The 56,750-nt window shown below is 72.5% G+C and carries 53 protein-coding genes, 1 pseudogene and 1 riboswitch (1 of these 55 running past the window's edge); of the genes and pseudogenes, 9 read left to right on the top strand and 45 right to left on the bottom strand.

What is annotated here, in order from left to right:
- Positions 1 to 42 precede the first annotated feature (42 nt).
- The 13 genes from metK to pyrR form a co-directional block, all read right to left on the bottom strand.
- Positions 43 to 1,251: a methionine adenosyltransferase gene (metK, locus tag ABT247_RS02545; protein WP_350736749.1), complete on the bottom strand. Its 1,209-nt coding sequence runs from the start codon at positions 1,249 to 1,251 to the stop codon at positions 43 to 45.
- Positions 1,252 to 1,401: 150 nt separating this feature from the next.
- Positions 1,402 to 2,631: a bifunctional phosphopantothenoylcysteine decarboxylase/phosphopantothenate--cysteine ligase CoaBC gene (gene coaBC / locus ABT247_RS02550; protein ID WP_350736752.1), complete on the bottom strand. Its 1,230-nt coding sequence runs from the start codon at positions 2,629 to 2,631 to the stop codon at positions 1,402 to 1,404.
- Between the two features lie 152 nt (positions 2,632 to 2,783).
- Positions 2,784 to 3,053, bottom strand: a complete 270-nt coding sequence (gene rpoZ, locus ABT247_RS02555) for a DNA-directed RNA polymerase subunit omega (RefSeq protein ID WP_350736755.1) — start codon at positions 3,051 to 3,053, stop codon at positions 2,784 to 2,786.
- A gap of 37 nt (positions 3,054 to 3,090) precedes the next feature.
- Positions 3,091 to 3,648, bottom strand: a complete 558-nt coding sequence (gene gmk / locus ABT247_RS02560; RefSeq protein WP_350736758.1) for a guanylate kinase — start codon at positions 3,646 to 3,648, stop codon at positions 3,091 to 3,093.
- Between the two features lie 49 nt (positions 3,649 to 3,697).
- Positions 3,698 to 4,024 (bottom strand): integration host factor, actinobacterial type, encoded by a 327-nt coding sequence (gene mihF / locus ABT247_RS02565; RefSeq protein ID WP_030290269.1) that lies wholly within the window; start codon positions 4,022 to 4,024, stop codon positions 3,698 to 3,700.
- A 348-nt stretch (positions 4,025 to 4,372) separates the two neighbouring features.
- Entirely contained in the window at positions 4,373 to 5,206 is an 834-nt protein-coding gene (gene pyrF, locus ABT247_RS02570) for an orotidine-5'-phosphate decarboxylase (RefSeq protein ID WP_350736761.1), read from the bottom strand.
- 55 nt (positions 5,207 to 5,261) lie between these two features.
- Positions 5,262 to 6,365: a quinone-dependent dihydroorotate dehydrogenase gene (locus tag ABT247_RS02575; protein ID WP_350736764.1), complete on the bottom strand. Its 1,104-nt coding sequence runs from the start codon at positions 6,363 to 6,365 to the stop codon at positions 5,262 to 5,264.
- Between the two features lie 86 nt (positions 6,366 to 6,451).
- Entirely contained in the window at positions 6,452 to 9,760 is a 3,309-nt protein-coding gene (gene carB / locus ABT247_RS02580; protein ID WP_350736767.1) for a carbamoyl-phosphate synthase large subunit, read from the bottom strand.
- Entirely contained in the window at positions 9,753 to 10,910 is a 1,158-nt protein-coding gene (carA, locus tag ABT247_RS02585) for a glutamine-hydrolyzing carbamoyl-phosphate synthase small subunit (RefSeq protein ID WP_350736770.1), read from the bottom strand. Before carA ends, carB begins: the two co-directional genes overlap by 8 nt.
- Complete coding sequence (locus ABT247_RS02590; protein WP_350736772.1) at positions 10,907 to 11,530, bottom strand: PH-like domain-containing protein; 624 nt, start codon at positions 11,528 to 11,530, stop codon at positions 10,907 to 10,909. Before ABT247_RS02590 ends, carA begins: the two co-directional genes overlap by 4 nt.
- Complete coding sequence (locus ABT247_RS02595; protein WP_350736775.1) at positions 11,527 to 12,831, bottom strand: dihydroorotase; 1,305 nt, start codon at positions 12,829 to 12,831, stop codon at positions 11,527 to 11,529. Before ABT247_RS02595 ends, ABT247_RS02590 begins: the two co-directional genes overlap by 4 nt.
- Entirely contained in the window at positions 12,828 to 13,817 is a 990-nt protein-coding gene (locus tag ABT247_RS02600; protein ID WP_350736778.1) for an aspartate carbamoyltransferase catalytic subunit, read from the bottom strand. The genes ABT247_RS02595 and ABT247_RS02600 overlap by 4 nt, the downstream gene beginning before the upstream one ends.
- A 4-nt stretch (positions 13,818 to 13,821) precedes the next feature.
- Positions 13,822 to 14,445, bottom strand: coding sequence for a bifunctional pyr operon transcriptional regulator/uracil phosphoribosyltransferase PyrR (gene pyrR, locus ABT247_RS02605; protein ID WP_350736781.1), 624 nt, complete (start codon positions 14,443 to 14,445; stop codon positions 13,822 to 13,824).
- 330 nt (positions 14,446 to 14,775) lie between these two features.
- Here pyrR and bldD point away from each other — a divergent pair, with 330 nt between their 5' ends.
- The gene (gene bldD, locus ABT247_RS02610) at positions 14,776 to 15,279 is read left to right on the top strand and encodes a transcriptional regulator BldD (RefSeq protein ID WP_030056198.1); all 504 of its coding nucleotides are present in this window, start codon (positions 14,776 to 14,778) and stop codon (positions 15,277 to 15,279) included.
- Between the two features lie 158 nt (positions 15,280 to 15,437).
- On the opposite strand, the gene ABT247_RS02615 is transcribed toward bldD, so the two are convergent.
- The 5 genes from ABT247_RS02615 to ABT247_RS02635 all read right to left on the bottom strand — a co-directional run bounded on the left by ABT247_RS02615 (position 15,438) and on the right by ABT247_RS02635 (position 19,666).
- A complete protein-coding gene (locus ABT247_RS02615; protein ID WP_350736784.1) occupies positions 15,438 to 16,358 on the bottom strand; it encodes a DUF8829 domain-containing protein in 921 nt (306 codons plus the stop codon).
- 167 nt (positions 16,359 to 16,525) lie between these two features.
- Positions 16,526 to 17,353 (bottom strand): thioesterase family protein, encoded by an 828-nt coding sequence (locus ABT247_RS02620; RefSeq protein WP_350736786.1) that lies wholly within the window; start codon positions 17,351 to 17,353, stop codon positions 16,526 to 16,528.
- A 121-nt stretch (positions 17,354 to 17,474) separates the two neighbouring features.
- The gene (nusB, locus tag ABT247_RS02625) at positions 17,475 to 17,912 is read right to left on the bottom strand and encodes a transcription antitermination factor NusB (protein WP_350736788.1); all 438 of its coding nucleotides are present in this window, start codon (positions 17,910 to 17,912) and stop codon (positions 17,475 to 17,477) included.
- A gap of 4 nt (positions 17,913 to 17,916) precedes the next feature.
- On the bottom strand, positions 17,917 to 18,480 hold the full coding sequence (gene efp / locus ABT247_RS02630) for an elongation factor P (RefSeq protein ID WP_350736790.1): 564 nt from the start codon (positions 18,478 to 18,480) through the stop codon (positions 17,917 to 17,919).
- A 79-nt stretch (positions 18,481 to 18,559) separates the two neighbouring features.
- Positions 18,560 to 19,666 (bottom strand): M24 family metallopeptidase, encoded by a 1,107-nt coding sequence (locus ABT247_RS02635; RefSeq protein WP_350736793.1) that lies wholly within the window; start codon positions 19,664 to 19,666, stop codon positions 18,560 to 18,562.
- A gap of 164 nt (positions 19,667 to 19,830) precedes the next feature.
- On the opposite strand from ABT247_RS02635, the gene rpmG reads away from it, so the two are divergent.
- Entirely contained in the window at positions 19,831 to 19,995 is a 165-nt protein-coding gene (gene rpmG / locus ABT247_RS02640) for a 50S ribosomal protein L33 (RefSeq protein WP_350736795.1), read from the top strand.
- Positions 19,996 to 20,040: 45 nt separating this feature from the next.
- The gene (locus tag ABT247_RS02645; RefSeq protein WP_350736797.1) at positions 20,041 to 20,289 is read left to right on the top strand and encodes a type B 50S ribosomal protein L31; all 249 of its coding nucleotides are present in this window, start codon (positions 20,041 to 20,043) and stop codon (positions 20,287 to 20,289) included.
- 66 nt (positions 20,290 to 20,355) lie between these two features.
- Here the strand turns inward: ABT247_RS02645 and ABT247_RS02650 are convergent, their stop codons facing one another.
- Positions 20,356 to 20,928, bottom strand: coding sequence for a helix-turn-helix domain-containing protein (locus ABT247_RS02650; protein ID WP_350736800.1), 573 nt, complete (start codon positions 20,926 to 20,928; stop codon positions 20,356 to 20,358).
- A gap of 152 nt (positions 20,929 to 21,080) precedes the next feature.
- Between ABT247_RS02650 and ABT247_RS02655 the strand changes: the two genes are divergently transcribed.
- Positions 21,081 to 21,932: an EamA family transporter gene (locus ABT247_RS02655; protein WP_350736803.1), complete on the top strand. Its 852-nt coding sequence runs from the start codon at positions 21,081 to 21,083 to the stop codon at positions 21,930 to 21,932.
- 76 nt (positions 21,933 to 22,008) lie between these two features.
- On the opposite strand, the gene nicT is transcribed toward ABT247_RS02655, so the two are convergent.
- Complete coding sequence (gene nicT, locus ABT247_RS02660) at positions 22,009 to 23,121, bottom strand: Nickel transporter NicT (RefSeq protein ID WP_350736806.1); 1,113 nt, start codon at positions 23,119 to 23,121, stop codon at positions 22,009 to 22,011.
- A gap of 32 nt (positions 23,122 to 23,153) precedes the next feature.
- Positions 23,154 to 23,346, bottom strand: a riboswitch (cobalamin riboswitch).
- 81 nt (positions 23,347 to 23,427) lie between these two features.
- Here nicT and ABT247_RS02665 point away from each other — a divergent pair.
- A complete protein-coding gene (locus tag ABT247_RS02665; RefSeq protein WP_350736809.1) occupies positions 23,428 to 23,811 on the top strand; it encodes an ArsR/SmtB family transcription factor in 384 nt (127 codons plus the stop codon).
- Positions 23,812 to 23,936: 125 nt separating this feature from the next.
- Here ABT247_RS02665 and ABT247_RS02670 read toward each other — a convergent pair whose 3' ends face one another.
- The 13 genes from ABT247_RS02670 to ABT247_RS02730 all read right to left on the bottom strand — a co-directional run bounded on the left by ABT247_RS02670 (position 23,937) and on the right by ABT247_RS02730 (position 37,655).
- A complete protein-coding gene (locus tag ABT247_RS02670; RefSeq protein ID WP_350736811.1) occupies positions 23,937 to 24,746 on the bottom strand; it encodes an Fpg/Nei family DNA glycosylase in 810 nt (269 codons plus the stop codon).
- An 84-nt stretch (positions 24,747 to 24,830) separates the two neighbouring features.
- Positions 24,831 to 25,721 (bottom strand): AAA family ATPase, encoded by an 891-nt coding sequence (locus tag ABT247_RS02675; RefSeq protein ID WP_350736940.1) that lies wholly within the window; start codon positions 25,719 to 25,721, stop codon positions 24,831 to 24,833.
- 142 nt (positions 25,722 to 25,863) lie between these two features.
- Entirely contained in the window at positions 25,864 to 26,292 is a 429-nt protein-coding gene (gene aroQ / locus ABT247_RS02680) for a type II 3-dehydroquinate dehydratase (RefSeq protein ID WP_350736942.1), read from the bottom strand.
- Positions 26,293 to 26,300: 8 nt separating this feature from the next.
- Positions 26,301 to 27,392 (bottom strand): 3-dehydroquinate synthase, encoded by a 1,092-nt coding sequence (aroB, locus tag ABT247_RS02685; RefSeq protein ID WP_350736814.1) that lies wholly within the window; start codon positions 27,390 to 27,392, stop codon positions 26,301 to 26,303.
- Positions 27,385 to 27,906, bottom strand: coding sequence for a shikimate kinase (locus tag ABT247_RS02690; RefSeq protein WP_350736817.1), 522 nt, complete (start codon positions 27,904 to 27,906; stop codon positions 27,385 to 27,387). The genes aroB and ABT247_RS02690 overlap by 8 nt, the downstream gene beginning before the upstream one ends.
- Positions 27,903 to 29,087 (bottom strand): chorismate synthase, encoded by a 1,185-nt coding sequence (gene aroC / locus ABT247_RS02695; protein WP_350736820.1) that lies wholly within the window; start codon positions 29,085 to 29,087, stop codon positions 27,903 to 27,905. Before aroC ends, ABT247_RS02690 begins: the two co-directional genes overlap by 4 nt.
- 174 nt (positions 29,088 to 29,261) lie before the next feature.
- Positions 29,262 to 30,092: a shikimate dehydrogenase gene (locus tag ABT247_RS02700; protein ID WP_350736823.1), complete on the bottom strand. Its 831-nt coding sequence runs from the start codon at positions 30,090 to 30,092 to the stop codon at positions 29,262 to 29,264.
- A gap of 34 nt (positions 30,093 to 30,126) precedes the next feature.
- Positions 30,127 to 31,968 carry an endolytic transglycosylase MltG gene (gene mltG / locus ABT247_RS02705; protein ID WP_350736825.1) on the bottom strand — a complete coding sequence of 614 codons (1,842 nt, stop codon included), beginning with the start codon at positions 31,966 to 31,968 and terminating at the stop codon, positions 30,127 to 30,129.
- Between the two features lie 188 nt (positions 31,969 to 32,156).
- On the bottom strand, positions 32,157 to 33,374 hold the full coding sequence (gene mltG, locus ABT247_RS02710; RefSeq protein WP_350736828.1) for an endolytic transglycosylase MltG: 1,218 nt from the start codon (positions 33,372 to 33,374) through the stop codon (positions 32,157 to 32,159).
- A 211-nt stretch (positions 33,375 to 33,585) separates the two neighbouring features.
- Positions 33,586 to 34,065 carry a Holliday junction resolvase RuvX gene (gene ruvX, locus ABT247_RS02715; protein ID WP_350736831.1) on the bottom strand — a complete coding sequence of 160 codons (480 nt, stop codon included), beginning with the start codon at positions 34,063 to 34,065 and terminating at the stop codon, positions 33,586 to 33,588.
- Positions 34,065 to 36,734 (bottom strand): alanine--tRNA ligase, encoded by a 2,670-nt coding sequence (gene alaS / locus ABT247_RS02720; protein WP_350736834.1) that lies wholly within the window; start codon positions 36,732 to 36,734, stop codon positions 34,065 to 34,067. Before alaS ends, ruvX begins: the two co-directional genes overlap by 1 nt.
- The gene (locus ABT247_RS02725; RefSeq protein WP_350736837.1) at positions 36,734 to 37,171 is read right to left on the bottom strand and encodes a DUF6167 family protein; all 438 of its coding nucleotides are present in this window, start codon (positions 37,169 to 37,171) and stop codon (positions 36,734 to 36,736) included. The genes alaS and ABT247_RS02725 overlap by 1 nt, the downstream gene beginning before the upstream one ends.
- A 4-nt stretch (positions 37,172 to 37,175) precedes the next feature.
- Positions 37,176 to 37,655: a DUF948 domain-containing protein gene (locus tag ABT247_RS02730; RefSeq protein ID WP_350736840.1), complete on the bottom strand. Its 480-nt coding sequence runs from the start codon at positions 37,653 to 37,655 to the stop codon at positions 37,176 to 37,178.
- Between the two features lie 224 nt (positions 37,656 to 37,879).
- Here ABT247_RS02730 and ABT247_RS02735 point away from each other — a divergent pair, with 224 nt between their 5' ends.
- A complete protein-coding gene (locus ABT247_RS02735) occupies positions 37,880 to 40,093 on the top strand; it encodes an ATP-binding protein (RefSeq protein ID WP_350736843.1) in 2,214 nt (737 codons plus the stop codon).
- Between the two features lie 48 nt (positions 40,094 to 40,141).
- A complete protein-coding gene (locus ABT247_RS02740; protein ID WP_350736846.1) occupies positions 40,142 to 40,459 on the top strand; it encodes a tetratricopeptide repeat protein in 318 nt (105 codons plus the stop codon).
- 109 nt (positions 40,460 to 40,568) lie between these two features.
- On the opposite strand, the gene rpsD is transcribed toward ABT247_RS02740, so the two are convergent.
- The 8 genes from rpsD to ABT247_RS02780 all read right to left on the bottom strand — a co-directional run bounded on the left by rpsD (position 40,569) and on the right by ABT247_RS02780 (position 48,920).
- Positions 40,569 to 41,183 carry a 30S ribosomal protein S4 gene (gene rpsD / locus ABT247_RS02745; protein ID WP_350736850.1) on the bottom strand — a complete coding sequence of 205 codons (615 nt, stop codon included), beginning with the start codon at positions 41,181 to 41,183 and terminating at the stop codon, positions 40,569 to 40,571.
- Positions 41,184 to 41,492: 309 nt separating this feature from the next.
- Complete coding sequence (locus tag ABT247_RS02750) at positions 41,493 to 42,887, bottom strand: replication-associated recombination protein A (RefSeq protein WP_350736853.1); 1,395 nt, start codon at positions 42,885 to 42,887, stop codon at positions 41,493 to 41,495.
- A 45-nt stretch (positions 42,888 to 42,932) separates the two neighbouring features.
- Entirely contained in the window at positions 42,933 to 43,547 is a 615-nt protein-coding gene (locus ABT247_RS02755) for an antibiotic biosynthesis monooxygenase (RefSeq protein WP_350736856.1), read from the bottom strand.
- 73 nt (positions 43,548 to 43,620) lie between these two features.
- Positions 43,621 to 44,439 carry a polyphosphate kinase 2 gene (gene ppk2, locus ABT247_RS02760; RefSeq protein WP_350736859.1) on the bottom strand — a complete coding sequence of 273 codons (819 nt, stop codon included), beginning with the start codon at positions 44,437 to 44,439 and terminating at the stop codon, positions 43,621 to 43,623.
- Positions 44,440 to 44,531: 92 nt separating this feature from the next.
- Positions 44,532 to 45,047: a GNAT family N-acetyltransferase gene (locus ABT247_RS02765; RefSeq protein WP_350736861.1), complete on the bottom strand. Its 516-nt coding sequence runs from the start codon at positions 45,045 to 45,047 to the stop codon at positions 44,532 to 44,534.
- A 107-nt stretch (positions 45,048 to 45,154) separates the two neighbouring features.
- On the bottom strand, positions 45,155 to 46,942 hold the full coding sequence (gene aspS, locus ABT247_RS02770; protein WP_350736864.1) for an aspartate--tRNA ligase: 1,788 nt from the start codon (positions 46,940 to 46,942) through the stop codon (positions 45,155 to 45,157).
- Positions 46,939 to 48,201: a histidine--tRNA ligase gene (gene hisS / locus ABT247_RS02775; RefSeq protein WP_350736867.1), complete on the bottom strand. Its 1,263-nt coding sequence runs from the start codon at positions 48,199 to 48,201 to the stop codon at positions 46,939 to 46,941. The genes aspS and hisS overlap by 4 nt, the downstream gene beginning before the upstream one ends.
- Before the next feature lie 11 nt (positions 48,202 to 48,212).
- Positions 48,213 to 48,920, bottom strand: coding sequence for an MBL fold metallo-hydrolase (locus ABT247_RS02780; protein ID WP_350736870.1), 708 nt, complete (start codon positions 48,918 to 48,920; stop codon positions 48,213 to 48,215).
- 246 nt (positions 48,921 to 49,166) lie between these two features.
- On the opposite strand from ABT247_RS02780, the gene ABT247_RS02785 reads away from it, so the two are divergent.
- Both ABT247_RS02785 and ABT247_RS02790 read left to right on the top strand, forming a co-directional pair.
- The gene (locus tag ABT247_RS02785) at positions 49,167 to 50,000 is read left to right on the top strand and encodes a peptidylprolyl isomerase (RefSeq protein ID WP_350736873.1); all 834 of its coding nucleotides are present in this window, start codon (positions 49,167 to 49,169) and stop codon (positions 49,998 to 50,000) included.
- A gap of 263 nt (positions 50,001 to 50,263) precedes the next feature.
- Positions 50,264 to 51,157: pseudogene (locus ABT247_RS02790) on the top strand (DUF349 domain-containing protein); the annotation flags it as partial.
- Positions 51,158 to 51,570: 413 nt separating this feature from the next.
- Here ABT247_RS02790 and ABT247_RS02795 read toward each other — a convergent pair.
- From ABT247_RS02795 to secD, 4 genes are all read right to left on the bottom strand, one after another.
- On the bottom strand, positions 51,571 to 54,084 hold the full coding sequence (locus ABT247_RS02795) for a RelA/SpoT family protein (protein ID WP_392899061.1): 2,514 nt from the start codon (positions 54,082 to 54,084) through the stop codon (positions 51,571 to 51,573).
- 107 nt (positions 54,085 to 54,191) lie between these two features.
- On the bottom strand, positions 54,192 to 54,743 hold the full coding sequence (locus tag ABT247_RS02800; RefSeq protein WP_350736882.1) for an adenine phosphoribosyltransferase: 552 nt from the start codon (positions 54,741 to 54,743) through the stop codon (positions 54,192 to 54,194).
- A gap of 25 nt (positions 54,744 to 54,768) precedes the next feature.
- Positions 54,769 to 55,866 carry a protein translocase subunit SecF gene (secF, locus tag ABT247_RS02805; protein WP_350736884.1) on the bottom strand — a complete coding sequence of 366 codons (1,098 nt, stop codon included), beginning with the start codon at positions 55,864 to 55,866 and terminating at the stop codon, positions 54,769 to 54,771.
- A gap of 4 nt (positions 55,867 to 55,870) precedes the next feature.
- Positions 55,871 to 56,750, bottom strand: the end of a protein-coding gene (gene secD, locus ABT247_RS02810) for a protein translocase subunit SecD (RefSeq protein ID WP_502892369.1). The gene runs 962 nt beyond the window's last position; 880 of the gene's 1,842 nt are visible here — the last part of the coding sequence; the start codon falls outside the window, past its right edge — the gene reads right to left on this strand; its stop codon occupies positions 55,871 to 55,873.

Genomic DNA, 56,750 nt, shown 5'->3' on the forward strand with positions numbered 1-56,750 from the left:
CCGCCCCCGGGAGGGGCGGGCGCCGCTGCGGAACCGGGGGCGTCAGTCCTGGACGGCGGCCTTCAGCTGCTCGACCCGGTCGGTGCGCTCCCAGGTGAAGTCCGGCAGCTCGCGGCCGAAGTGGCCGTACGCGGCGGTCTGGGCGTAGATCGGGCGCAGCAGGTCCAGGTCGCGGATGATCGCGGCCGGGCGCAGGTCGAAGACCTCGGAGACGGCCTTCTGGATGGCCAGCACCGGGACGGTCTCGGTGCCGAAGGTCTCCACGAACAGGCCGACCGGCTCGGCCTTGCCGATCGCGTACGCGACCTGCACCTCGGCGCGGCTGGCCAGGCCGGCGGCGACGATGTTCTTGGCGACCCAGCGCATCGCGTAGGCGGCCGAGCGGTCGACCTTGGACGGGTCCTTGCCGGAGAAGGCGCCGCCGCCGTGGCGGGCCATGCCGCCGTAGGTGTCGATGATGATCTTCCGGCCGGTGAGGCCGGCGTCGCCCATCGGGCCGCCGATCTCGAAGCGGCCGGTCGGGTTGACCAGCAGCCGGTAGCCGTCGGTGACCAGCTTGATGCCCTGGTCGGCCAGCGCCTTCAGCTCCGGCTCGACGACGAACTCGCGGATGTCCGGGGTGAGCAGCGACTCCAGGTCGATGTCACTGGCGTGCTGGGTCGAGACGACCACGGTGTCCAGGCGGACGGCCTTGTCGCCGTCGTACTCGATGGTCACCTGGGTCTTGCCGTCGGGGCGCAGGTACGGGATCGTCCCGTTCTTGCGGACCTCGGTCAGGCGGCGGGAGAGCCGGTGCGCCAGGGTGATCGGCAGCGGCATCAGCTCGGGCGTCTCGTCGGACGCGTAGCCGAACATCAGGCCCTGGTCGCCGGCCCCCTGCTTGTCCAGGTCGTCGTCGTCACCCTCGACCCGGGCCTCGTACGCGGTGTCGACGCCCTGCGCGATGTCGGGCGACTGCGCACCGATGGACACCGACACGCCGCAGGAGGCGCCGTCGAAGCCCTTCTTGGAGCTGTCGTAGCCGATCTCCAGGATCTTGTCCCGGACGAGCTGGGCGATCGGCGCGTACGCCTTGGTGGTCACCTCGCCGGCCACGTGCACCTGGCCGGTGGTGATGAGCGTCTCCACGGCGACCCGGGAGGTCGGGTCCTCCCGCAGGAGAGCGTCAAGGATGGTGTCGCTGATCTGGTCAGCGATCTTGTCGGGGTGACCCTCGGTCACGGACTCCGAGGTGAACAGGCGGCGAGACACAGCGCTCCCTGGGGTTGCAGCGGCTGCTGACTGAAGGCCCCCGGCGGACCGGGGACATCCGGAAAGACTTGATTCCTGGAGTGTAACGGGCTGATTCCGTCGAACGTCACCCAGTTCCAAAAATGGCGACCGCCCTTGACCAGGGCTCGATCACTTGTCGACCGGTTCGAGACGCTCTGCGACCAGATCCCAGACGACGTCCGCGAGGGCCTCCTTGGGGCCCACCGGGATCGGGGTCTCACTGCCGTCCGAGCCCAGTACGACGGCCTCGTTGACGTCCGTGCCGAAGGCCTTGCCGTTGCCCACCTCGTTGACGACGAGCAGGTCGCAGCCCTTGCGGGCGAGCTTGGCCCGGCCGTTGGCGAGCACGTCGTCGGTCTCCGCCGCGAAACCCACGACCAGTTGGCCCGAACGGGGGCGATGGGCCGACAGCTCGGCCAGGACGTCCGGGTTGCGGACCAGCGCGACGGGCGCCGGTTCGACCCCCTCGACCTTCTTGATCTTGCCGGGGGCGTACTCGGCCGGCCGGAAGTCCGCCACCGCCGCGGCCATCACCACCGCGTCCGCGTCCTCGGCCGCCTTCAACGCCGCCTCGCGCAGCTCCAGGGCCGTCCCGACGTGCACCACGTCCACCCCGGCCGGGTCGGGCAGCTCCGCGTTGGCCGAGACCAACGTCACCCGGGCGCCGCGCGCCGCGGCCGTCACGGCGAGCGCGTAGCCCTGCTTGCCGGAGGAGCGGTTGCCCAGGTAGCGCACCGGGTCCAGCGGCTCCCGGGTGCCGCCGGCCGAGACCACCACGTGCCGTCCGGCCAGGTCGGTCGGCACCGCCCCGCCGCGGCGCAGCACGGCCCGGCAGGCGTCGAAGATCGCGGATGGCTCGGGCAGCCGGCCCTTGCCGGTGTCCTTGCCGGTCAGCCGCCCGACGGCCGGCTCCAGCACGATCACGCCCCGGCTGCGCAGGGTGGCCACGTTGTGGCGGGTGGCCGGGTGCTCCCACATCTCGGTGTGCATGGCGGGCGCCACGACGACCGGGCAGCGGGCGGTGAGCAGGGTGTTGGTCAGCAGGTCGTCGGCGAGCCCGTGGGCGGCCTTGGCGATGAGGTCGGCGGTGGCGGGGGCGACGACCACCAGGTCGGCCTGCTGGCCGATCCGCACGTGCGGCACCTCGTGCACGCTCTCCCAGGTCTCGGTGGCCGCCGGGCGGCCGGACAGCGCGGCCCAGGTGGCCTCGCCGACGAAGTGCAGCGCCGCGGCCGTCGGCACCACGGTGACCTGGTGGCCGGACTCGGTGAACCGGCGCAGCAGCTCGCAGGCCTTGTAGGCGGCGATCCCGCCGCTGACGCCGAGGACGACGCGGGGAGCCTCCGCTTGCGCGCTCATCTGCCGGTACCGACCTTTCTCCTCCATCGGGAACCCGCCCACCCTACGACCCCTCAGCCGGCGCCCGCACGGTGCCCCACCCCCGGCGGGAACGCCGAAGGGCCCGGCGGAAACGATTCCGCCGGGCCCTTCGGGAAACGTACGGGGGTGCCTCAGACGGCGCCCTCGACCGCCTCGGCGGTCAGCATGCCCGCGTTGATCTCGCGCAGCGCGATCGACAGCGGCTTCTCGTGCACGTGGGTGTCGACCAGCGGGCCGACGTACTCCAGCAGGCCCTCACCGAGCTGGGAGTAGTACGCGTTGATCTGGCGCGCGCGCTTGGCGGCGTAGATCACGAGGCTGTACTTGGAGTCGGTGGCCTCGAGCAGCTCGTCGATCGGCGGGTTGATGATGCCCTCGGGCGCGGTCATGGAAGAGGACACGCGAAAACCTTCCGAAAGGGTGGAAAAGACAGACAGGTCAGGCTACACCGAGCAAGGCTAGCAGTTCGGCCGCTACCTGCTCGACGGAGGTGTTGACAAGGGTCGTGTCGAACTCCGGCTCGGCGGCCAGCTCGACCTTGGCGGCCTCCAGACGCTTCTCGATCACGTCCTGCGGCTCGGTGCCCCGGCCGGTGAGCCGGCGGACCAGCTCGTCCCAGCTCGGCGGGGCCAGGAAGACCAGCTGCGCCTCCGGCATCGACGCGCGCACCTGACGGGCGCCCTGCAGATCGATCTCCAGCAGCACGGGCTCGCCGCGCTCCAGCTTCTCCAGCACCGCCGCGCGCGGGGTCCCGTAGCGGTTCCCGGCGAACTCGGCCCACTCCAGCAGCTCGCCGTTGGCGATCAGCTTGTCGAACTCGTCGTTGTCGACGAAGTGGTACTGGACCCCGTTCTTCTCGCCCGGCCTCGGGTGGCGGGTCGTCGCCGACACCGAGAGCCAGACCTCGGGGTGCATCTTCCTCATATGAGCGACGACCGTGCTCTTGCCGACCCCCGAGGGGCCGGAGAGCACGGTCAGCCGCGGACGCTCACTCATGCACCGATTATCCCGGATCGCGGGCGTTCCCGGGACCACGGGGGCACGGTCAGGCGGCGCCACCGCCGAACTCCCGCTCCAGGGAGGCGATCTGGTTCGTGCCGAGGCCACGGACGCGCCGGCTCTCGCTGATGCCGAGGCGCTCCATGATCTGCTTGGCGCGGACCTTGCCCACGCCCGGAAGGGACTCGAGCAGCGCCGAGACCTTCATCTTGCCGATGACGTCGTTGTCGTTCTTGCCGGCCTTGATCACCTCGTGCAGGGAGGCGCCGGAGTGCTTGAGCCGGTTCTTCACCTCGGCGCGCTCCCGGCGAGCCTCGGCGGCCTTGGCGAGCGCGGCGGTGCGCTGTTCAGGGGTAAGGGGCGGAAGAGCCACGCCGTTCACCTCAGGGTCTGGAAGGAAGGGATTGAGCTATGACTGTTTGGTTCTCAGGCCGCCTCCGCAAGTGGAACCACAAGGCCCTGACCTGCGGGAGCTACGGGATTCGCGGCTCTTCGACGACCTATCGCCGGACACTACCCGGATTGCGGCGCCACGTCAGGAAAAGAACACGAAAAGTCCTGGTCAGCCAAGGCCGACCAGGACTTTCCAGGGCAAAATGACCGCGATTGCGAGACTTTGGCGGCCCCGGTGTGACGGCGCTCACGTCAAGCGCCGCGGAGCCGCCCGGTGCTGGGCACACTGCGCAGGGTCACCGGACGGTTACCGGCCGACGACCCTCCGCTACCCGACCGCGTCCGCGAACCCGCCGGCGAAGCGGTCCGCCGCCTCCCGCAGCGCCGCCGCCGACGGCCCGTGCCTGAGCACGTCCCGGCTGACGCTCGGCACCACGTTGATCACCGAGGCGCCGAACACCCGCGGCAGGTCCGCCATGGTCGCGCCCTGGGCGCCGATCCCGGGGGCCAGCAGCGGGCCGTTGATCGCCAGCTCCACACCCGCGTCGGCCAGCGTCGCACCGACCACCGCCCCGAAGGAGCCCAGCGGCGCCGCGCCCGCGTTCTCGGCCGCCAGGTGGCGCAGCACCGCCGCCGCGACCGGCTCGCCGTCCGCACCGACCGCGCGCTGCACCTCGGCGCCCTCCGGGTTGGAGGTGAGCGCCAGCGCGAACACCCCGCAGCCCTGCTCCCGGGCCAGGTCCAGGGCCGGGCGCAGCGAGCCGAAGCCCAGGTACGGGCTGACCGTCACGGCGTCCGAGAACAGCGGGCTCGCCGGTGACAGGAAGGCCTCCGCGTAGGCGGCCATGGTGGAGCCGATGTCGCCGCGCTTGGCGTCCATCAGGACCAGCGCACCGGCCGACCGGGCCTCCTCGACGGTCTTCTCCAGCACGGCGACGCCCCGGCTGCCGAAGCGCTCGAAGAAGGCGGCCTGCGGCTTGAGCACGGCCACCCGGTCGGCCAGCGCCTCGACCACGGTCCGGCTGAAGGTCTCCAGCCCGGCGAGGTCGTCACCGAGCCCCCAGGCGGCGAGCAGGGAGGCGTGCGGATCGATGCCGACGCAGAGCTGGCCGCGGGTGTCGAGGGCCTGGCGCAGCCGGGCTCCGAACGGGGCGAGGGTCATGTCGTCCTTTCCAGGGTTTCCGGCTTTCCAGGGTTCCCGGAGCCGATCGGGGAGGTCACGAACTGCGGACGGCGCTGCCGACGGCCGCCGCGAGGTCGCGGAAGCCCGCCGCGCGGATCCGCGCGGAGAGGCCCTTGTGGATCCGGCGGCACCAGAAGGGCCCCTCGTAGATGAAGGCGCTGTAGCCCTGGACGAGGTCGGCGCCGTGGATGATCCGCTGCCAGGCGTCCTCGGCGGTCTCCACGCCGCCGACCGAGACCAGCACCAGCCGGCCCTCGGTGCGGGCGCGCAGCCGCTGGAGCACCTCCAGGGCGCGGGCCTTCAGCGGGGCGCCGGACAGGCCCCCCATGCCGATCTCCTCGATCCGCCGCGCGTCGGCCCGCAGGCCCTCGCGGCCGATCGTGGTGTTGGTGGCGATGATCCCGTCCAGGCCCAGCTCCAGGGCGAGGTCGGCGACCGCGTCGACGTCCTCGTCGGCCAGGTCGGGGGCGATCTTGACCAGCAGCGGCACGTGGTGCGCGGTGGTGCGGTCGGCGGCCTCGCGGACGGCGGCCAGCAGCGGGCGCAGGTGGTCCACGGCCTGCAGGTTGCGCAGCCCGGGGGTGTTCGGCGAGCTGACGTTGACCACCAGGTAGTCGGCGTACCTGGCCAGCCGCTCGGTGGACTTGACGTAGTCGGCGACGGCGTCGGCCTCCTCCACCACCTTGGTCTTGCCGATGTTGACGCCGATCACCGGGGTGGAGCTGGTGTGGGGGCGGGCCGCCAGCCGGGCCGCGACCCGCGCCGAGCCCTGGTTGTTGAAGCCCATCCGGTTGATCAGCGCGCGGTCCTCGACCAGGCGGAACAGCCGGGGCGCCGGGTTGCCCGGCTGGGGTTCGCCGGTGATGGTGCCGATCTCGACGTAGTCGAAGCCGAGCATCGCCAGGCCGTCGATGCCGACGCCGTTCTTGTCGAAGCCGGCCGCCAGCCCGAACGGGCCGGGGAGGTCGAGGCCGAGGGCCCTGGTGCGCAGCGCCCGGTCGCGCGGCGCGAGGACGAGCCGCACCAGGGTGCGCAGGCCGGGCACCGAGGAGGCCAGCCGGATCCAGAAGAACGCGAGGTGGTGGGCCCTCTCCGGGTCCATCCGCTTGAAGACGAGGTCGAACAGAAGCTTGTACAAGGGGTCAACTCCAGGGTCGCGGGCCGGTTTCGAGCATGGAAGTGGGGGGCACCCAACTGGCTCCGGTGCCCCCCACTGCGGTGGCGCTACTTGCGGCCGGCGTTGATCAGCTCGGCGTGCTCCTGGAGTGACATCACCCCGACCTCGTCGCGCAGCTGCGCGTCCATGCCCTGGACGGCCGCGCCCATCGCCTGGACGGTGGTCAGGCACGGGACACCGCGCGAGACGGCCGCGGTGCGGATCTCGTAGCCGTCGAGGCGCCCTCCGGTGCCGTACGGCGTGTTGATGATGAGGTCGACCTCGCCGTCGTGGATCAGCTGGACGATGGTCTTCTCGCCGTTCGGGCCCTCGCCCTCGCTGTGCTTGCGCACCAGCGTGGACGGGATGCCGCCGCGGTGGAGCACCTCGGCGGTGCCGGCGGTGGCGAGCACCTCGAAGCCGAGGCCGACCAGCGCCCGGGCCGGGAAGACCAGGTTGCGCTTGTCGCGGTTGGCGACGGAGACGAAGACCTTGCCCTTGGTCGGCAGCGCGCCGTACGCGCCGGACTGGGCCTTGGCGTAGGCGGTGCCGAAGACCTTGTCGATGCCCATGACCTCACCGGTCGAGCGCATCTCCGGGCCGAGGACGGTGTCCACGCCGCGGCCGTGGATGTCGCGGAAGCGGCTCCACGGCATCACGGCCTCCTTGACCGCGATCGGCGCGTCGGCGGGCAGGGTGCCGCCGTCGCCCTCGGCCGGGAGCAGACCCTCGGCGCGCAGCTCGGCGATGGTGGCGCCGAGCGAGATCCGGGCGGCGGCCTTGGCCAGCGGCACCGCGGTCGCCTTGGAGGTGAAGGGGACGGTGCGGGAGGCACGCGGGTTGGCCTCCAGCACGTAGAGGATGTCCCCGGCCAGCGCGAACTGGATGTTGATCAGGCCGCGGACGCCGACACCGCGCGCGATGGCCTCCGTGGAGGTGCGCAGCCGCTTGATGTCGTAGCCGCCGAGGGTGATCGGGGGCAGCGCGCAGGCGGAGTCACCGGAGTGGATGCCGGCCTCCTCGATGTGCTCCATGACGCCGCCGAGGTAGAGCTCGGTGCCGTCGTAGAGCGCGTCGACGTCGATCTCCACCGCGTCGTCCAGGAAGCGGTCGATCAGCACCGGGTGCTCGGAGATCAGACCGGCGTGCCGCTCCAGGTAGGAGGCGAGCGACGCCTCGTCGTAGACGATCTCCATGCCGCGGCCGCCGAGCACGTACGACGGGCGGGCGAGGACGGGGTAGCCGATCTCGTCGGCGATCGCCTTGGCCTCCTCGAAGGAGAAGGCGGTGCCGTGCTTGGGGGCGGGCAGGCCGGCGTCGCGCAGCACGCGGCCGAAGGCGCCGCGCTCCTCGGCGAGGTCGATCGCCTCGGGCTGGGTGCCGACGATCGGCACGCCGTTGTCCTTGAGGGCCTGGGCCAGGCCGAGCGGGGTCTGGCCGCCGAGCTGGACGATCACACCGGCCAGCGGGCCGGCCTGCCGCTCGGCGTGGACGATCTCCAGGACGTCCTCCAGGGTGAGCGGCTCGAAGTAGAGCCGGTCGGAGGTGTCGTAGTCGGTGGAGACGGTCTCCGGGTTGCAGTTGACCATGACGGTCTCGTACCCGGCGTCGGCCAGCGCGAAGGAGGCGTGGACGCAGGAGTAGTCGAACTCGATGCCCTGGCCGATGCGGTTCGGGCCGGAGCCGAGGATGATCACGGCCGGCTTGGTGCGCGGGGCGACCTCGCTCTCCTCGTCGTAGGACGAGTAGAAGTACGGGGTCTTGGCGGCGAACTCGGCGGCGCAGGTGTCGACGGTCTTGAACACCGGGCGGATGCCGAGCGCGTGGCGCACCTCGCGCACCACGTCGGGGCGCAGGCCGCGGATCTCGCCGATCTGCTGGTCGGAGAAGCCGTGCCGCTTGGCGTGGCGCAGCAGCTCGGGGGTGAGCTCGGCGGCCTCGGCCAGCTCGCCGGCGATCTCGTCGAGCAGGAAGAGCTGGTCGACGAACCACGGGTCGATCTTGGTCGCGTCGAACACCTCCTCCGGGGTGGCCCCGGCCCGGATGGCGTCCATCACGGTGTTGATCCGGCCGTCGGTCGGCACGGCGGCCTTGACCAGCAGCTCGGACTTGTCGCCCAGCGGAGTGGTCCAGCTGAACTGGGAGCCCTTCTTCTCCAGCGAGCGCAGCGCCTTCTGGAGCGCCTCGGGGAAGTTGCGGCCCAGCGCCATGGCCTCGCCGACGGACTTCATGGTGGTGGTCAGCGTGGCGTCGGCGCTCGGGAACTTCTCGAACGCGAACCGCGGCACCTTGACGACGACGTAGTCGAGGGTCGGCTCGAAGGAGGCCGGGGTCTCGGCGGTGATGTCGTTGGGGATCTCGTCCAAGGTGTAGCCGACGGCCAGCTTGGCGGCGATCTTGGCGATCGGGAAGCCGGTGGCCTTGGAGGCGAGCGCCGAGGAGCGGGAGACGCGCGGGTTCATCTCGATGACGATGACCCGGCCGTCGACGGGGTTGACGGCGAACTGGATGTTGCAGCCGCCGGTGTCGACGCCGACCTCGCGGATGACGGCGATGCCGACGTCGCGCAGGATCTGGTACTCGCGGTCGGTGAGCGTCATCGCCGGGGCGACGGTGATCGAGTCACCGGTGTGGACGCCCATCGGGTCGAAGTTCTCGATGGAGCAGACGACCACGACGTTGTCGTTCTTGTCGCGCATCAGCTCCAGCTCGTACTCCTTCCAGCCGAGGATGGACTCCTCCAGGAGCACCTCGGTGGTCGGCGAGAGCGCCAGGCCCTGGCCGGCGATGCGGCGCAGGTCCTCCTCGTTGTGGGCGAAGCCGGAGCCGGCGCCGCCCATGGTGAAGGAGGGGCGGACCACGACCGGGTAGCCGCCGAGGGTGTCGACCCCGGCCAGCACCTCGTCCATGCTGTGGCAGATGACCGAGCGGGCGGACTCACCGTGGCCGATCTTGGCCTTGACGGCCTCGACGACGCCCTTGAACAGGTCGCGGTCCTCGCCCTTGTTGATCGCCTCGACGTCGGCGCCGATCAGCTCGACGCCGTACTTCTCCAGCGTGCCCGCCTTGTGCAGCGAGATCGCGGTGTTCAGCGCGGTCTGGCCGCCCAGGGTCGGCAGCAGCGCGTCGGGGCGCTCCTTGGCGATGATCTTCTCGACGAACTCCGGGGTGATCGGCTCGACGTAGGTGGCGTCGGCGATCTCCGGGTCGGTCATGATCGTGGCCGGGTTGGAGTTGACCAGCACGACCCGCAGGCCCTCGGCCTTGAGGACGCGGCAGGCCTGGGTGCCCGAGTAGTCGAACTCGGCGGCCTGGCCGATGACGATCGGGCCGGAGCCGATCACCAGGACGGACTTGATGTCAGTGCGCTTAGGCACGCTGGCCCTCCATGAGCTTCACGAAGCGGTCGAACAGGTAGGCGGCGTCGTGCGGGCCGGCGGCCGCTTCGGGGTGGTACTGCACGCTGAAGGCGGGCACGTCGAGCGCCTGCAGGCCCTCGACCACGTCGTCGTTGAGGCAGACGTGGGAGACCTCGACCCGCCCGTAGGGGGTGTCGCTCACCCGGTCCAGCGGCGCGTCCACGGCGAAGCCGTGGTTGTGGGCGGTCACCTCGACCTTGCCGGTGGTGCGGTCCTGCACCGGCTGGTTGATGCCGCGGTGGCCGTACTTGAGCTTGTAGGTGCCGAAGCCCAGGGCGCGGCCGAGGATCTGGTTGCCGAAGCAGATGCCGAAGAACGGGGTGCCCCGCTCCAGGACGCCCTGCGCGACGGCGACCTGGTGGTCGGCGGTGGCCGGGTCTCCCGGGCCGTTGGAGAAGAACACGCCGTCCGGGGAGACGGCGTAGACGTCCTCGAGGCTGGAGTCGGCCGGCAGCACGTGCACCTCGATGCCGCGCTCGGCCATCCGCTGCGGGGTCATCGCCTTGATGCCGAGGTCCAGCGCGGCGACGGTGAACCTCTTCTCACCGACGGCGGGCACCACGTACGGCTCGGTGGTGGCCACCTCGGCGCACAGGTCGGCGCCCTTCATCTCCGGCGACTGCTGCACCCGGGTGAGCAGGGCGGCCTCGTCGGCCACCGCCTCGCCGGAGAAGATGCCGCAGCGCATGGCGCCGCGCTCGCGCAGGTGGCGGGTCAGCGCGCGGGTGTCGATGCCGCTGATGCCGACGATGCCCTGGCGGGCCAGCTCCTCGTCCAGCGAGCGGCGGGAGCGCCAGTTGGACGCCACCCGGGCGGGGTCGCGGACGACGTAGCCGGCGACCCAGATCTGCCTGGACTCGTCGTCCTCGTCGTTCCAGCCGGTGTTGCCGATCTGCGGGGCGGTCATCACGACCACCTGGCGGTGGTACGACGGGTCGGTCAGGGTCTCCTGGTAGCCGGACATGCCGGTGTTGAAGACCGCCTCGCCGAAGGTCTCGCCGATCGCGCCGTAGGCCTGGCCGCGGAAGGTCCGGCCGTCCTCCAGGACGAGCACGGCAGGGACCCGGTCCCGCCGTTGGCGCTGCGTGGTGGGGGCAGGTGCGGTCATTGCGCGGCCTCTTCCGTCTTCGTCTTCGTACGTGTTGCGAGCTGGGCGATCGCCTCGACCCAGGCGGTGTGCTCATCGGGGTGGTCGGCCCGGAAGCCGGACTCCAGTTCGGTCTCCGTGGAGGTCCCCCCGGCCGAGGGCTGGGGGAGCGTCCAGGTGACGACGAGCAGTCCGGACGGGACGACCTTGCCCGCGATGGCGGAGTCCGTCCGGGCGCCCTTCAGGTGCTCGGCCGGGATCCAGAAGTCCACGTCGCCGGGGCGCCGCACCAGCAGGCCGTCCTCGCCGAGGGTGAGGTCGGCGCGGCTGCGGGTGCCCAGGCCGTGGGCGACGACCCGGTCGAGCCAGTCCCCGGCGGTGGTGGTGCCGTGGTACCGGCCGCTGGTCTCCAGGATGGTCCGGCCGGCGCCGGCCGGCACGGCGGGCAGCGGCGGGATGCCGGACTGCAGGGTGCGCCGCCAGTTCCAGCCCTGGCGCATCAGCCAGTAGACCAGGCCGATGACGATCACCAGTCCGACGGACCAGCCGATGTAGCCGGGCCAGTTGGTGACCTTCGCCTGCTCCTTGGCGAGCAGGGCGTGGGCCGCCGGACCGAGCGTCCCCGCGGCGGTCCCGGTCATGCCGGGCCGCCCTGCTCGGTCGGCTCACCGGCCAGCACGGTGGCGCGGCCGCGCAGGAAGGTGGCGTGCACCCGTCCGGGCAGGTCCATGCCCTTGTAGGGGGTGTTGCGGCTGCGGGTGGCGAAGCTGTCCGGATTCACGGCACCACGGTACGCGGGATCGAACAGCACCAGGTTGGCGGGCTCACCAGCCGAGATCGGCCGGCCGTGCCCGGTGAGACGGCCGATCCGGGCCGGGCGGTGCGACATCCGGTCGGCGACGCCCTCCCAGTTCAGCAGGCCGGTGTCGACCATGGTCTGCTGGACGACCGACAGCGCGGTCTCCAGGCCGACCATGCCCATCGCGGCCACGGCCCACTCGCAGTCCTTGTCCTCGGCCGGGTGCGGCGCGTGGTCGGTGGCGACGGCGTCGATGGTGCCGTCGGCGAGGGCCTTGCGCAGCGCCTGGACGTCCTCGGCGGTGCGCAGCGGCGGGTTCACCTTGTACACCGGGTCGTAGGAGCGGACGAGTTCGTCGGTGAGCAGCAGGTGGTGCGGGGTGACCTCGGCGGTGACGTCCCAGCCCTTGGCCTTGGCCCAGCGGATGATCTCGACGGAGCCGGCCGTGGAGACGTGGCAGACGTGCAGCCGGGAGCCGACGTGCGCGGCCAGCAGCACGTCGCGGGCGATGATCGACTCCTCGGCGACGGCCGGCCAGCCGCCGAGCCCGAGCTCGCCGGAGACCTGGCCCTCGTTCATCTGGGCGCCCTCGGTCAGCCGCGGTTCCTGGGCGTGCTGGGCGACGACGCCGTCGAAGGCCTTGACGTACTCCAGGGCGCGGCGCATCAGCACCGCGTCGTCCACGCACTTGCCGTCGTCCGAGAAGACCCGGACGTTCGCGGCGGACTCGTGCATCGCGCCGAGTTCGGCGAGCTTCTTGCCCTCCAGGCCGACGGTGACGGCGCCGACCGGCTGGACGTCGCAGTAGCCGGCCTCCTGGCCGAGCCGCCAGACCTGCTCGACCACGCCGGCGGTGTCGGCCACCGGGGTCGTGTTGGCCATCGCGTGCACGGCGGTGAAGCCGCCCATCGCGGCGGCCCGGGTGCCGGTGAGCACGGTCTCGGCGTCCTCGCGGCCGGGCTCCCGCAGGTGGGTGTGCAGGTCGACCAGGCCGGGCAGGACGACCATGCCGGTGGCGTCGATCTCGATGTCCGCCTCGACGGCCAGGCCGGTGCCGACCGCCTGGATGACGCCGTCGGCGAGGTGGAGGTCCTGCGGGGCGCCGCCCAGGACCTTGGCGTTGCGGATCAGGTAGCTGGTCACTGAGCGGTCTCCACGGAGTCGGTGCGGGCGGGCTCGCCGGAGCCGTCGGCGAAGACGGCGCCGCCGAGCAGCAGGTAGAGGACGGCCATCCGGACGGAGACGCCGTTGGCGACCTGCTCGACCACGGTGCAGCGCGGCGAGTCGGCGACCTCGGCGGTGATCTCCATGCCGCGGACCATCGGGCCGGGGTGCATCACGATGGCGTGCTCGGGCAGCTGGGCCATCCGGATGCCGTTCATGCCGTAGCGGCGGCTGTACTCGCGCTCGGTCGGGAAGAACGCGGCGTTCATCCGCTCGCGCTGCACCCGCAGCATCATCAGCGCGTCGGTCTTGGGCAGCACGCTGTCGAGGTCGTAGCTGATCTCGCAGGGCCAGTTCTCGATGCCGATGGGCAGCAGGGTCGGCGGCGCGACGAAGGTGACCTGGGCACCGAGGGTGGTCAGCAGGTGCACGTTGGAGCGGGCGACGCGGCTGTGCAGGACGTCGCCGACGATGGTCACCCGGCGCCCGGCGAGGTCGTTGCCGGCGCCCCGGTTGAGGTGGCGGCGCATGGTGAAGGCGTCGAGCAGCGCCTGGGTGGGGTGCTCGTGGGTGCCGTCACCGGCGTTGATGACGCTGCCGTGCAGCCAGTCGGACTGAGCCAGCCGGGCCGGCGCGCCGGAGGCGTGGTGCCGGATGACGACCGCGTCGGCGCCCATCGCCTGGAGGGTCAGGGCGGTGTCCTTGAGGCTCTCGCCCTTGGAGACCGAGGAGCCCTTGGCGGAGAAGTTGATGACGTCGGCGGAGAGCCGCTTCTCGGCGACCTCGAAGGAGGTCTTGGTGCGGGTGGAGTCCTCGAAGAAGAGGTTGACGACGGTGCGGCCGCGCAGCGTGGGCAGCTTCTTGACGGCCCGCCCGGAGAGCTGGGCCAGCTCCTCGGCGGTGTCCAGGATCAGCAGCGCGTCGTCGCGGCTGAGATCGGCGGCGGAGACGAGGTGGCGCTTCACGCGGCTACTCCGGGAGGTGCGGTTCGGTGGGCTGGAAGGCCAGGGCCTGCGAGCTGCGCGCGGCGTGGTCGCGGTCGCCGACCAGGACGGCGTCCACGCCGTCGGTGTCGGCCAGGCGCACCTGCACGGCCTCGCGCAGCGAGGTGGGGAGGTTCTTGCCCACGTAGTCGGCCCGGATCGGCAGCTCGCGGTGGCCGCGGTCGACCAGGACGGCGAGCTGGACGGCCCGCGGGCGGCCGATGTCGTTCAGCGCGTCGAGCGCGGCGCGGATGGTGCGGCCGGAGAACAGCACGTCGTCGACCAGGATCACCAGCTTGCCGTCGATGCCGCCGGGCGGGATCTCGGTGTGCTCCAGGGCGCGGGCGGGCTTCAGCCGCAGGTCGTCCCGGTACATGGTGATGTCCAGGGTGCCCAGCGGGATGTCGCTGCCGGTGATCTGGGCCAGCCGGCCGTGCAGGCGGCGGGCGAGGTGGACGCCCCTGGTGTGGATGCCGAGCAGCACGACGTCCTCCGCGCCCTTGGCGCGCTCGACGATCTCGTGCGCTATCCGGGTGACGACCCGGGCGATGTCCGAGCCGTCCAGCACCGGGTGCGGCGGCCGCGGCGTCGGTTCGTGGTGTGCGGTCATGCCGAAGCGGACCTCCTTCCCCGCCTCACGGGACGGGCCTTAAAGGATGTCTGGGATCTGCCCCCGCCGAACCGGGCGCGGGCTTCGGGTCATCCTATCAGCGCCGCGGGAGGCAAACGGACGTCCACCGTTCCGCTTCGCCGGGTTCACGCCCCGGATGCGCCCAGGATGCGGGCCATTCGCACGACTGCCCCATTCGGCTTGACGCAACACCTTACTCTACGTAACCTCACAGTGAGTTACGAGACGGGTGTCGAACCCACCGGTAACGACGCCGGCCAAGCCCGTGACCCACCACTGAACGCGAAGCAATCTCGTCCGGGGAGATCAATGTCCAGCGACTACGCGAAGCAGCTCGGAGGCAAGCTCCGAGCGATCCGCACTCAGCAGGGGCTCTCCCTGCACGGTGTCGAGGAGAAGTCCCAGGGGCGCTGGAAGGCGGTCGTCGTCGGCTCGTACGAGCGCGGCGACCGTGCGGTCACCGTGCAGCGGCTGGCCGAGCTGGCCGAGTTCTACGGCGTTCCGGTGCAGGAGCTGCTGCCCGGCGGCACCCCCGGCGGCGCGGCCGAGCCGCCGCCGCGCCTGGTCCTCGACCTGGAGAGACTGACCCAGGTCCCGTCCGAGAAGGCAGGTCCGCTGCAGCGCTACGCGGCGACCATCCAGAGCCAGCGCGGCGACTACAACGGCAAGGTCCTCTCGATCCGCCAGGACGACCTGCGCACGCTGGCCGTGATCTACGACCAGTCGCCGTCGATCCTCACCGAGCAGCTGATCTCCTGGGGCGTGCTCAACCCCGACGCGCGCCGCGCGGTGCGCGAGGAGGACGCGAGCTGACGCTCGCCGCCTCCGCAGGCGATCTGTTGCACGACCCGCTCCACCTCTGCTCCTGATCGCGGCTCCCCATGGGGCCGGGAATACCGATTACCAAGCAGAAACGTCACGGCGCGGTCCCCAGAACGGGGGCCGCGCCGCGGCTTTTCGGGCGCCGCCGGTCAGCAGACCGTACCCAGGCTGTAACCGGGCCGCGCCGCCACGCCGTCCAGCCGCACCGGGCGGGCGGCCGGCGCCCAGTCCGGGCCGCCGGTGGACCAGGCCCAGGCGGCCGGCAGGTACTCGCCGCAGCCGGCGGCCGAGCCCTGCGAGCCGTGCAGCACCGCGACGCCCGGCAGCTCCAGCGCCAGCCCGGCGCAAAGCACCGCGCAGACCAGCTCGAGGTCCTCGTCGTTGATCCGCACCACGCCGTCCTCCCACTGCAGGACCCGGGCCGCGGCGGCCAGCTTCCCGTCCGGGGCGTCGACCCGCAGTCGCAGCTCGTACACCCCGGCGCCGGCGCCGACCAGCATCCGGCGGAAGACCTCGGCCCCGCGCTGGTGGGCGGCGCGCACCCAGCGGCCGTGGTCCTCGTCGTCCTCGCCCGCGCCCCCGTACAGGCCGCCGTCGAGCAGCAGGTCGGCGTGGCGCAGCGTCAGGCCGTTCTCCCGGGCGCGGACCAGGCGGGGCACGAAGTCCCCGGCCAGCTCCTCGCCCTGATAGGCCAGCAGCTGGGTGCGCAGCGGCGGGTTGACGAGGTAGCGCTCGCGCGCGGAGGGCTCCGCCGGGTCCAGCCGGTGCAGCAGGCAGAACTCCTCGAAGTCCTGCGGGTGGAACATCCGGGCCCGCACCGTCTCGAACCGCTCCAGTGCGTCGGCCAGCAGTTCGGCGGTGTCGGCGAGGTAGTGCTCGTAGTCGGGGGCGTCGCACACGCCCCAGGCGCGGGCCCGCTGGAAGTCCGCGGCGTTGGTGAGCACTCCGATGACGAACGCCTGGTCGGCGCCCTCGACCCGCCGCGGGTGGTGCGGCGCCCGCAGCGCGGGCCGCAGGCCGCCGGCGGTGCAGTCGGGGTTACGGCGGGCGCGGCCCTTGCGGCTGGTCATCGAGGCTCCTGGCGTCGGCGGGCGACCGTCGGCGGTGACGGTCAGCGGCGGGGCTCGCCGCTGACCGTGTTACTCCCCAGTTCCGGGCGCCACACACGTACGGCGTGTCACAGGAATGTAACCACCGGTAATGCCGGCGGTCGGACCGCCGTGTCCCGCCGGACACCTCAGGCGGAGCGCGGCACCCTCGCCAGCTGCCGGGACTGGGCGACGAGCCGACCGGCCTCGTCCCAGACCTCGGCGTCCTCCTCGAAGTAGCCGCCGGCCAGGTTGCGGGTGGCGTGGGTGACGCGCAGCCAGCCGGGCGCCGGCTTGGCCCGCAGGTGGACGGTCAGTTCGACGGTCGGCGCCCAGCCGGGCAGGCCGAGGTCGAAGGTGACCGGCGGCAGCGCGTCGGCGACCAGCAGGAGCAGCAGCGGGTCGGGCTGCCGGCCGTCGCGCAGCCGGAACCAGCCCTGGATCCGGCCGTTGCCGGAGGGCTGCCCGAGCGCCCAGCCGACGGTCGCCGGGTCGAGCCGCAGGTCGAAGCGCTCCAGCAGGGCGGCCTGCTCGATCAGCTGCGGCGGCGCGTGTTCGACGCCGATGCACTGGTCCGGCGGCGGCAGCTGGGGCGGCACGGCGGTGGTGCGCACCTCGCCCTCGACGGCGGCGAGATCACCGTGGCTGGCCACCACCCGCAGCCGCTCGACGCCGTCCTGGCTGAGCGAGGCGGTGCCGGTGGACAGGCCGCGGCCGGTGCGCAGCACCTCGGTGCGGACGGTGGCCGGGCCGGGGGTGGCGGCGGACAGGTAGTAACCGCTGATCGAGACCGGGTCGGGGTGCTCGTCGTGCTCCAGCGACAGCGCGTGTCCGGCCACGGCGAGCAGCAGCCCTCCGTTGATCCCGCCGCCGATCTGCCAGCCGGCCCCGAGCTCGGCCTGGTAGCGGCCGGGCTCCTCCGGGTGTCCGGTGAGGGCGATGCCCTCGTCGAACTCGCTGCGGATCACGGTGGTCATGGATCGGCCTGCCCTTCAAGTTACTGGCGAGTAGGGCACCACATTACGCCTGCCGGGTGAAACGCGGAACGGCCGCCGCGCCCGGGGTCGGGTGCGGCGGCCGTTCGCGGGGCGCGACCGGTTACCGGCGGATGCTCGGCTTCAGCTCCAGGAAGCGGGCGAGCAGGCCGTTCACGAAGGCCGGCGAGTCGTCCGTGGAGAACTCCTTGGCGATCTCGACGGACTCGTCCAGGACGACCGCGTCCGGGACGCCGTCCTCCCAGATCAGCTCGTACGCGCCGAGGCGCAGGACGTTGCGGTCCACGATCGGCATCCGGTCGAGGGTCCAGCCGACCGCGTACTGCTCGATCAGCTCGTCGATGCGACGGGCGTGCTGGACGTATCCCTCGATCAGCTCCATGGTGTACTCGCCGACCTGCGGGGTGCCCTCGTCGGGCTTGGGCTCGCGGGCGCGGGCCACCCAGTCGGCGAGGACCTGCTGCGGGTCGACCCCGCGGTGGTCGGCCTCGAAGAGGATCTGGAAGGCCCGGGTACGGGCCTTACTGCGTGCGGCCGACACGGACTTACTTCACCCGGCCGAGGTAGCTGCCGTCGCGGGTGTCGACCTTGACCTTCTCACCGGTGGTGATGAAGAGCGGCACCTGGATCTCGGCGCCGGTCTCCAGGGTGGCCGGCTTGGTGCCGCCGGTGGAGCGGTCGCCCTGGACGCCCGGCTCGGTCTCGGCGATCTCCAGCTCGACGGCCGCCGGGAGCTCGATGTACAGCACCGCGCCCTCGTTGGTGGCGACCAGGGCCTCGAAGCCCTCGAGCAGGTACTTGGCGGCGTCGCCCACGACGGCCGGCTCGACGGTCAGCTGGTCGTAGGTGTCCATGTCCATGAACACGAAGTTCTCGCCGTCCTTGTACGAGAACTGCATGCCGCGCTTGTCGACGTTGGCGGTCTCGACCTTGGTGCCGGCGTTGAAGGTCTTGTCGACGACCTTGCCCGTCAGGACCTCCTTGAGCTTGGTCCGAACGAAGGCCGGGCCCTTACCGGGCTTGACGTGCTGGAACTCGACGACGGACCAGAGCTTGCCGCCCTCCAGCTTGAGGACCATGCCGTTCTTGAGATCGTTCGTGGAAGCCACGGGCGCACTTACTCCTGGATATAGCTGTCAAGGAACCAAGGGGTTGCGTCCTGCCGCCGACCGCCCCGGGGGGCCGCCGTCACAGGGCGAGGAGCTCCTTGGTGGTGATGGTGAGCAGCTCGGGCCCGCCCTCCTCGAAGGGACGCACGACGAGCGTGTCCTCGATCCGGACCCCGCCCTTGCCCGGGAGGTGCACCCCAGGGCCGACGGTGACCGGCACGCGACTGTCCAGTTTACCCATGTCCGAGGGACCGAGGCGCGGCGCCTCCCGGATCTCCAGCCCGATGCCGTGGCCCACCGGGTGCGGAGAGGCCTCGGTGTGGCCCGCCGCCTCCAGGAGCTGCCGGGCGGCCCGGTCGGGCACGCACTGCTCCACGCCCGGGCCGAGGGCCTCCCGGGCGGCGCGCTGGGCCCGGAAGACCAACCGGTGCAGCTCCACCTGCCAGGGAGCGGGGGCGGCGCCGATCACGAAGGTCCGGGCGGTCGAGACGCCGTAGCCGCGGTACTGGGCGCCCATCACCACGGTGAGGAAGTCCCCCTCCTCCACCCGGCGGTCGGTCGGCTGGTGGGCGGGCTGGCCGGAGTGGCTGCCGGTGCCCACCGAGACCGGGAACGCGGCCCGGTCGGCGCCGTGGTCGATCATCCGGCGCTCCAGCTCCATCGCCAGGTGCCGCTCGGTGCGACCGACCAGGATCGACTCCAGCAGTTCGCCGAGCGCCTGGTCGGCGATCTCGGCGGCGATCCGCAGGTCGGCGATCTCGCGCTCGTCCTTGACCACCCGCAGCCGCTCGACGACCCGGTCGAGGTCCGCCAGCCGGGCCCCCTCCACCAGGCTCCCCACCGCCCGGTGGCGGGTGACGGTCAGGTCGTGCTCCTCCACCGCCAGGGCCCGCACCCCCAGCCGGGCGGCGGCGGCCGCGGCGGCCAGCGCGGTGTCCGACCCGGCCGACACCGGCACCTGGACGACGTCGGCGGCGATCAGGTGCTCCCCGGAGTCGTCCGGCGGCAGGTCGTCCGGCAGGGCCAGCAGGGCCCGGTCCGGGGTGAGCAGCAGCGTGGCCCCGCAGGGCGCGCAGCCCGTCAGGTACCGGACGTTCGCCGCCCGGGTGACCAGCGCCGCGTCGGCCCCGGCCGCACTGCAGTGCTCCCGCACCCGCTCCCGCCGCCCCGCGTACGCATCCGCCATGCGTCGAGCCTACGAACCCCGGGCCCGAACCGCCCGCCGAGCGCCCCCGCGGGTGCGGGAATGGGTGGGGCGGTGGCCGTGTTGTGTCCACTGAAAACGACATCCGTTTCAGCGAAGGCCCGGCCCGGCGTCCCGGTCCGGCGCCGCAGACGAAGGAGGACCCGATGGCCCGCAGCGAACTGCGCCCCGTGATCAGGCTCCGCTCCACCGCCGGCACCGGCTACACCTACGTGACCCGCAAGAGCCGGCGGAACGACCCGGACCGGATGGTCCTGCGCAAGTACGACCCGGCCGCCGGGCGGCACGTCGACTTCCGCGAGGAGCGCTGAGCACACCCCCCTCGAACCCCCCTCCCACCAGACAGGAGCTTCCCAATGAAGTCCGGAATCCACCCGAGCTACCGTCCGGTCGTCTTCCGCGACAAGGTCGGCGGGCTCGCCTTCCTCACCCGCTCCACGGCCACCGGCGCGAGCACGGTGGAGTGGGAGGACGGCACCACCTACCCGGTGGTCGACGTGGAGACCTCCTCGGCGAGCCACCCCTTCTACACCGGCCAGTCCCGGGTGCTCGACACCGCGGGCCGGGTCGAGCAGTTCCGCCGCCGCTACGGCGACCGGCACTGACCGGGCGACCGCGACGGCGACGGCCCCTCCCCCGACCCGGGGAGGGGCCGTCGCGGCACGGCGCCCTCAGCGCGGCGGCGGGACGGACACCACCATGGTCAGCCGCAGCAGCCGCCCGCCCGCGTTGCGGTAGACGTGGGCGTAGGAGGCGTCGAAGGAGACGGTGCTGCCGGCCGGCACCGGATGCTCCGTCCCGTCGTGCACCAGGGTCAGCTCACCCTCGTCGACCCGGATGATCTCCACCGTCCCGGCCGGGTGCGGCTCCGCGGCGTACTCCTCGCCCGGCTTCATCCGCCACTCCCACAGCTCGAGCGGCCCGGGCGCCTCGATGCCGTGCAGCAGGGTGCCGGTCCCGCCGCTCGCGCCGGTCCAGAGCGGGACGGCCTGGTCACCGGGGACGATCCGCACGTCCGGGCCCTCCTCGTAGTCGAGCAGGGTGGCGATCGAGACGCCCAGGGCGTCGCCGAGCCTCACCACGGTGGCCACGCTGGGGTTGGTGCGCCCCTGTTCGATCTGGACGACCATGCCGCGGCTCACCCCCGAGCGGGCGGCGAGGGCGTCCAGCGTGTGGCCGCGTTCGGTGCGCAGCCGCTTGAGGTTGCGGGCGAGGGCCTGGGCGACGAGGTCGGGGTCCGGCACGCTTGACAGTCCTCCGGTGTCCACATCCCGAAAAGTTCAGGATATTGCTCTGCGAAGTTCAGTTCAGTGAACTACGCTGCCGGTCCGGCAACGAGTCCATCCGACTGTACTTCGGAGTGCATTGTGCTGTCCTCCTCTCCCGGGCGCCTCCGGTGACCGTCCTGCTCGCCCTGTCCGCCAGCCTGCTCTGCGGCCTGGGCGACTTCGGCGGCGGCGTCCTCACCCGGCGGCTCCCCGCACTGGCCGTCGTGGTCGCCTCCCAGACCGCGGCGACGGTCGCCCTGCTCCTCGCGCTGCCGGCCACCGGCGGCTGGGCCGACCTCTCCCCCGCCCTCTGGTACGCCGTGGCCGCCGGCGCGATCGGCCCGTTCGCGATGCTCGCCTTCTACCGGGCGCTCGCGCTCGGCCCGATGGGGGTGGTCTCCCCGCTGGCCACCGTCGGCGTCGCCGTGCCGGTCGGCGTCGGACTGGCGCTCGGCGAACGGCCGGGGCCGGTCCAGCTGGCCGGGATCGTGGTCGCACTGGCCGGCGTGGTGCTGGCCGGCGGCCCCGAGCGCGGCGGACCGTCCGCCGCCCGCACCGCCCTGGTGCTGACCCTGGCCGCCGCGTTCGGCTTCGGCGCCAACATGGCCCTGCTCTCCCAGGCCTCGGCCGGCGGCGGCCTGCTGCTCGCGCTGTGCGCCCAACGCCTCGTCAACATCGCCGTCGGCGGCGCCGCGCTGGTGGTGAGCCTGCGCGGCACCGACACCTCCGCGCTGCTGCCGGAGCTGCGCTCCCGGCTGCCCCTGCTCACCGGGGTCGGGCTGGCCGACGTCGCCGCGAACGCGGCGTACGCGGCGGCCTCGCACGGCGGTTCGGCAGCGGTGGCCGCGGTGCTCGCCTCGCTGTACCCGGTGGTCACCGCGCTGCTGGCGCGCGGGGTGCTGAAGGAGCGGCTGCGCCCGGTGCAGGTGGTGGGCGCCGGCCTCGCCGTGGCGGGCACCCTCCTGCTCGCGTCCCCCTGAGCCGGGCCGCGGCCCACGACCGCGGCCCACGACCGCGGCCCAGGACCTCGGCCCGCGACGGCTCCGCGGCGGCGGCTCAGGAACGTTCGGGCGTCCAGCGCTTCTCGACGCCCGCCAGCTTCCAGTAGGCGATCGCCGCGGCCCACACCACCACGAACAGCCCGGCGATCGCGTACCCGACGTTGTCCAGCGAGATGTCCGCGATGAAGCCGGTGACCGGGTCGGTCAGGTCGAGCTTCTCGTGCAGCACCCCGACCAGCTCGATGGTGCCGATGATGAACGCCACGGCGATCGACAGTCCGGTGATGGTCAGGTTGTAGTACACCTTGCGCACCGGGTTGGAGAACGCCCACTGGTACGCGAAGTTCATGAACGTCCCGTCCAGGGTGTCGAACAGGCTCATCCCGGCCGCGAACAGCAGCGGCAGGCAGACGATCGCGTACCAGGGCAGCCCGGCCGCCGCGCCCGAGCCGGCCATCACCATCAGGGTCACCTCGGTGGCGGTGTCGAAGCCCAGCCCCAGCACCATGCCCACCGGGAACATCTGCCCCGGCCGGGTGATGGAGCGGGTCGCGCGGTTCAGCACCCGGGCCATGAAGCCGCGCGAGTTGAGGTGCTCCTCGAGTTCCGCCTCGTCGTACCGGCCGGCCCGCATCGAGCGGAACACCTTGAGGATGCCGACCAGCGCCGCCAGGTTGAGCGCGCCGATCAGGTAGAGGAAGGCGCCGGAGGCCGTCGTGCCGACCAGCCCGAGCCACTTGTGGGTGGCCGACTCGTCGTCCATCAGCGTGTTCGCCAGCTGGGCGCCGCCGGCCACCAGGGCGGCCATGAGGACCACCATCGAGGAGTGGCCGAGCGCGAACCAGAACCCGACCGAGACCGGCCGCTTGCCGTCCGCCATCAGCTTGCGGGTGGTGTTGTCGATCACCGCGATGTGGTCGGCGTCGAAGGCGTGCCGCATGCCGAGGGTGTACGCGGTGATGCCCAGGCCCACCCCGAAGACCTGGGTGCCGACCGCGTACTCGTGGGGCGCGACCAGGAAGACCAGCGTCCCGAAGGCCACCACGTGCATGGCCAGGATCACCGCCATCAACCCGGCCGTGCGGACGGTGTCCTCGCGCTTCCATCTGAACGTGGGCAGGACGGAGGGGGCCGCCTCGGTCGGGACGGCGGTTTCGGGCAGGGTCATCGTCGGATCACGCTCCAGCACCTCGTGGAATGACTTCGTGAGATGCCGTGGCCGGTCTCCTGGCTTACGGGGCTTCCGGACCCGCCTTCCCAGGCGCACGAGGCGCCCAGTGGCACATGGGTACGGACGACTGTCCCCCGATCACAGTGGCGAGGGCCGCTCCGGACTGGGACCCCTGAGGGTCCGTCACCGGTCTTCCCGAGCACCACGGCGGGCTACACCGTAGGGCTCGTGCTTCACCCTCGCAAGGTTGCGCACCTGTGCAGGTGTGCAGGATCACAGGTCACCGCCTGCGAGAATGTGGGCATGCATCTCGTACCGGCCGACCGCGCGGGCCACCGCACCATCGACGGGCACCGGGTCTGCGAGGCCATCGCCGCGATCGGCGACACCGCGCACGTCCGGTCCTGGGCCGAGCGGTTCTCCCTGCTCGCCGACCCGGGACGGCTCGCCCTGCTGCTCGCCCTGCACCGGGCCGGCCCGCTCGCCGTCAGCGACCTCGCGGTCGCCACCGGCATGCGCGACCCCGCCGTCTCCCAGGCCCTGCGGCTGCTCCGCACGGCCGGCGTGGTCACCGGGGACAAGGACGGACGTGTGGTGCGCTACCGGCTCGTCGACGAAGGCATGCGCCCCCTCCTCGACGAGTGCGCCGCCGCCGAGCACCACGAGCCGACCGCCGCCGCGGGCTGACCGGCCGGATCGGCCCGCCCGCGCGGCGCCTGACACGGTGTTCGCCGGCGCACGCGGATCCCTTTGCCGGACTCCCCCGGCCGGTCGACCCGGCCCACGGACTGGGCGCGACGCGGACCGGCCGCTCAGGCCACCTGGCAGGTCGGGCACCAGAAGAGGTTGCGGGCGGCGTGCTCCTCGGTCCGCACCTCCGTGCCGCACACCAGGCAGGGCATCGCGGCGCGGCGGTAGACGTAGACCTCGCCGCCGTGGTCGTCCACCCGCGGCGGTCGGCCCATGGCCTCGGGGGTGTGTTCGGGCCGGACGGTGTCGATGCGCCCGGCGGCGACGCCCTCGCGCATCAGGGCGACCAGGTCGGCCCAGATCGCGTCCCACTCGCCGCGGGTGAGGTCGCGGCCCGCCCGGTGCGGGTTGACGCGGTGGCGGAACAGCACCTCGGCGCGGTAGACGTTGCCCACCCCGGCCAGCACCTTCTGGTCCATCAGCAGCGCGGCGACGGTCGTACGGCTGCCCGATATCCGGCGCCAGGCGGCCTCCGGGTCGGCGTCGGCGCGCAGCGGGTCCGGACCGAGCCGGGCGGCCACGGCGGCCTTCTCGGCGCCGGTGACCAGCTTGCAGGTGTTGGGGCCGCGCAGGTCGGCGTAGCCGTCGTCGTTGGCCAGCCGCAGCCGGACCAGGCCGACCGGATCGGGCGCCGGGCCGGTGCCGAAGGTGAAGCCGCCGTAGAGGCCGAGGTGGACGTGCACCCAGGCACCCTCCTCGAAGCCGAGGAAGAGGTGCTTGCCGGTGGCCTCCGCGCCGGTGAGCAGCTGCCCGTCGAGCACCTTGGCCTCGTCGGCGAACCGGCCCTGCGGGCTGGAGACCCGCACGGGACGGCCACCGAAGGCCGTACGGCTCTGGACGGCGAGGCGGTGGATGATGTGGCCCTCCGGCACGGGCGTCAGCTCCCCCTGGTGTAGGACGTCAGGACGGGGTCCATCATCGCAGCCGCCACCGACAGGCCGGGCGGGCGCCGCTGGTCAGCGGACCGGCATGCCCATCAGCCGGGCCAGGATGACCCGGTCCAGCTCGGCGGCCGTACCGGCGACGTCCAGGTAGGAGTTGTCGATGATCGGCAGCCCGGAGTTGTACCAGCCGGCCATCCGCCCGTGGATGCGCGCCACCTCCTCGTCACCGAGCCGCCGGTTGCCGCTGCGGCGGGCGTTGCGGCGCAGCACCGAATCCAGGCTGGGCAGCAGGACGACCGGGATCATGCCGGGGCCGATGTGCCGCTTCCAGCCGCCGAGGCCGATCGCCGGGCGGTCCGGGAAGACGGCGTCGTCGATGATGCAGGAGATCCCGTTGGCCAGGTAGTTGCGGCAGGCGAAGCCGCAGGTGCGGCGGGCCAGCCGGTACTGGGCCTCGGAGGCGTTGTTCCAGCCGGACTGCGGGTTGGCGAAGCCGGACTGCACCCACTCGCGCACGTCGTCCAGGCTGATGTGCGCGGTCGGGGTGGCGCGGTGCTCGGCCCAGTACCGGGCGACGGTGGTCTTGCCCGCCCCGGCGGGGCCGATCAGCAGGACGGCGATCGGCCCGGCGGGCGCGTGCCGCTGCGGGGAGTGGGTCGGGAGCTGGACGGGCGTGCCGGCGGGCAGCACGAAGTGCCCGGTGCCGCCGGCCGGAACCGGCGCGCTCGGCGCGGGCGCGGGGCCAGGGCCGGGAGCGGCGGCCGGGACGGGCGCAGGCGCGACCGGAGCCGGTGCAGCGGGCGTGACCGGAGCCGGCGCAGGAGCCGGTGCAGCGGGCGCGACCGGAGCCGGGGCAGGAGCCGGCCCGGGCCCGGCCGACGGCCGGACCGTCGGAGGCGGCGGAGGAGGCGGCGGGACGGGCGCCCCCGACGGGGACACCCTCGTACCGCCCCCCGGTGGCACCGGCGGAGCGGCGGGACGCGGCGGGACCTGCCCACCTCCGGCGTACTGCGTCACGGCACCTCCCGACACCCTTTCAGCGGGGACACTACACGGCGGCCCGGCGGCGGGCACAGTCCGCCACCGGGCCGCCGGCCCGTCCCGCTCACCGCGCGGCGAGCTGCTCCGCCAAGGCGCGCAGCGCCAGCTCGTACGAGCCGATCCCGAACCCGGCGATGGTGCCGGAGGCGACCGCGGCGATCACGGAGTTGTGCCGGAAGGACTCCCGGGCGTACGGGTTGGAGATGTGCACCTCGATCAGCGGCGCGGTGCGCTGCGCGGCGGCGTCCCGCATCGCGTACGAGTAGTGGGTGAACGCGCCCGGATTGATCACCACGGGCACCTTCCCGTCGGCCGCCTCGTGCAGCCACTCCACCATCTGCTGCTCGGAGTTGGTCTCGTGCACCTCGACCTCGAAGCCGAACTCCTCGCCCAGCGCGGTGCAGCGCTCGACCAGCCCGGCGTACGAGGTGGCGCCGTAGACGTCCGGCTCCCGGCTGCCCAGCCGGCCCAGGTTGGGCCCGTTGAGCACCATCACCCTGGTCACGCCGAGACCTCCGCGTACGCGGCGACCAGCAGGGACGGGTCCGGGCCCTCCAGCACGGAGGTCTTGCCGAGGCCGTCCAGGACGATGAAGCGGATCAGGTCGCCGCGCGACTTCTTGTCGATCTTCATCGCGTCCAGCAGCTTCGGCCAGGCGTCCGCCCGGTAGCTCAGCGGCAGGCCGACCGAGGCCAGGACGGTGCGGTGCCGGTCGGCCGTCTCGTCGTCCAACCGCCCGGCCAGACGGCCGAGTTCGGCGGCGAAGACCATGCCGATGGAGATCGCCGCGCCGTGCCGCCACTTGTAGCGCTCGTTGCGCTCGATGGCGTGGCCGAGGGTGTGGCCGTAGTTGAGGATCTCCCGCCGACCGGCTTCCTTGAGGTCCCCGGAGACGACGTCGGCCTTGACCTGGATCGCCCGGCGGATCAGCTCGACGGTGTGCGGGCCGGCCGGAGTCCTGGCGCCCTCCGGGTCGGCCTCGATCAGGTCGAGGATGACCGGGTCGGCGATGAAGCCGCACTTGATGACCTCGGCGAGGCCGGAGACGTAGTCGTGCCTGGGCACGGTCTCCAGGGTGCCGAGGTCGGCCAGCACGCCCACCGGCGGGTGGAAGGCGCCGACCATGTTCTTGCCCTCGGCGATGTTGATGCCGGTCTTGCCGCCGACGGCCGCGTCGACCATGCCCAGCAGCGTGGTGGGCATCGAGATCCAGCGCACCCCGCGCAGCCAGGTCGCCGCGACGAACCCGGCCAGGTCGGTGGTGGCTCCGCCGCCGAGGCCGACGACGACGTCGCTGCGGGTGAAGCCGGTCTGCCCGAGCACCGACCAGCAGTACGCGGCCACCTCGGCGCTCTTCGCCTCCTCGGCGTTCGGCACCTGGAGCGCGATCGCCTCGTACCCCTCGCCGAGCAGGTCCTCGCGGATCGCGTCGGCGGTGGCGGACAGCGCCTCCGGGTGGATGATCGCGACCCGCTTGGCACGGGTGCCGATCAGCGGCGCCAGCTCACCGAGCAGCTGGTGCCCGATCAGCACGTCGTACGGGTCGTGGCCGGCGCTCCCGCCGACGTGGATCCTGACGGTGTTGTCAGTCATGGGGGGTCTTCAGCTCCAGTGCTTCCAGTACGGCGTCCGCGACCTGCGCGGGAGTGCGGCCGGCGGTGTCGACCACGGCGGTGGCCACCTCGAGGTAGAGGGGGCGGCGGGCCTCCATCAGCTCGCGCCAGCGGGCCCGCGGGTTGACCGCCAGCAGCGGGCGCGGGGCGTCCAGGCCGACCCGCTTGACCGCGTCTGCCAGCGGCACCTCCAGGAAGACCACCGGCAGCTCGCGCAGCAGCTCCCGGGTGGTCCCGGCCATCACCGCGCCGCCGCCGAGCGCCAGCACCCCGCCGTGCCCGGTGGCGGCGGCCCGTACGGCCGCCACCTCCAGCTCGCGGAAGTGCGGCTCGCCCTCGTCGATGAAGATCTCCGGGATGGGCTTGCCGGCCAGCGCCTCGATGTCGGCGTCGGTGTCCCGGAAGCCGACGCCCAGACGCTCGGCCAGGGCCCGCCCGACCGTGGACTTGCCACTGCCGGGCGGCCCGACCAGGACCACGACGGGGGCGGTCATCGGACGATCAGGTGCTCGAGGTAGTTCTGCACGTTGCGACGGGTCTCCGACACGTGGTCGCCGCCGAACTTCTCGTTCACCGCGTCGGCCAGCACCAGCGCGACCATCGCCTCGGCGACGATGCCGGCCGCCGGCACCGCGCAGACGTCCGAGCGCTGGTGGTGCGCCTTGGCCGGCTCACCGGTGCGCACGTCCAGGGTCTGCAGCGCCCGCGGCACGGTGGCGATCGGCTTCATCGCGGCGCGCACCCGCAGCACCTCGCCGGTGGACAGGCCGCCCTCGGTGCCGCCGGAGCGGCCGGAGGTGCGCTTGACGCCCTCGGGGGTGGGGACGATCTCGTCGTGCGCCTTCGAGCCCGGCACCCGGGCCAGCTCGAAGCCGTCGCCGACCTCGACGCCCTTGATCGCCTGGATGCCCATCAGCGCGGCGGCCAGCCGCGCGTCCAGGCGGCGGTCCCAGTGCACGTGCGAGCCGAGGCCCACCGGCACGCCGTACGCGAGGACCTCGACCACGCCGCCGAGGGTGTCGCCGTCCTTGTGGGCCTGGTCGATCTCGGCGACCATCGCCTTCGAGGCGTCCGCGTCCAGGCAGCGCACCGGGTCGGCGTCCAGCCGGGCCTCGTCCGAGGGCAGCGGCAGCACGCCGGCCGGCGCCTTGGCGGCGGCCAGCTCGACCACGTGGCTGACGATCTCGATCCCGCAGGTCTCCTTCAGGTACGCGCGGGCGACGGCGCCCAGCGCGACCCGGGCGGCCGTCTCCCGGGCGCTGGCGCGCTCCAGGATCGGCCGGGCCTCGTCGATCGAGTACTTCTGCATCCCGGCCAGGTCGGCGTGGCCGGGCCGGGGGCGGGTCAGCGCCTCGTTGCGGGCCAGTCCGGCGAGCACCTCCGGGTCGACCGGGTCGGCCGACATGACCTGCTCCCACTTCGGCCACTCGGTGTTGCCGACCATGATCGCCACCGGGCTGCCCATGGTCAGGCCGTGCCGGACGCCGCCGAGGAAGGTCACCTCGTCCTGCTCGAACTTCATCCGCGCCCCGCGGCCGTAACCGAGCCGGCGGCGCGCCAGCGCGTCGGCCACCACGGCGGTGGTGACCGGTACACCGGCGGGCAGGCCTTCCAGCGTCGCGACGAGTGCGGGGCCGTGCGACTCCCCCGCCGTCAGCCAGCGCAACGTACCCAACGGAGCTCCTTCATCAGCGGACCGGTCCACGGCACCGCCGCGGCCCGCCCCGGACGTGCCTTGTGCCTGAATCCTTTCATGCCCCAGCGGCACCCGGGGTCACAGTCCGCGTGACGGACAGCAACCGGTCACCATCCGGCCGTGGAGTGACCGCAAGCTGCTGCCCGGGGCACGCTAGCGCTCGGCGAGCGCCTTCTCGCCCGCCTCGCGCATCGCCGCCAGCGGCCCGGGCGTGCGCCCGGTGAAGGCCTCGCTCTGCAGCACGGCCTGGTGCACCAGCAGGTCCAGGCCGCCCAGGACGGTCGCCCCGCGCTCGGCGCAGGCGGCGGCCAGCGGCGTCGGCCACGGGTGGTACAGCACGTCGAACAGCGCGCCGGGGGCCGCCGTCAGCGAGTCGGCGAACGCGTCGGTCGCCCCGACCGGCGTGGTCGAGACGGTCAGCGGCCGCTCCAGCGCCTCGGCGCCGCGCTCCCAGTCGGCGGTCCGCACGGCGACGCCGAGCCGCTCGCCGAGCTCGGCCATCTCCCGGGCCCGCTCGGCGCTGCGCACGTAGACCGTCACCTCGCCGGTGCAGATCCGGGCGAGCGCCGCCAGCGCCGAGGAGGCGGTGGCTCCGGCGCCCAGCACGGCGGCGGCCGGCACCTCGGTGATGCCGCGCTCGCGCAGCGCGGCGACCAGACCGGGGACGTCGGTGTTGTCCCCGGTCCGCCGGCCGTCGGGGGTGAACACGACGGTGTTGACCGCGTCCACCGAGCGGGCCGTGGCGCTGATCTCGTCCAGCAGCGGGATGACCGCCCGCTTGAGCGGCATGGTCAGCGACAGCCCGGCCCACTCGGCCTCGTCCAGCCCGGCGACGAAGCCCGGCAGGGCCGCCTCGTCGACCTCGAAGCGGTCGTAGCGCCAGCCCTCCAGCCCGAGCGCGGCGAACGCGGCCCGGTGCAGGTCCGGCGAGAGCGAGTGGGCGATCGGCGAGCCGAGGACGGCCGCCCGGTGCTTGCTGGTCAACGCTGCCCCTCCATGGGCCGGTTACCGGTGCGGACTACTTGCTGGTGCAGTGGCCGCGGGCCTCGTCGAAGCCCTGGCCGGCCGCCTGGCAGTACTCCTTGACGTTGGCGTAGTGCTCCTTGCTCGTCTCGGCGAAGCGGGTCTCGGTCGGGGACATCGCGATGAAGTACAGCCACTTGCCGTCCGCCGGGTGCAGCACCGCGTTGATCGCATCGTCGCCCGGGTTGGAGATCGGCGTGGGCGGCAGGCCCGGGTTGAGGTAGGTGTTGTACTTGTTGGACGCGTCGTCCATGTCCTTCTTGGTGAGGTCCTTGCGGCCCAGCGAGTACTGCAGCGTGGTGTCCATGCCCAGGCGGTGGTGGGTCTCGGGCTCGTTGGCCAGGCGGTTCTGGATGGTCTTGGCCATCTTGGCGAAGTCCGCGGTGTTGTTGCCCTCGCGCTGCAGGATGCTCGCCTCGGTGATCACCTCGTAGGCGTTCTTCAGGCCGACCGAGGCGGCCTGCCCGTCCAGCGCGGCGTACTTCTCGGTGGCGTTCTTCACCATCTGCTTGAGCAGGTCCTCGGGCTTCATGCCGTCGGCGATGTTGTAGCGGGTCGGCCAGAGGAAGCCCTCGACGTTGCCCTGGGCGTAGCCGGGCAGGCCGAGGTCGTTGATCTGCGCCTTGGCGACGTTCGCCGTGGTGCCCTTCTGGAGCTTCAGCTTGGCGTCGATCATCGCGTAGATCTCGGAGGAGTTCTTGCCCTCCGGGACCACCAGGGCCGCGCCGCCCGCCTGGTCCAGCAGTTCCTTCAGCGCGGCGGCCGCCGACATCTCCTTCTTCATGCCGTAGTAGCCGTACTGGATGGTGCCGCACTTGGGCTCGGCGTTGCAGGCCTTGGTGAACGCGTCGACGCTCTTGACCACACCGGCGTTCTTCAGCACGAGGCCGATCTGCCCGCCGCCCGCGCCCTGCTTGACCTCGACCTGGACGGAGCCGGAGCCCTCACCGGTGAAGTCCGGCGGCGGCCCGAAGTGGTCCTGGTAGAAGCCGTAGCCCCACCAGCCGGCGCCGCCCATGGCGCCGAGCAGCACCAGCGCGACCAGCAGGCAGGCGCCGCCGTTGCGGCGGCCGGCCTTCTTGCCCTTCTCCTTGCGCTTCTTCTGGGCCTCGCGGGAGTCGTCCTGCGCGCCGAGGAAGCCGGACTCCGGGGCCTCGGCGTGCTCGTCGAGGTAGCCGTCGTCCTCGCGGTGGCCGTCCTCGCGGTCCTCCCACTCCTCGACGGCGGGCTCCTGCGCCGCGCCGACCGGGTCGGCGCCCGCCTCCAGCGCGGCGGCCTCGGCCTCCCAGTCGATCCCGTCCGGGCCGGGGCCGGCGGCGGGCGCGGCCTGGGCGGCGCCCTGCTGCTGCGGGGCCTGCTGCTGGGCGGGCGGCTGCTGGTACTGCTGTTGGTACTGCTGCTGGAACTGCTGCGGCACGCCCTGCTGCATGGCCTGGTGCTGGGTACCGGGCTGCTGCATGCCGGGCTGCATCGGCATCTGCTGCTGGGGATAGCCCTGCTGGGGCATCTGCTGCTGGGGGTAGCCCTGCTGGGGCGGCATCTGCTGCTGCGGGTACGGGTACCCCTGCTGCGGCATCGGCTGCTGGGCGTAGCCCTGCTCGGGCATCTGCTGGGGGTACCCCTGCGCCGCCGTCATCTGCTGGGGGTGGCCCGGCATCTGCTGCTGGTACCCCTGCTGCACGTCCTCGTACGGCTGCTGGACCTGCTGGCCCTGCTGCGGGTACTGCTGCCACTGGCCGTCCTGCTGGCCGGGGACCGGCTGCTGGCCGCCGTACCCGGGATCACCGGGGTGCCACGGCTCGCCCTGGGGGCCGTAGCCCCGACCCAGATCGGTCATTGATCCCCTTAACCGACGGTGACGACCGGAGGATCGGACCGGCCGTCCGGGACGAGGCCGTCCCGGCTGATTCTCGAACCGGCGTGCTAGCGCAGCGCCTGGGAGGAGACGTTACCGTACCGCAGCCTGGCACCCGCCCGGACGGACATACCGTCAGTGATCGACCCCATCCGGGGCCGGGGACCCGGTCACGGCGTCGCCGGCGGCGTGGCGGCCGCCGAGCCGCTGGGCGAGGTGCTCGGCTTCGCGGCCCGGGCGGCGTTGAACTCCGCCACGTTGCGCTGGTGCACCTCGTAGCTGTCGGTGAAGCGGGTGTCCCCGGGCTTCACGGTCACGAAGTACAGCCAGTCCCCCGGCGTCGGGTCCAGCGCCGCCATGATCGCCTGCCGGCCCGGGTTGGAGATCGGCGACGGCGGCAGCCCCGGGTGCAGGTAGGTGTTGTACGGGGAGTTCAGCTTGGTGTCGGTGACCGTGGTGTTGAGCGTCGAGCGGCCGAGCGCGTAGTTGATCGTGGAGTCCAGCTGGAGCGGCATGCCCTTGGCCAGCCGGTTGTAGATGACCCGGGCCACCTTGCCCATGTCCTCGGTGTTGTCGGCCTCGCCCTGCACCATGCTCGCGACGGTGACCAGCCCGTACAGGCTCTGCCCGAGCGTCTGCGCCACCACCGTGGCGTCGTCCCGGCTGTACTCCTTGCCGGCCCGCTCGACCATCTGCTTCAGCAGCTCCAGCGGGGTGGTCGCGTCGGTGACGCTGTACGTCGCCGGGAACAGGTAGCCCTCCGGGCTGCCGTTGGCGAAGTCCGGCAGGCCCAGTTCGGCGGCCTGCTCCTGGGCGGTCCGCCGGGTGGTGCCGTCGGGGAGGTTGAGCTTCTTGTCGATCGCCGAGTAGATCTGGTAGCCGCGCCAACCCTCGGGAATGGTGAGGCCGTTGGCGTTGGCCGGGTCGATCAGGATGGCCAGGGCGGCGGCGGCCGACATCTTCAGCCTGAGCGTGTACGTCCCGGGCTGGATCCGTCCGGCGGCCGCCGCGCTGCCCTTGGCCGCCCGGGTGAAGGCGAGCGAACTGGCCACCACCCCGTTGCGGACCAGCGCGGAGGCGATCTGGGACAGGCCGGCGCCCTCCGGCACGGAGACCTGGACGCTGCCGCTGCCCTGCCCCTTGTAGTCGGCGGCGGCGGCGGGTTTGCGCTGCCCCTGGAACCAGGTGTAGCCGGTCAGTCCGATCCCGCCGAACACCGCGATCAGCGCGAGCGCGGTGAGCCCGCAGGCGAGTCCGTTGCGCCGCCGGTGCGGATCCGGCGCATCGGGGCGCGGTCGGGGCGCGACCGGCGGGCGCCCCTCCGGCTCCAGCACCGGTGCGCCCAGGTGGCCGGGGGTGAGCCCCGGGTGGAAGTCCTGGTCGGTCATGGCTCACGCTCCCTCGGCGTCCCGAATCGCTCCGGTCCGGATCGGCCCGGGCCGGTCCGGATCCATCCGAACTGCCCCGAACTACTCCAAGTCGGGCAAGTCGATCTTCATCAACTCTTACCGACAGAAAACGGACACGGAATCGAACGAAAAAGGGGGCCGCGCGGATGTGTCCGCACGGACCCCTCTTCGGGACGTTAGATCAGGCCGGTCAGCCGACCGCCTCGACGCTCTCACCGGGCGGGCGTCCGCTCACCCGTTCGGACTCAAGGGCGGTCTGGAGGATCACCACCGCGGCGGCCTGGTCGACCACCGAGCGGCCCTTCTTCGCCTTGACCCCCGAGGCCCGCAGCCCGTGGGTCGCGGTGACGGTCGACATCCGCTCGTCCACCAGCCGGACGGGCACCGGGTAGAGCCGGTTGGCCAGCCGGAGGGCGTACGCGCGGACCTTCTCCGCCGCCGGGCCCTCCTTGCCGCTGAGCGAGCGCGGCAGCCCGACGACCACCTCGATGGCGTCGTACTCCTCGACGATCGCCGCGATCCGGGCCTGCGACTTCACCCCGGCCGGGACGGTCTCCACCGGCGTGGCGAGCACCCCGTCGGGGTCGCAGGACGCGACCCCGATCCGGGCGTCCCCGACGTCGACGGCGATCCGCCGCCCACGCCGGAAGGGCCTCTCCTCCTGCTCCATCAGCTGGCGCGCTCCGCGACCAGGCCGCGCACCGCGGCGATGGCCTCGCCGACCGCGGCCGGGTTCGAGCCGCCGCCCTGGGCGACGTCGTCCTTGCCGCCACCGCCGCCGCCGAGGGTCTTGGCGGCGGTGCGGACCAGCTCGCCGGCCTTGATGCCGCGGCCGCGGGCGTCCTCGTTGGTGGCGATCACGGTCAGCGGGCGGTCGTTCGCCACGGTGAACGCGGCGACCACGGCCGGGCGCGAGCCCAGGCGGCCGCGCACGTCCAGGACCAGCTTGCGCAGCTCGTCGGCACCGACGCCGTCGGCGACCTGAGCCGCGACCACCGCGATGCCGTGCACGTCCTCGGCCGAGTCGGCCAGGCCCGCCGCGGCGGCCAGCACCTTCTCCGCGCGGAAGCGCTCGATCTCCTTCTCGGCGTCCTTGAGCTTGGCGAGCATGCCCGAGATCTTCTCCGGCAGCTCCTCCGGGCGGCCCTTGACCAGTTCGGTGAGCTGGGAGACCACGGTGTGCTCGCGGGCCAGGAACTTGTACGCGTCGACGCCGACCAGCGCCTCGACGCGGCGCACGCCCGAGCCGATCGAGGACTCGCCGAGCAGCTTCACCAGGCCCAGCTGGGCGGTGTTGCCGACGTGGGTGCCACCGCACAGCTCCTTGGAGAAGTCGCCGATGGTGACGACCCGCACCTCGTCGCCGTACTTCTCGCCGAACATCGCGATGGCGCCGGCCTTGCGGGCCTGGTCCATCGTCATGACCTCGGCGGTGACGTCCAGCTCGCGGCCCAGCACGTCGTTGATCTTCTGCTCGACGTCCACCAGCACGCTGCCCGGAACGGCGGCGGGCGAGCCGAAGTCGAAGCGGAAGCGGCCCGGGGCGTTCTCGGAGCCGGCCTGGGCGGCCGTCGGGCCCAGCGCGTCGCGCAGCGCCTGGTGGGTCAGGTGGGTGGCCGAGTGGGCACGGGCGATCGCCCGGCGGCGGTCCACGTCGATCGTGGCGTACGCCGAGGCGCCCAGCACGACCTCGCCGAACAGCACGCCGCCGGAGTGCACGATGACGCCCGGGACGGGCTGCTGCACGTCGCGGATCTCCACCACCGCGCCGGACTCCAGCCGGATCCGGCCGTGGTCGGCGAGCTGGCCGCCGCCCTCGGCGTAGAACGGGGTGCGGTCGAGGATGATCTCGACCTCGTCGCCCTCGGAGGCGGCCGGCGACGGCACGCCGTCCACCAGCAGCCCGACCACGGTGGCCTCGCCCTCGGTGAGGGTGTAGCCGGTGAAGACGCTGGCGCCGGACGTGTCGGCGACCTCGCGGTACGCGGCGACGTCGGCGTGGCCCATCTTCTTCGCCTTGGCGTCCGCCTTGGCGCGGTCCCGCTGCTCCTGCATCAGCCGGCGGAAGCCGGCCTCGTCCACCTGGAGGCCCTGCTCCTCGGCCATCTCCAGGGTGAGGTCGATCGGGAAGCCGTAGGTGTCGTGCAGCTTGAACGCCTGCTCGCCGGAGAGCACCGCGCCGCCGGCCTGCCGGGTCTCGGTGACGGCGGCGTCCAGCAGGTTGGTGCCGGCCTTCAGGGTCTGGAGGAAGGCGGCCTCCTCGCCCACGACGACCGTCTCGATGCGCTTGCGGTCGGTCTCCAGCTCCGGGTACTGCGGGGCCATCGCCTTGATGGCGATGTCGATGAGCTCCTTGGCCACCGGCTCGGTCGCGCCCAGCAGGCGCATGTTGCGGATGGCGCGGCGCAGGATGCGGCGCAGCACGTAGCCGCGGCCCTCGTTGCCCGGGGTGACGCCGTCGCCGACCAGCATCAGCGCGGTGCGGATGTGGTCGGTGACCACGCGCAGCGAGACGTCCGACTTGTGGTCGGCGCCGTAGGCGTGTCCGGTGAGCTCGGCGGCGCGGTCGAGGATCATCCGGCTGGTGTCGATCTCGAAGAGGTTGTCGACGCCCTGCAGGATGGCGGCGAGGCGCTCCAGGCCCAGGCCGGTGTCGATGTTCTTGCTCGGCAGGTCGCCGAGGATCTCGAAACCGTCCTTGCCGTCGCCGTGGCCGCGCTCGTACTGCATGAAGACCAGGTTCCAGATCTCCAGGTAGCGCTCGCCGTTGACCGCCGGGCCGCCCTCCTCGCCGTACGCGGGGCCGCGGTCGTAGTTGATCTCCGAGCACGGGCCGCACGGGCCGGGGACGCCCATCGACCAGAAGTTGTCCTTCATGCCGAGGCGCTGGATCCGCTCGGCGGGGACGCCGATGACGTCACGCCAGATCTGCTCGGCCTCGTCGTCGTCCTTGTAGACGGTGATCCAGAGCTTCTCCTTCTCCAGGCCGTAGCCGCCGTCCGCGACGGGAGTGGTGAGCAGCTCCCACGCGAACTTGATGGCGCCTTCCTTGAAGTAGTCGCCGAAGGAGAAGTTGCCGCACATCTGGAAGAAGGAGCCGTGCCGGGTGGTCTTCCCGACCTCCTCGATGTCCAGGGTGCGCACGCACTTCTGGACGCTGGTGGCGCGCGAGAACTGCGGCTTGACCTCGCCCAGGAAGTAGGGCTTGAACGGCACCATGCCGGCGTTGACGAGCAGCAGGGTGGGGTCGTCGGCGACCAGGGACGCCGACGGAACGACGGTGTGGCCGCGCTCCTCGAAGAAGCGCAGCCAGCGGCGGCGGATCTCAGCCGACTCCATTAGTGGTCCTTCCGGTTCGGGGTGCCGCCCCGCGGCGGCAGCGCGCGGCGGGGCGTTTCTTCAATGGTCTGGGGTGCGGTGCGGCCGCCACCGGGGGCGAGCGCGCGGGACGGAGGCAGGGCGGCGGCCGGGCTGCCGGGCGCCGCCGAGATAGCTCGGTACTGCGGCTCGCCGCGCAGGACCCGGCGGGCGGTCCGGGGCTCGACGACGGCGGTGCCGTGCAGTCCGAGGTCGTCCTTCAGCTGCTCCTCGCGCTCGGCCATGCCGGCCCGCACGTCCTGGGCGAACTGCTTGGCGAGGTCGCCCAGGTGCAGCGCTCCGCGCGCGGCGGTGCCGGAGAGGCTGTCGGGGGTGAGCCGGTGGACGGCCTCGTTGGCCTTCCGCATGGCCCAGACGGTGGCGCCGGCGCCGACCGCCATCCAGAAGATGCGTGCCATGACGTCAGCCCTTCACCGCGCGCCGGACCCTGGAGAGCAGGCCGTGCCTGGGCGCGGTCGCGGCGCGCACCTCGGCCCGGATCAGCCGGGCGAGCTCGTCGCGCTCGGCGGTCTGCACCGGCACGTTCGGCAGGCCGCCCTGCTGCTTGGCGACGGCCTTGCGGACGCCGTAGCTGAAAGCCGCGACCTTCACCAGCGGGCCGCCCAGCGTGGCGGCCACGGTGGAGGAGAGCGCGTTGGCGTTGGCGGCGGCGTCCTGCACGTTGGCGGTGATCTCGTCCACCCGCTCCAGCTGCTCGTTGGCGCTGCGCACCGCGGCGCCGGCCTCCGTCAGCAGCGGCACGGCCTGTTCGGTGACCGCGGAGACCAGGACGGCGGCCTCCTTCAGCACGCGCGAGAGGCGGACCAGGACCACGGCGAGCAGGGTGACCAGGACCGCCCAGAACACGGCGACGAGCAACCCGGCCAGCTCTCCCACGGACACTTCTGCGCGCTCCCTCGCCTTGCTGTTCTCCTCAGGGTCTGACCCTATCGCGCCCGCAGCCCGTTTCCGGACCGGGTTGTCGCCCGCGACCTCGTCCGGGTGTGCGAGGCGCGCGCGTAACCTACCGGCCGGTCACCTCGTTCTGCCAGGCGGGCCGTCGCCCGTACGGCCCGACGCACGTCCGGACCGCGGCGGTCCGGGCCCGGAACGACGGGGAGCGGCGCGTGGCCGGCGACTGGACAGCACAGCCCGAGGCGTGGCCGCGCGAGCCGGCGCCCGGCCGGCTCCCCGCCGAGGTGACCGGTTTCGTCGGGCGGCAGCGGGAACTGGCCGAGCTGGCGGCCCTGCTGGCCGGTGTCCGGCTGGTGACGGTGACGGGCCCGGGCGGGGTGGGCAAGAGCCGGCTGGCGCTGCGCGCCGCGGCCCGGGCGGCCGGGGCCTTCCCGGACGGCACCTGGCTGGTGGACGTGGCCCCGGTGCAGGACCCGCTGCTGCTCGGCCACGCCGTCCTGGAGGCGCTGCAGCTGACCGACGGCACCGCCCGCCCGCCGCTGGACGTGCTCGGCGAGCGGCTGGCCGGGCGCCGCCTGCTGCTGGTGCTGGACGGCTGCGAGCACCTGGTCGGGCCGTGCGCCGAGCTGGCCGACGCACTGCTGCGGATGCTGCCCGGGCTGCGGGTGCTGGCCACCAGCCGCTCCGCGCTGCGGGCCTCGGGCGAGCACCTGCTGACCCTGGCCCCGCTGCCGGTCGGGCCGCTGCCGAACGGGTCGGCGGGCGTGCTGCCGGACGCGGTGCGGCTGTTCGCCGACCGGGCCCGGGCGGTGCTGCCGTCCTTCGAGGTGACGGAGGCCAACGCGGAGGCGGTGGGCCTGCTCTGCCGCCGGCTGGACGGCATCCCGCTGGCCGTGGAGCTGGCCGCCGGGCGGCTGCGGGCGCTGTCGGTGGAGCAGATCACGGCCCGGCTGGACGACCGCTTCCGGCTGCTCACCGGCGGCTGCCGCACGGCGCTGCCCAGGCACCAGACGCTGCGCACCACGATCGGCTGGAGCCATGAGCTGTGCACGGTGCAGGAACGTTTACTCTGGGCCCGCCTGTCGGTGTTCGCCGGCGGTTTCGACCTGGAGGCCGCCGAGTACGTCTGCGCCGGCGACGGCATCGAACCCGAGGACGTGCTGGACCTGCTCGACGAACTCGTCGCCAAGTCCGTGCTGCTGCGCGAGGACAGCGCCTACGGCGTCCGCTTCCGCCTGCTCGACACCCTGCGCGAGTACGGCGGCCACTGGCTGCGCGCGACCGGCGAGGAGCAGCGGCTGCTGCGCCGGCACCGGGACTGGTACCTGGGCGTCGCCACCTGGGGCGAGGTCGAGTGGTTCGGCCCGCGCCAGGCGGAGACCGCCGAGCGCACCCAGCTCGCCCACACCAACCTGCGGGCCGCCCTGGAGTTCTGCCTCGCCGAGCCCGGCGAGGAGCAGATCGCCCTGCTGCTGGCCGGCACCCTGTGGTTCTACTGGGTCGGCTGCGGCCACCTCGGCGAGGGCAGGCACTGGCTGGACCGCGCGCTCGCCCTGGACCGCGAACCCACCGAGGCCCGCGCCAAGGCCCTCTGGGTCACCGGTTACATGGCCACGCTGCAGGGCGACCTCGGGGCCGCCCGTCCGGCGCTGGAGGAGTGCCGCCGCCAGGCCCTGGACACCGGTGACGCCCGGGCCCTCGCCTACGCCGTGCACCGCCAGGGCTGCGCGGCCCTGATCGGCGACGACCCGGAGCGCGCCGCCGAGCTGTTCGACGAGGCGCTCTGGCACTACCGCACGATCGGCGAGCTCAACAGCAACGTCGTGATGGCCATGATCGAACTGGGCCTGGCCTGCCTGTTCCAGGGCGACCTCGACGGCGGCGAGCTCTGGTTCGGCCAGGCCCGCGAGGTGTGCGAGGAGCACGGCGAGCAGTGGGCGTACGCCTACGTGCTCTACGCGACGGCGTACTCCCACTACCTGGACGGCGCGGTCCAGGCCGCCCGGTCCCTGGCCCGGGAGTGCGTGCGGCTGAACCACGTCTTCCACGACCTGCTCGGCGTCGTCCTGGGGATCGACCTGCTGGCGCTGCTGGAGACCGAGCCGGACGGCCCGGGCGAGGCGGCCGACCTGCGCGAGGCCCGGGTGCTGCAGGGCGCCGCGCACCGGATCTGGCGCACCGTCGGCAACCCCTTCCTGGGCTCGCGCTCCTTCTTCGGCACCCACCAGGAGTGCGCCGAGCGGGCCCGCGCCGGGCTGACCGAGCAGGAGTACGAGGAGTACTACCGGGCGGGCACCCGGCTGGACCTGGACGCCGCGGTCTCCCGGGCGCTCGGCAACGGCGGCCCGGCGGACGGGCGCGACCCGCGCCCCGGACCGTGCCCGGTGCCGCCCGCACCGGCACCCGCGCCGGCGCGGAATAGTTGAAAGTTGTCCATTGCTTGAGGAGGCAAGGAACGACCCGGAAGGAGCACCATGGCCGTCCACGACGAGTACCGCCTCGCAAACTTCTACTTCGAGTCCAAGGCGTACGCCGACGCCGCCCGCATGCTGGAGGGCGTGCTGGCCGAGGAGCCGGCCAACCTCTCCGTCCGGCTGCTGCTGGCCCGCAGCTACTACCACTCCGCCCAGCTCGGCCGCGCCGAGGCCGAGCTGCGCCGGATCCTCGACCTCGACCCGGCCGAGGACTACGCGCGGCTGATGCTCGGCCGCACCCTGGAGCGCCAGGGCCGCGCCGAGGAGGCCCGCCCGCACCTGCGGCTGGCCGCCGCGATGACCGGCGAGGCCGTCTGACACCGCACCGGGCCCGCGGCGCGGCGGCCCGGGAAGACGGCGAGCCCCCGCCGCCTCGGAAGGCGACGGGGGCTCGCTGCGGTCTCGCGGACTGCGGACCGAGCGCGGGTCAGCGCGAGTAGTACTCGACGACCAGCTGCTCGTCACAGATCACCGGGACCTCCTTGCGCTGCGGCGCACGGTCCAGGCGGAAGGCCAGGGCCTTCAGGTTGACCTCGAGGTACTTCGGGGTCTGGCCCTCGCCCGCGTAGCCACCCTCACGGGCGACCTGGAAGGGGACCTTCTCCTTGCTGCGCTCGCGGACGGTGACCACGTAGCCCGGCTTCATCTGGAACGACGGCTTGTTGACCTTGCTGCCGTTGACCTCGATGTGGCCGTGGACGACCATCTGACGGGCCTGGTAGATGGTGCGGGCGATGCCCGAACGCAGCACCAGCGAGTCCAGACGGGTCTCCAGCTCGGCGACGAGCGCCTCACCGGTCTTGCCCTCGGCCTTCTTCGCGCGGTCGAACGCACGCGACAGCTGCTTCTCGCTCAGGTCGTACTGGGCGCGAAGACGCTGCTTCTCGAGCAGACGGACCTTGTAGTCCGAGTTCTGCTTGCGGCCACGGCCGTGCTGGCCGGGCGGGTACGGGCGGGCCTCGAAGTACTTGACGGACTTCGGGGTCAGCGGCACGCCCAGGGCACGCGCGATCTTGACCTTGGGACGCTTCTGGTTCGCCATGAACCAAACCTTCCTTGCTTATGAATACGGCTTTCACCAGGTGTTGACGGAGGTCGCATGTCGCGACCCGGAGAAAACCCGCCCGTCTGCACGGGGGGTCAGCCGCTCTCCGGAGCCGGGCACGGAAGTGCTGGTCACACGAAGGGCCCGGGAACCGGGCCGTCCGCGACACCGAAACGGTGCGCGACGCTCCTGTTGCGGGCCTCCCGGGGGAGGCCTACGGCCGGTGCCCCGCTGGTGCGGCCGGTCGGTGGGGTCTCCCCCGCCGCCGTCCCGGGACATGGCACTCCGACCGAGTATACCGGCGGATCACCCGCCGTTTTCCCCGGGCTCCTCCGCCTTCCGCTCCGCCCGGCGCTCGCCGCGCAGCCGGCCCCGCGTCCACTCCACGGTGTCCGCGTACCGGACCTCCCCGCCGCGCCGGTTCGGCCGGTAGTACTCCTTGCCGTGCACCGCGTCCGGCGCGTACTGCTGGGCCGCGATGCCCTCCGGCAGGTCGTGCGGGTACTGGTAGCCCTTGCCGTGGCCGAGCCTGCCCGCGCCGCCGTAGTGGGAGTCCCGCAGGTGCGGCGGCACCGCGCCCGCCAGGCCCTGCCGGACGTCCGCCAGCGCGGCGTCGATCGCCAGGTACGCCGAGTTGGACTTCGGCGCCAGCGCCAGCGCGATCGCCGCCTGGGAGAGGATGATCCGGGCCTCCGGGAAGCCGATCAGGGCCACCGCCTGGGCCGCCGCCACCGCCGTCTGCAGCGCCGTCGGGTCCGCCAGGCCGACGTCCTCGCTGGCCGAGATCATCAGCCGCCGGGCGATGAACCGCGGGTCCTCCCCCGCCTCGATCATCCGGGCCAGGTAGTGCAGGGTGGCGTCCACGTCACTGCCGCGGATCGACTTGATCAGCGCGCTCGCGACGTCGTAGTGCTGGTCGCCGTCCTTGTCGTAGCGCACCGCCGCCTGATTGACGGCCGTCTCGGTGGTGGCCAGCGTGACGGCGGCCTCGCCCTTCTCCAGCGCCGCCCCGGCCGCCGCCTCCAGCGTGGTCAGCGCCCGCCGGGCGTCCCCGCCGGCCAGCCGCACCAGGTGGTCCTCGGCCTCGGCGGTCAGCTCCACCGCGCCCGCCAGGCCGCGCTCGTCGGCCACCGCGCGGCGCAGCAGCGCCCGGATGTCGTCGTCGGTGAGCGACTCCAGGGTCAGCAGCAGCGAGCGCGACAGCAGCGGCGAGATCACCGAGAAGTACGGGTTCTCGGTGGTCGCCGCGATCAGCGTGACCCAGCGGTTCTCCACGGCGGGCAGCAGCGAGTCCTGCTGGGCCTTGGAGAAGCGGTGGATCTCGTCCAGGAAGAGCACCGTCTCCCGGCCGGACATGCCGACGGCCCGCCGCGCGCCGTCGATCACCGCCCGGACCTCCTTCACCCCGGCGGTGATCGCGGACAGCTCGACGAAGCGGCCCTCCACGGCCTGGCTGATCACGTGCGCGAGGGTGGTCTTGCCGGTGCCGGGCGGCCCCCAGAGGATCACCGAGCTGGTGGCCGCCGGGCCGCGCGAGCCCGCGACCAGCCGCCGCAGCGGGGAGCCGGGCTTCAGCAGCTGCCGCTGCCCGGCCACCTCGTCCAGGGTGCGCGGGCGCATCCGCACGGCCAGCGGCGCCCGGCCGGGCTCCTTGCTCTGGCGTTCCTCGGCTGCGGCGGTGAAGAGGTCCGGTTCGTCCACACCGGAAGCCTATGCGAGGGCACCGACACCCCTCGGTCGAAGCCGTCAGTCCTGCGGCGGGCGGTCCAGCAGCACGACGTCGAACTCCTCCAGCGACCACACGGTCAGACCGGCCGCGGCGGTCGCCTGCGCCCGGATGTCGGCCATCGGGCCGCGCGAGTCCGTGAAGCTCGCCCGGTCGGCGAAGATCGCGCCCACCGAGGTGCGGCCGTTCGCCCGGTCCACCAGCAGCGCGCCGGTGACGAAGCCGTCCAGCTTCTCCAGGTTCGGCAGCGCGCGGTCCCGGAAGACCTCGGCCAGCCGGTCCACCCCGTCCGGACCGATCCCGCCGCGGACCAGGCGGAAGCCGGCACCCGGCCCGGCGGCACCCGGCGGAGCCGTCACCGCGGCCTCCCAGACGTCGGTGGCCACGGTGCCGCCCAGCGGCGCCAGCAGCTCGCGGCGGCGTTCGCCCAGCGCCGCGTCGCTGTCGCGCTCGTCCTGGGCGGACTCCCACCAGGAGCCCATCGTGATCTTGCCGAGGGCCCGGTCGGCGAACAGGCCGTAGCCGCGGTACCCGGGCCGGTCGCCGAGCAGCGCGGGAGCCTCGGTGCGGAGCCGGTCGAGAGTCTGCTCGATCCGGTCCGGGTGACCGGTCGCGTAGACGGTACGGACGAACATGAGCGCGCCTCCTGAGGACGCCCGGGCGCCACGCGGGGCCGTCTTCTCGGAAGCAGCGCCCGGAGGGCCCCGTCTACTCCAGTGTGGCAGCGTGGTCCGGGACGTACTTCTGGAGATCCCGCGGCGGCCGCTGGTAGCCGCGCGAATCCGGGCGCGGCGGCAGCTCGATCCGCGGCGGGGTGATCTCGCGGTACGGCACGGTGGAGAGCAGGTGGGCGATCATGTTGATCCGGGCCCGGCGCTTGTCGTCGCTCTCCACCACGTGCCAGGGCGACAGCGGGGTGTCGGTGTGGACGAACATCGCGTCCTTGGCCTGCGAGTAGTCCTCCCAGTGGTTGATCGACTCGACGTCCATCGGGGAGAGCTTCCAGCGCCTCATCGGGTCCTCCAGCCGGTCCCGGAAGCGCCGCTCCTGCTCGGTGTCGCTGACCGAGAACCAGTACTTGCGCAGCAGGACGCCCGCCTCGATCAGCATCTGCTCGAAGGCCGGGCACTGGTGCAGGAACTGCCAGTACTCCTCGTCGGTGCAGAAGCCCATCACCCGCTCGACCCCGGCGCGGTTGTACCAGCTCCGGTCGAACAGCACGATCTCCCCGGCCGCCGGCAGGTGTTCGACGTAGCGCTGGAAGTACCACTGGGCCCGCTGCCGCTCGGTCGGGGTGGGAAGCGCCACGACCCTGGCGATGCGCGGGTTCAGGAACTCCGTCACCCGTTTGATGGCGCCGCCCTTGCCGGCCGCGTCGCGCCCCTCGAAGACCACCACCAGGCGGGCCCCCTCGACCCGCACCCACTCCTGGAGCTTCACCAGCTCCTGCTGCAGCCGCAGCAGCTCCCGCTCGTACGGCTTCCTCGCCAGTCGCTCCGGTTTCCCGGCCCGCTGCCCGCTGGTCACCCTCGGGTCCTCCGTCCGACTGCTGCCGATGACCCTTCACCGTAGGCGCGCAACGGCGGATCCGCAGGTCGACCGGGGCCGGGAGGGGGTGATCAGACCGCGACGAAGGGCTCCGGATAGCGGCAGAGCCCGCGCGGGCCGCCGTCGTACGCCGCGAGCGGCAGCGCCTGGAAGTACGCCTCCGGCACCTCGAACGGGCCGCTGACCTCGTGCCGTCCGGCCGGGGCGAAGCCGAACCGGCCGTAGTAGCCCGGGTCGCCGAGGACGACCACCAGCTTCTCCCCCGCCGCCTCGGCCGCCGACAGCGCGGCCCGGACGACGAGTTCCCCGACGCCCCTGCGCTGCCACTCGGGCGCCACGGCGACCGGCGCGAGCGCCACGGCGTCGCCGTCCCCGACCCACAGCCGGGTGAGCAGCGCGTGCCCGACCACCAGCCCGGCCTCGTCGACCGCGACCACCGACAGCCCGGGCAGCCAGGCGGGGTCGCGGCGCAGCGCGTCCACCAGGTCCGCCTCGTCCGGCCCGGGGAAGGCGGCCATGTGGACGCGTCTGGTCGCGGGGGCGTCCTCCGGACGTTCGATCCTCGTGGTGACGTTCGTGACCTGCATGAGTCGACCCTCCGTGTGTCCCACACCGTTGTGGACCGGCCCCGGACGGTGGGTGGACCGTCCGGGGCCGTTGAAGGTTAGCGGATGACGCGACGTCAGCCTGCTGGCTACGCCTCGGACTTGGCGTCCTTGGCGTCCTCGCGGACCTTCGGCTGGGCGTCGACGCCGGCCTCGCGGCGCTGCGCCGGGGTGATCGGCGTCGGGGCGCCGGTCAGCGGGTCGCCACCGGTGGACGTCTTCGGGAAGGCGATGACGTCGCGGATGGTGTCGTAACCGCCCAGCAGGGTCACGATGCGGTCGAGGCCGAAGGCGACGCCACCGTGCGGCGGCGGGCCGTAGTTGAAGGCGTCCAGCAGGAAGCCGAACTGCGAGGCGGCCTCCTCCTCGGACAGCCCGATCGCGTCGAACGCCCGCTTCTGGACGTCCCGCTGGTGGATACGGATCGAACCGCCGCCCAGCTCCGAGCCGTTGAGGACCAGGTCGTAGGCGTTGGACAGGGCCGAGCCAGGGTCGGTGTCGAAGGTGTCCAGCGACTCCTTGGTCGGGGCGGTGAACGGGTGGTGCACCGCGTGCCAGCCCTGGAACTGGCCCTTGTCGTCCTCGATCGGCTCGAACATCGGGAAGTCGACGACCCAGAGGAAGGCCCACGTGGACTCGTCGATCAGCCCGCAGCGGCGGCCGATCTCCAGACGGGCGGCGCCGAGCAGCTCCTGCGAGGCGCGCTCCTTGCCGGCCGCGAAGAAGACCGCGTCGCCGTTCTTGGCGCCGGCGGCGGCGGCCAGGCCGGCCAGGTGCTCCTCGGACAGGTTCTTGGCGACGGGCCCGCGCAGCTCGCCGGTCTCGGCGTCGATCAGCACGTAGGCCAGGCCCTTGGCGCCGCGCGCCTTGGCCCAGTCCTGCCAGGCGTCCAGCTGCTTGCGCGGCTGGGAGGCACCGCCCGGCATGACCACGGCGCCGACGTACGGGGCCTGGAAGACGCGGAACTCGGTGCCCTTGAAGTACTCGGTGAGGTCGGTGAGTTCCTGGCCGAAGCGGACGTCCGGCTTGTCGGAGCCGTACCGGCCCATGGCCTCCGCGTAGGTCATCCGCGGCAGCGGGTTCGGGATCTCGTAGCCGTGCACCTCGCGCCAGATGGCACCGATGATCTTCTCGCCGAGGGCCAGGATGTCCTCCTGGTCGACGAAGGAGGCCTCGATGTCGAGCTGGGTGAACTCCGGCTGGCGGTCGGCGCGGAAGTCCTCGTCGCGGAAGCAGCGGGCGATCTGGTAGTAGCGCTCCATGCCGGCCACCATCAGCAGCTGCTTGAACAGCTGGGGCGACTGCGGCAGCGCGTACCAGTGGCCGGGCTGCAGGCGGACCGGGACGAGGAAGTCGCGGGCGCCCTCGGGGGTGGAGCGGGTGAGGTACGGCGTCTCGATGTCGAGGAAGTCGTTCTCCTCCATCACCCGGCGGATGATGTTGTTGACCTTCGAGCGCAGCCGCAGGCCCTTGGCCGGGCCCTCGCGGCGCAGGTCCAGGTAGCGGTAGCGCAGCCGGACCTCCTCGTTGACCGTGCCCGGCTCGTACTCGGCGACCGGGAAGGGCAGCGGGGCGGCCTCGGAGAGCACCTCGATCTCGCTGACCACGACCTCGACGGCGCCGGTCGGGATCTCGGGGTTCTCGTTGCCCTCGGGGCGGACCCTGACGTCACCGACGACCTTGACGCAGTACTCGGCGCGCAGGCCGTGCACCGAGTCCAGGTCGCGGACCACGATCTGCACGGTGCCGGAGGCGTCGCGCAGGTCGATGAAGGCCACGCCGCCGTGGTCGCGGCGGCGGGCGACCCAGCCGGCCAGGGTGACGGTGGTGCCTGCGTGCTCCGGGCGGAGCGTGCCCGCGTCGTGCGTGCGGATCACAGCTGCTTCTCCTTCAGGGTGGTGACGAGTGCGTCGAGGGCGACGGGGGTCTGCTCGCCGGTGCTCATGTCCTTGAGCTGGACGACGCCCTCGGCGAGGTCCCGGTCCCCGGCGATCAGGGCGAAGCGGGCGCCGGACCGGTCGGCGGACTTCATGGCGTTCTTGATGCTCTTCACGCCGAAGGCGAGGTCGGTGGCGACGCCGGCCCGGCGCAGCTCGATCACCTTGGCGAACAGGACGTTCTTGGCCTCCTCGCCGAGCGCGACGGCGTACACCTCGGTGGCGGCGGGCAGCTCGAGGGAGACGCCCTCGGCCTCCAGCGCCAGGTAGGTGCGGTCCACGCCGAGGGCCCAGCCGACGGACGGCAGCGCCGGGCCGCCGATCATCTCGGACAGGCCGTCGTAGCGGCCGCCGCCACCGATCGCGGACTGGGCGCCGAGGCCGTTGTGCACGAACTCGAAGGTGGTGCGGGTGTAGTAGTCCAGCCCGCGCACGAGCTTGGGGTCGTCCACGAAGGCCACGCCGGCCGCGGTGAGCAGCTCGCGGACCTTCTCGTCGTACGCCTTGCAGTCCTCGCAGAGGAAGTCGCGCAGCATCGGCGCGTCGACGAGCTGGGCCTGCACCGACTCGCGCTTGTCGTCCAGCACGCGCAGCGGGTTGATCTCGGCGCGGCGGCGGGTGTCCTCGTCCAGGTCCAGGCCGGCCAGGAACTCGATCAGCGCGGCGCGGTAGACCGGGCGGCACTGCTTGTCGCCGAGGCTGTTGAGCAGCAGCGAGTAGTCGCTCAGGCCGAGCGAGCGGAAGGCGTCGTCGGCCAGGATGATCAGCTCGGCGTCCAGCGCCGGGTCCTCGGCGCCGATCGCCTCGGCGCCGACCTGGGAGAACTGGCGGTAGCGGCCCTTCTGGGCGCGCTCGTAGCGGTAGTACGAGCCGGAGTACCAGAGCTTGACCGGCAGGTTGCCCTGCTTGTGCAGGTTGGCCTGGAGCGCGGCGCGCAGCACCGAGGCGGTGCCCTCCGGGCGCAGCGCGAGCTCGTCGCCGCCCTTGGTGGTGAGGGTGTACATCTCCTTGGTGACGATGTCGGTGGACTCGCCGACACCGCGCGAGAACAGCTTCACGTCCTCGAAGACCGGGGTCTCGACGTAGCCGTAACCGGCCCGGCGGGCGGGCGCGGCGATGCGCTCGCGGATCGCCAGGAAGGTCGCGGAGCTGGGGGGCAGCAGGTCGTAGGTGCCCTTGGGGGCGGTGAAGGTGCTCAACTTCTCTTCCGTCACATTCCTCGTCGCGGGAAAGCCGGGGCGCCGGCCGCCCCTGCTGCCTGTCGGAGGTAGGGGTTGGTGGCGCGCTCGTGGCCGATGGTCGTCTGTCCGCCGTGGCCGGAGAGGACCACGGTGGAATCGTCGAGGGGCAGGCACACCCGGGCCAGCGAGCGCATGATCGCCGCGCTGTCCCCGCCCGGGAGGTCGGTACGCCCGATGGAGCCGGCGAACAGCAGGTCGCCCGAGAACAGCACCGGGGGGAGGTCCTCGGCACCGGGCGTCCGGAAGGTCACCGACCCCCCGGTATGGCCCGGGGCGTGGTCCACGGTGAGCGTCAGGCCGGCCAGCTCCAGCACGCTGCCGTCGGTGAGCTCGCGCACGTCGTCGGGCTCGCCGACGGTGAGCTCGCCCAGCAGCTGGGTGCCGAGGGAGCGGCCGAGGGCCTTCTCCGGGTCGGACATCATGTACCGGTCCTCGGGGTGGATCCAGGCCGGGACGCCGCGGGCGCCGCAGACCGGGACCACCGAGGCGACGTGGTCGATGTGGCCGTGGGTGAGCAGCACGGCGACGGGCTTGAGCCGGTGCTCGCGGACGAGCTCCTCGACGCCGCGGGCGGCCTGGTGGCCCGGGTCGACGATGACGCACTCCTCGCCCGCCGCCGGCGCGACCAGGTAGCAGTTGGTGCCCCAGGCTCCAGCGGGGAATCCGGCGATGAACACGCGCGTCCTTCGGGTGTGCGGCGACCAGCTGCGATGGCTACCAGTAGTGATGTGTAAGGGCAGCCTACCGGCGGGCCGGGTCCGGTTGCGAACCAGATACCGGCGGCGGGGCGGGCCGCCGGACGCCCGAGTGACGGGTTCACCACGTCCTTACGGGCCCGGTCCCTACACTTGGCCGCCGATGGATGCGATGATCCGCTACGGAAACCATCCACCCTTCCCGCACATCATCAGGAGACACGGCCGGTGGTCAGCAGCGAACAGCGGCGGCGGCAGCTCGCCCGCGAGAAGTACGAGCGCCAGATGCAGCGCCGCGCCGAGGCGGCGGCCGCGCGCAAGCGCCGCAACACGATCCTGGGCGCCTCGCTCGCCGTCGTGGTGCTGGCCGGCGGCGGCACGCTGTTCGCGACCGGTGCGTTCGACTCGGACAAGGACAAGGGCGTTTCGGCCGCCTCCAGCCCCCAGGCCGCGCCCACCCAGCCGACCACGCCGACCCGCAAGCCGGTCGAGGGCTGCGCCGCCCCGGCGCCGGGTGCGCCCAACGGCAAGCAGTTCAAGGCGGAGCCGGCGATGTCGATCGACGCGAGCGCGTCGTACACCATGGCGCTGGACACCAACTGCGGCAAGGTGACGGTCGCCCTGGACGCGGCCAAGGCCCCGCACACGGTGAACTCCTTCGCCTTCCTGGCCGGTGAGCAGTACTTCGACCACACCAAGTGCCACCGCCTCACCACCGACGGCATCTTCGTGCTCCAGTGCGGCGACCCGACCGCCAGCGCGACGGTCCCCGGCGGCACGGGCGGCCCCGGCTACAAGTTCGCGGACGAGAACCTGACCGGCGCGACCTACCCGGCGGGCACCGTGGCGATGGCCAACTCCGGCCCCGGCACCAACGGCAGCCAGTTCTTCCTGGTCTACAAGGACACCCAGCTGCCGCCGAACTACACCCCGTTCGGCAAGATCACCGGCGGTCTGGACGTGGTCCAGAAGATCGCCGCCGCGGGCACCCTGGACGGGTCCCCGGACGGCCGCCCGATGGCCGACGTCACCTTCAACTCGGTTACCGTGGCGAAGGGTTGACCGACCCCGGGGCCACTCCCGGCGGCGCCCGGCGCGGCGCCGCCCGGCCCCGGGCCGAAATCGCCCGGCCCGGATGCGGACAGCACCGGGCCTGGTCGCCTATGTTGGCGTTGTATAGGGTGCCCGGACCCGCCCAGCCGTCACCCGCGGCAGCAAGGCACGGCGGACGGGGACGGCGGACTCATCGGTCCGCCGCACATCAACTGTGGACGACGGACGCGCGCCGCCCCGGCGCGGGCGCGACGTCATGTGGAGGACGCGCTATGAGCAGCGACCCGTGGGGCCGTGTGGACGAGCAGGGCACGGTGTACGTCAGGACGGCCGACGGCGAACGGGCCGTGGGTTCCTGGCAGGCCGGCTCGCCCGAGGAGGCCCTCGCCTACTTCGAGCGCAAGTACCAGGGCATCGAGGTGGAGATCGGCCTGCTGGAGAAGCGGGTGCGCACCACCGACCTGGCGGCCAAGGACGCCCAGACCGCGCTGGAGCACCTCCGCGCGCAGGTGACCGAGGGGCACGCGGTGGGTGACCTGGACGCGCTGGCCAAGCGGCTGGACACGCTCGCCGGTGAGATCGAGAGCCGGCGCGAGCAGCGCAAGGCCGCTCGCGCCAAGGCCCAGGACGAGACCCGCGCCGCCAAGGAGGCCCTGGTCTCGGAGGCCGAGCAGCTCGCCGAGTCGACCCAGTGGCGGGAGGCCGGGGACCGGCTGCGCGCCCTGGTGGAGACCTGGAAGGGCCTGCCCCGGCTGGACCGCAAGAGCGACGACGAGCTGTGGCACCGCTTCTCGCACGCCCGCTCGGTCTTCTCCAAGCACCGCAAGGCGCACTTCGCCACCCTGGACGCCGAGCGCGAGCAGGCCCGGCAGACCAAGGAGGCGCTGGTCGCCGAGGCCGAGGCGCTGTCCTCGTCCACCGACTGGGGCACCACCGCCGCCGCCTACCGCGACCTGATGGCGCGCTGGAAGGCCGCCGGCCGGGCGCAGCGCGACGTCGAGGACGAGCTGTGGGCGCGGTTCCGCGGCGCTCAGGACGTCTTCTTCCAGGCCCGTTCGGCGGTGTTCAGCGAGCGGGACGCCGAGCAGGTGGCCAACCAGAAGCTCAAGGAGGCGCTGGCGGCCGAGGCCGAGGCGATCCTGCCGATCACCGACCTGAAGGCCGCCAAGGCCGCGCTGCGCGACGTCAACGAGCGCTGGGAGGCGATCGGGCACGTGCCGCGCGACGTCCGTCCGAAGCTGGACGGCCGGCTGAACGCGGTGGAGCGGGCGATCCGCGAGGCCGAGGAGGCCGAGTGGAAGCGCTCCAACCCGGAGGCCAAGGCCCGTGCGGCCGGCATGGTGGGCCTGTTCCAGGCGAAGGCCGACAAGCTCCAGGCCGACCTGGACAAGGCCCGCGCGGCGGGCAACAGCTCCAGGGCCGCCAAGCTGGAGTCCGAGCTGGCGGGCGTGCGGACCCTGCTGGAGCAGGCGCACAAGAGCCAGGAGGAGTTCAGCGGCTGATCCGTCAGCCGTAGGAACCCCGAAGGGGCCCCGGGTCGAGTACCCGGGGCCCCTTCGCGTGTCCGCTCGTCCCGGTGCTACTTCCGGGCGGAGGTGACGCGGTAGACGTCGTACACGCCCTCGACCCCGCGCACCGCCTTGAGGACGTGGCCGAGGTGCTTCGGGTCGCCCATCTCGAAGGTGAAGCGGCTCATCGCCACCCGGTCCCGGGAGGTCTGGACGGCCGCCGAGAGGATGTTGACGTGCTGGTCGGACAGCACCCGGGTGACGTCCGAGAGCAGCCGGGAGCGGTCCAGCGCCTCGACCTGGATCGCCACCAGGAAGACCGAGGACTGGGTGGCGGCCCACTCGACGTCGATCATCCGCTCGGGCTGCTGGCTGAGGGACTCGACGTTGACGCAGTCGGCGCGGTGCACCGAGACGCCGTTGCCGCGGGTGACGAAGCCGACGATCGGGTCTCCCGGCACCGGGGTGCAGCAGCGGGAGAGCTTCACCCAGACGTCCTCGACGCCCTTGACGATCACGCCCGGGTCGCCCTTGGCCCGGCGGCGGGCCGCCCGGCGGGTGTCGTGGGTCGGGGTCGCCGTCTCGGCCAGGTCCTCGGTCGCGCCCTCCTCGCCGCCGAGCGCCTGGACCAGCTTCTGGACGATGTTCTGCGCGGCGACGTGGCCCTCGCCGATCGCGGCGTAGAGCGAGGAGATGTCGGGGTAGCGCATCTCGTGGGCCAGGGTGACCAGCGAGTCTCCGGTCAGGATCCGCTGGATCGGCAGGCCCTGCTTGCGCATCGCCCGGACGATCGCCTCCTTGCCGTGCTCGATCGCCTCCTCGCGGCGCTCCTTGGAGAACCAGGCGCGGATCTTGTTGCGGGCGCGCGGAGACTTGACGAAGCCCAGCCAGTCCCGGGAGGGGCCGGCGTTCTCCGCCTTGGAGGTGAACACCTCGACGGTGTCGCCGTTCTCCAGGGTCGACTCCAGCGGCACCAGGCGGCCGTTGACCCGGGCCCCTATCGTCCGGTAGCCGACCTCGGTGTGGACGGCGAAGGCGAAGTCGACCGGGGTCGCCCCGGCGGGCAGGGCTATCACGTCGCCCTTGGGGGTGAAGACGAAGACCTCGTTGCTGGCCAGGTCGAAGCGGAGCGACTCCAGGAACTCGCCCGGGTCGGCGGTCTCCTTCTGCCAGTCCAGCAGCTGCCGCAGCCAGGCCATCTCGTTGACGGCGCCGGCCTTGTCGTCCTTGCGGACCTGGGTCGGGGTGTCGGTGCGGACCTTGGAGGCCCCGGCGACGGCCCGCTGCTTGTACTTCCAGTGCGCGGCGATGCCGTACTCGGCCCGCCGGTGCATGTCGAAGGTGCGGATCTGGAGTTCGACGGGCTTGCCGCCGGGACCGATCACCGTGGTGTGCAGCGACTGGTACATGTTGAACTTGGGCATCGCGATGTAGTCCTTGAACCGCCCCGGCACCGGGTTCCACCGCGCGTGGATGGTGCCCAGCGCCGCGTAGCAGTCGCGGACGGTGTCGACCAGGACCCGGATGCCCACCAGGTCGTAGATCTCCGCGAAGTCCCGGCCGCGGACGATCATCTTCTGGTAGACCGAGTAGTAGTGCTTCGGCCGGCCGGTGACGGAGGCGGTGATCCGGGCGCCGCGCAGGTCGGCCTGGACCTGGTCGATGACGGTCGCCAGGTACTCGTCCCGCTTGGGGGCGCGCTCGGCGACCAGCCGGACGATCTCGTCGTACATCTTGGGGTAGAGGATCGCGAAGGCGAGGTCCTCCAGCTCCCACTTGATGGTGTTCATGCCCAGCCGGTGCGCCAGCGGGGCGTAGATCTCCAGCGTCTCGCGGGCCTTCTTCTCCTGCTTCTCCCGCTTGAGGTAGCGCATCGTGCGCATGTTGTGCAGGCGGTCGGCCAGCTTGATCACCAGGACGCGCGGGTCCTTGGCCATCGCGACGACCATCTTGCGGACGGTCTCGGCCTGCGCGGCCTCGCCGAACTTGACCCGGTCCAGCTTGGTGACGCCGTCGACGAGCAGGGCCACCGAGTCGCCGAAGTCCTTGCGCAGGGTCTCCAGGCCGTAGTCGGTGTCCTCGACGGTGTCGTGCAGCAGCCCCGCCATCAGGGTCGGGGCGTCCATGCCGAGCTCGGCGAGGATGGTGGCGACGGCCAGCGGGTGGGTGATGTACGGGTCGCCGCTCTTGCGCTTCTGCCCGCGGTGCCACTTCTCCGCGACGGCGTAGGCGCGCTCGATGTCGCGCAGCAGCGCCGGGTCGGCCTTGGGGTCGTTCGCCCGGATCGAGCGGAACAGCGGCTCCAGGACGGGGTTGAGCACGGTGGAGCGCTGGCCGCCGAGACGGGCCAGGCGGGCGCGCACGCCACCGGTGCCGGAGCCGCGGCCGACGGGGGCGGTCTGGCGGGAGGAGGTCGGCGCCGGGCGTGCCGGGGTGGCCCCCGAGGGCGTGGGACGGTTGTCGGGGGCGGCCGCTGCGGCCGTGGGCACAACCTCGTCGGGCAAGGACACTCCTCGGGGCACCGGGGCCGACCCCTGCCGGGCCCGTGACGTCCGGGGCACAACCGGGAGGGGATGAATCTTCATGGTACCGAGCCGGGCGGCCCGGTGTTCATCCGGCCGGGCGCGGAAACGGAAGACGGCGGTCGGATGATCCGACCGCCGTCCTTGGAACTCGTCCCCGAGGCCGCGCCTCAGACCGTGACCAGCGTCTCCAGCGGGGCGCCGTCCAGGTGCCCGGCCAGCCGCTCGCGGCCGTCCAGGAAGCCCAGCTCCATCAGCACCACGACGCCCACCAGCTCGGCGCCGGCCTCCTTCACCAGGTCCAGCGAGGCGCCGATGGTGCCGCCGGTGGCCAGCACGTCGTCCACCACCAGCACCTTCTCACCGGGCGCGAAGGCGTCGCACTGCACCTCCAGCGTCGCCGAGCCGTACTCCAGCTCGTACGTACGCCGGAACACCTCGCCGGGCAGCTTGCCCGCCTTGCGGATCGGCACGAAGCCCAGCCCGGCCGCGAAGGCCGCCGGAGCCGCCAGCACGAAGCCGCGCGCCTCCAGGCCCACCACCTTGGTCGCCCCGAGCTCCCCCGCCCGGTCGGCCAGCGCCCGGGTCAGGGCGCCGAACGCCTCGGCGTCGGCGAGCAGCGGCGCGATGTCCTTGAACAGCACGCCGGGCTTGGGGTAGTCCGGGACATCCCGGATCCGGCTGTTCAGCAGCTCGGCCAGGGCGGTGTCGGCGGTGGTCACGGTGTGTCCTTAGGTGTGGTCGGAATCAGCGCTTGGTGGACGGACGGCCCTTGGCCCGCGCGGCACCGGCCGCCCGACCGCGCTGACCGACCATACCCGCGGGCTGGTCCTCGTCCGCACCCTCGTCCGACGGCGCCGCGGCCTCGGCGGCCTTGGCGGCGGCCGCGGCCCGGTGCTGCAGGACCCGCTTGCGCAGGGCCTTCAGCTGCGGCTGCTCCTCCTTGAGCTGCGCCAGCAGCGGGGTGGCGACGCAGATCGAGGAGTAGGCACCGGCCGCGAGGCCGATGAACAGCGCGAGCGAGATGTCGTTCAGGGTGCCGGCGCCCAGGATGCCGCCGCCGATGAACAGCAGTGCCGCGACCGGGAGGAGCGCCACGACGGTGGTGTTGAGCGAACGCACCAGGGTCTGGTTGAGGCCCGCGTTGGCCGCCTCGCTGTAGGTGAGCTTGTTCTGCTTGGCGATGTCCTTGGTGTTCTCCTTCACGGTGTCGAAGACGACGACCGTGTCGTAGAGCGAGTACCCGAGGATCGTGAGGAACCCGATCACCGTACCGGGGGTGACCTCGAAGCCCACTAGGGCGTACACACCGATGGTGATCAGCAGGTCGTGGATCAGGGCGACCAGGGCGGCCACCGCCATCCGCCACTCGAAGGCGATCGCCAGGTAGGCCGTCACCAGGATCATGAAGATGATCAGGCCGGTGAGGGCCTTCTGGGAGATCTGCTTGCCCCAGCTGGGGCCGATGACCTGGGCCTCGACGGTGTCCAGCGGCACGCCGACCTTCTCGGCGAGCTGCGAGCGGACCTCGTCGGCGCTCTTGGTCTCCTCGGTGCTGACCTGGATGCGGATCTTGCCGTTGTCGGTCGACTGCACCAGCGGGTGCGAGGAGACGACCTGGTCGGCCTTCTCCTGCGCCTGCGAGACGGTCAGGCCCGGCTTGGACACGGTGTAGACCGAGCCGCCCTTGAACTCGATGCCCAGGTGCAGGCCCATGGCCAGGCCGATCGCCGCGATGAGCACGATCGCACCGGAGATCGAGTACCAGAGCTTGCGGCGCCCGACGAAGTCGAAGCTGACCTCGCCCTGGTAGAGCCGGTGGCCCAGATTGGAGAAGCGCGACACGGTGTCAGGCCTCCTTCACGGCGGCAGAGGAGGGGCTACGACGACGGCTGCTGCGCAGCGGCGGGCGGGCGCCCAGCCGCTTCGGGTCCAGGCCGGACCACGGGTGGCCGTCGGCGAAGAACTTGCGCCGGGCCAGCAGCGTGATCAGGGGCTTGGTGAAGAGGAAGATCACCACGACGTCGAGCGCGGTGGTCAGCCCCAGGGTGAAGGCGAAGCCCTGGACCTTGCCGACCGAGACCACGTAGAGCACCGCGGCACAGAGGAAGGACACGAAGTCCGACACCAGGATGGTGCGGCGGGCGCGCGGCCAGGCCCGCTGGACCGCCGGGCGCAGCGGGGCGCCCTCGCGGACCTCGTCGCGGATGCGCTCGAAGTACACGATGAAGGAGTCGGCGGTGATGCCGATCGCGACGATCGCGCCGCAGACCGCCGGCAGGTTCAGCGCGAAGCCGATCCCGCCGCCGAGCAGGCTCATGATCGAGTAGGTCAGGATCGCCGAGACGATCAGACCGGCGATCGAGACCAGGCCGAGGCCGCGGTAGTAGACCAGCGAGTAGGCGACCACCAGCAGCATGCCGATCGCGCCGGCGATCAGGCCGGCCTCGAGCTGGTCGCTGCCCAGCGCCGGGGAGACGGTGGTGATGTCGCTCTGGGCGAACTCCAGCGGCAGGGCGCCGTAGCTCAGCACGTTGGCGAGGTCCTGCGCCTCGGCCTGGGTGAAGCGGCCGGTGATGACCGCGCTGCCGCCCGGGATCGCGCCGTTGACCTGCGGGTGCGAGACGACCTGGTTGTCCAGCACGATGGCGAACTGGTTGGTCGGCGGGGTCTGGGTGGCCAGCTGGCCGGTGACCTTGGAGAAGGCGTCGGTGCCGGCGCCGTTGAAC

Source organism: Kitasatospora sp. NPDC001539 (assembly GCF_040298565.1).
Taxonomy (GTDB): domain Bacteria; phylum Actinomycetota; class Actinomycetes; order Streptomycetales; family Streptomycetaceae; genus Kitasatospora.

Coding starts and splice junctions, on each gene's coding strand:
- coaBC (WP_350736752.1), bottom strand. CDS start 2,631: ATGAGCGCGCAAGCGGAGGCTCCCCGCGTCGTCCTCGGCGTCAGCGGC.
- gmk (WP_350736758.1), bottom strand. CDS start 3,648: ATGAGTGAGCGTCCGCGGCTGACCGTGCTCTCCGGCCCCTCGGGGGTC.
- pyrF (WP_350736761.1), bottom strand. CDS start 5,206: ATGACCCTCGCCCCGTTCGGAGCCCGGCTGCGCCAGGCCCTCGACACC.
- carA (WP_350736770.1), bottom strand. CDS start 10,910: ATGACCGCACCTGCCCCCACCACGCAGCGCCAACGGCGGGACCGGGTC.
- ABT247_RS02590 (WP_350736772.1), bottom strand. CDS start 11,530: ATGACCGGGACCGCCGCGGGGACGCTCGGTCCGGCGGCCCACGCCCTG.
- pyrR (WP_350736781.1), bottom strand. CDS start 14,445: ATGACCGCACACCACGAACCGACGCCGCGGCCGCCGCACCCGGTGCTG.
- bldD (WP_030056198.1), top strand. CDS start 14,776: ATGTCCAGCGACTACGCGAAGCAGCTCGGAGGCAAGCTCCGAGCGATC.
- ABT247_RS02615 (WP_350736784.1), bottom strand. CDS start 16,358: ATGACCAGCCGCAAGGGCCGCGCCCGCCGTAACCCCGACTGCACCGCC.
- ABT247_RS02620 (WP_350736786.1), bottom strand. CDS start 17,353: ATGACCACCGTGATCCGCAGCGAGTTCGACGAGGGCATCGCCCTCACC.
- ABT247_RS02635 (WP_350736793.1), bottom strand. CDS start 19,666: ATGGCGGATGCGTACGCGGGGCGGCGGGAGCGGGTGCGGGAGCACTGC.
- rpmG (WP_350736795.1), top strand. CDS start 19,831: ATGGCCCGCAGCGAACTGCGCCCCGTGATCAGGCTCCGCTCCACCGCC.
- ABT247_RS02645 (WP_350736797.1), top strand. CDS start 20,041: ATGAAGTCCGGAATCCACCCGAGCTACCGTCCGGTCGTCTTCCGCGAC.
- nicT (WP_350736806.1), bottom strand. CDS start 23,121: ATGACCCTGCCCGAAACCGCCGTCCCGACCGAGGCGGCCCCCTCCGTC.
- ABT247_RS02665 (WP_350736809.1), top strand. CDS start 23,428: ATGCATCTCGTACCGGCCGACCGCGCGGGCCACCGCACCATCGACGGG.
- aroQ (WP_350736942.1), bottom strand. CDS start 26,292: ATGGTGCTCAACGGGCCCAACCTGGGCCGGCTGGGCAGCCGGGAGCCG.
- aroB (WP_350736814.1), bottom strand. CDS start 27,392: ATGACTGACAACACCGTCAGGATCCACGTCGGCGGGAGCGCCGGCCAC.
- ABT247_RS02690 (WP_350736817.1), bottom strand. CDS start 27,906: ATGACCGCCCCCGTCGTGGTCCTGGTCGGGCCGCCCGGCAGTGGCAAG.
- mltG (WP_350736825.1), bottom strand. CDS start 31,968: ATGACCGATCTGGGTCGGGGCTACGGCCCCCAGGGCGAGCCGTGGCAC.
- mltG (WP_350736828.1), bottom strand. CDS start 33,374: ATGACCGACCAGGACTTCCACCCGGGGCTCACCCCCGGCCACCTGGGC.
- ruvX (WP_350736831.1), bottom strand. CDS start 34,065: ATGGAGCAGGAGGAGAGGCCCTTCCGGCGTGGGCGGCGGATCGCCGTC.
- alaS (WP_350736834.1), bottom strand. CDS start 36,734: ATGGAGTCGGCTGAGATCCGCCGCCGCTGGCTGCGCTTCTTCGAGGAG.
- ABT247_RS02725 (WP_350736837.1), bottom strand. CDS start 37,171: ATGGCACGCATCTTCTGGATGGCGGTCGGCGCCGGCGCCACCGTCTGG.
- ABT247_RS02740 (WP_350736846.1), top strand. CDS start 40,142: ATGGCCGTCCACGACGAGTACCGCCTCGCAAACTTCTACTTCGAGTCC.
- rpsD (WP_350736850.1), bottom strand. CDS start 41,183: ATGGCGAACCAGAAGCGTCCCAAGGTCAAGATCGCGCGTGCCCTGGGC.
- ABT247_RS02755 (WP_350736856.1), bottom strand. CDS start 43,547: ATGTTCGTCCGTACCGTCTACGCGACCGGTCACCCGGACCGGATCGAG.
- ABT247_RS02765 (WP_350736861.1), bottom strand. CDS start 45,047: ATGCAGGTCACGAACGTCACCACGAGGATCGAACGTCCGGAGGACGCC.
- ABT247_RS02795 (WP_392899061.1), bottom strand. CDS start 54,084: ATGAAGATTCATCCCCTCCCGGTTGTGCCCCGGACGTCACGGGCCCGG.